At 59.2% G+C, this 57,671-nt stretch carries 50 protein-coding genes (2 of these 50 only partly in view); 15 read left to right on the top strand and 35 right to left on the bottom strand.

Annotation, left to right across the window (positions count from 1 at the left end; all coding sequences use genetic code 11):
• Positions 1–1,781, top strand: the final stretch of a protein-coding gene (locus KVG88_RS01605) for an RHS repeat-associated core domain-containing protein (protein ID WP_217870079.1). It extends 2,953 nt beyond the left edge of the window; only the last 1,781 of its 4,734 coding nucleotides appear in the window; its start codon lies off the left edge, out of view; its stop codon occupies positions 1,779–1,781.
• 127 nt (positions 1,782–1,908) lie between these two features.
• Here the strand turns inward: KVG88_RS01605 and KVG88_RS01610 are convergent, their stop codons facing one another.
• From KVG88_RS01610 to KVG88_RS01645, 8 genes are all read right to left on the bottom strand, one after another.
• On the bottom strand, positions 1,909–2,181 hold the full coding sequence (locus KVG88_RS01610) for a response regulator transcription factor (RefSeq protein ID WP_225933836.1): 273 nt from the start codon (positions 2,179–2,181) through the stop codon (positions 1,909–1,911).
• A 247-nt stretch (positions 2,182–2,428) separates the two neighbouring features.
• The gene (locus KVG88_RS01615) at positions 2,429–3,406 is read right to left on the bottom strand and encodes an NAD(P)-dependent oxidoreductase (RefSeq protein ID WP_217870081.1); all 978 of its coding nucleotides are present in this window, start codon (positions 3,404–3,406) and stop codon (positions 2,429–2,431) included.
• Between the two features lie 21 nt (positions 3,407–3,427).
• On the bottom strand, positions 3,428–4,720 hold the full coding sequence (locus KVG88_RS01620) for an MFS transporter (RefSeq protein WP_150702233.1): 1,293 nt from the start codon (positions 4,718–4,720) through the stop codon (positions 3,428–3,430).
• Positions 4,721–4,766: 46 nt separating this feature from the next.
• Positions 4,767–5,807: a sugar kinase gene (locus KVG88_RS01625; protein ID WP_217870082.1), complete on the bottom strand. Its 1,041-nt coding sequence runs from the start codon at positions 5,805–5,807 to the stop codon at positions 4,767–4,769.
• The gene (locus KVG88_RS01630) at positions 5,800–6,582 is read right to left on the bottom strand and encodes a sugar phosphate isomerase/epimerase family protein (RefSeq protein WP_217870083.1); all 783 of its coding nucleotides are present in this window, start codon (positions 6,580–6,582) and stop codon (positions 5,800–5,802) included. Before KVG88_RS01630 ends, KVG88_RS01625 begins: the two co-directional genes overlap by 8 nt.
• 169 nt (positions 6,583–6,751) lie before the next feature.
• Positions 6,752–7,777 carry a LacI family DNA-binding transcriptional regulator gene (locus KVG88_RS01635; protein WP_367616821.1) on the bottom strand — a complete coding sequence of 342 codons (1,026 nt, stop codon included), beginning with the start codon at positions 7,775–7,777 and terminating at the stop codon, positions 6,752–6,754.
• A gap of 132 nt (positions 7,778–7,909) precedes the next feature.
• Positions 7,910–8,518 carry a LysE family translocator gene (locus KVG88_RS01640; protein ID WP_217870084.1) on the bottom strand — a complete coding sequence of 203 codons (609 nt, stop codon included), beginning with the start codon at positions 8,516–8,518 and terminating at the stop codon, positions 7,910–7,912.
• Between the two features lie 37 nt (positions 8,519–8,555).
• Positions 8,556–9,410, bottom strand: coding sequence for an AraC family transcriptional regulator (locus tag KVG88_RS01645; protein ID WP_217870085.1), 855 nt, complete (start codon positions 9,408–9,410; stop codon positions 8,556–8,558).
• A 144-nt stretch (positions 9,411–9,554) separates the two neighbouring features.
• Here KVG88_RS01645 and KVG88_RS31250 point away from each other — a divergent pair, with 144 nt between their 5' ends.
• Positions 9,555–10,181: a fibronectin type III domain-containing protein gene (locus tag KVG88_RS31250; protein ID WP_367616822.1), complete on the top strand. Its 627-nt coding sequence runs from the start codon at positions 9,555–9,557 to the stop codon at positions 10,179–10,181.
• Positions 10,182–10,190: 9 nt separating this feature from the next.
• On the opposite strand, the gene KVG88_RS01650 is transcribed toward KVG88_RS31250, so the two are convergent.
• The 3 genes from KVG88_RS01650 to KVG88_RS01660 all read right to left on the bottom strand — a co-directional run bounded on the left by KVG88_RS01650 (position 10,191) and on the right by KVG88_RS01660 (position 15,284).
• A complete protein-coding gene (locus tag KVG88_RS01650) occupies positions 10,191–10,832 on the bottom strand; it encodes a DUF1345 domain-containing protein (protein WP_217870086.1) in 642 nt (213 codons plus the stop codon).
• A gap of 180 nt (positions 10,833–11,012) precedes the next feature.
• Complete coding sequence (locus KVG88_RS01655) at positions 11,013–14,111, bottom strand: multidrug efflux RND transporter permease subunit (RefSeq protein ID WP_217870087.1); 3,099 nt, start codon at positions 14,109–14,111, stop codon at positions 11,013–11,015.
• A 15-nt stretch (positions 14,112–14,126) separates the two neighbouring features.
• Positions 14,127–15,284, bottom strand: coding sequence for an efflux RND transporter periplasmic adaptor subunit (locus KVG88_RS01660; RefSeq protein ID WP_217870088.1), 1,158 nt, complete (start codon positions 15,282–15,284; stop codon positions 14,127–14,129).
• Between the two features lie 290 nt (positions 15,285–15,574).
• On the opposite strand from KVG88_RS01660, the gene KVG88_RS01665 reads away from it, so the two are divergent.
• Both KVG88_RS01665 and KVG88_RS01670 read left to right on the top strand, forming a co-directional pair.
• Positions 15,575–16,276 carry a response regulator gene (locus KVG88_RS01665; RefSeq protein ID WP_150702242.1) on the top strand — a complete coding sequence of 234 codons (702 nt, stop codon included), beginning with the start codon at positions 15,575–15,577 and terminating at the stop codon, positions 16,274–16,276.
• Positions 16,277–16,280: 4 nt separating this feature from the next.
• Positions 16,281–17,576 (top strand): ATP-binding protein, encoded by a 1,296-nt coding sequence (locus KVG88_RS01670; protein WP_217870089.1) that lies wholly within the window; start codon positions 16,281–16,283, stop codon positions 17,574–17,576.
• Between the two features lie 152 nt (positions 17,577–17,728).
• Here KVG88_RS01670 and KVG88_RS01675 read toward each other — a convergent pair whose 3' ends face one another.
• Genes KVG88_RS01675 through KVG88_RS01685 form a run of 3 tightly spaced genes read right to left on the bottom strand, consistent with a single transcriptional unit; the run spans position 17,729 to position 19,575 of the window.
• On the bottom strand, positions 17,729–18,490 hold the full coding sequence (locus tag KVG88_RS01675) for an anti-sigma factor family protein (protein ID WP_217870090.1): 762 nt from the start codon (positions 18,488–18,490) through the stop codon (positions 17,729–17,731).
• A complete protein-coding gene (locus KVG88_RS01680; RefSeq protein WP_191630578.1) occupies positions 18,487–18,987 on the bottom strand; it encodes a sigma-70 family RNA polymerase sigma factor in 501 nt (166 codons plus the stop codon). Before KVG88_RS01680 ends, KVG88_RS01675 begins: the two co-directional genes overlap by 4 nt.
• Before the next feature lie 54 nt (positions 18,988–19,041).
• Positions 19,042–19,575, bottom strand: coding sequence for a tetratricopeptide repeat protein (locus KVG88_RS01685; protein ID WP_217870091.1), 534 nt, complete (start codon positions 19,573–19,575; stop codon positions 19,042–19,044).
• Between the two features lie 294 nt (positions 19,576–19,869).
• Between KVG88_RS01685 and KVG88_RS01690 the strand changes: the two genes are divergently transcribed.
• Positions 19,870–20,682 (top strand): crotonase/enoyl-CoA hydratase family protein, encoded by an 813-nt coding sequence (locus tag KVG88_RS01690; RefSeq protein ID WP_217870092.1) that lies wholly within the window; start codon positions 19,870–19,872, stop codon positions 20,680–20,682.
• A gap of 7 nt (positions 20,683–20,689) precedes the next feature.
• A complete protein-coding gene (gene nudC / locus KVG88_RS01695; RefSeq protein ID WP_217870093.1) occupies positions 20,690–21,520 on the top strand; it encodes an NAD(+) diphosphatase in 831 nt (276 codons plus the stop codon).
• Here the strand turns inward: nudC and KVG88_RS01700 are convergent.
• The 3 genes from KVG88_RS01700 to KVG88_RS01710 form a co-directional block, all read right to left on the bottom strand.
• Positions 21,488–22,267 (bottom strand): TSUP family transporter, encoded by a 780-nt coding sequence (locus tag KVG88_RS01700; RefSeq protein WP_217870094.1) that lies wholly within the window; start codon positions 22,265–22,267, stop codon positions 21,488–21,490. The genes nudC and KVG88_RS01700 overlap by 33 nt on opposite strands.
• A gap of 183 nt (positions 22,268–22,450) precedes the next feature.
• Positions 22,451–22,927: a nuclear transport factor 2 family protein gene (locus KVG88_RS01705; protein ID WP_217870095.1), complete on the bottom strand. Its 477-nt coding sequence runs from the start codon at positions 22,925–22,927 to the stop codon at positions 22,451–22,453.
• 57 nt (positions 22,928–22,984) lie between these two features.
• Positions 22,985–23,548 (bottom strand): TetR/AcrR family transcriptional regulator, encoded by a 564-nt coding sequence (locus KVG88_RS01710; RefSeq protein WP_217870096.1) that lies wholly within the window; start codon positions 23,546–23,548, stop codon positions 22,985–22,987.
• A gap of 214 nt (positions 23,549–23,762) precedes the next feature.
• Between KVG88_RS01710 and pssA the strand changes: the two genes are divergently transcribed.
• Positions 23,763–25,106: a CDP-diacylglycerol--serine O-phosphatidyltransferase gene (gene pssA / locus KVG88_RS01715; protein WP_217870097.1), complete on the top strand. Its 1,344-nt coding sequence runs from the start codon at positions 23,763–23,765 to the stop codon at positions 25,104–25,106.
• A gap of 126 nt (positions 25,107–25,232) precedes the next feature.
• A complete protein-coding gene (locus KVG88_RS01720; RefSeq protein WP_217870098.1) occupies positions 25,233–28,934 on the top strand; it encodes a hypothetical protein in 3,702 nt (1,233 codons plus the stop codon).
• A gap of 107 nt (positions 28,935–29,041) precedes the next feature.
• Here the strand turns inward: KVG88_RS01720 and efeO (KVG88_RS01725) are convergent, their stop codons facing one another.
• The 4 genes from efeO (KVG88_RS01725) to efeU are packed head-to-tail and all read right to left on the bottom strand — an operon-like array spanning position 29,042 to position 33,256.
• Positions 29,042–29,866 carry an iron uptake system protein EfeO gene (efeO, locus tag KVG88_RS01725; protein ID WP_217870099.1) on the bottom strand — a complete coding sequence of 275 codons (825 nt, stop codon included), beginning with the start codon at positions 29,864–29,866 and terminating at the stop codon, positions 29,042–29,044.
• Positions 29,867–29,891: 25 nt separating this feature from the next.
• Entirely contained in the window at positions 29,892–31,190 is a 1,299-nt protein-coding gene (efeB, locus tag KVG88_RS01730; RefSeq protein WP_217870100.1) for an iron uptake transporter deferrochelatase/peroxidase subunit, read from the bottom strand.
• An 18-nt stretch (positions 31,191–31,208) separates the two neighbouring features.
• Positions 31,209–32,408: an iron uptake system protein EfeO gene (gene efeO, locus KVG88_RS01735; RefSeq protein ID WP_217870101.1), complete on the bottom strand. Its 1,200-nt coding sequence runs from the start codon at positions 32,406–32,408 to the stop codon at positions 31,209–31,211.
• Positions 32,409–32,416: 8 nt separating this feature from the next.
• Positions 32,417–33,256, bottom strand: coding sequence for an iron uptake transporter permease EfeU (gene efeU / locus KVG88_RS01740; protein ID WP_217870102.1), 840 nt, complete (start codon positions 33,254–33,256; stop codon positions 32,417–32,419).
• 238 nt (positions 33,257–33,494) lie between these two features.
• Between efeU and KVG88_RS01745 the strand changes: the two genes are divergently transcribed.
• From KVG88_RS01745 to KVG88_RS01770, 6 genes are all read left to right on the top strand, one after another.
• Entirely contained in the window at positions 33,495–34,511 is a 1,017-nt protein-coding gene (locus tag KVG88_RS01745) for an AraC family transcriptional regulator (RefSeq protein ID WP_217870854.1), read from the top strand.
• Between the two features lie 182 nt (positions 34,512–34,693).
• Positions 34,694–36,358, top strand: coding sequence for an AMP-binding protein (locus tag KVG88_RS01750; protein WP_150705300.1), 1,665 nt, complete (start codon positions 34,694–34,696; stop codon positions 36,356–36,358).
• A gap of 16 nt (positions 36,359–36,374) precedes the next feature.
• A complete protein-coding gene (locus KVG88_RS01755) occupies positions 36,375–37,136 on the top strand; it encodes an SDR family NAD(P)-dependent oxidoreductase (protein ID WP_217870103.1) in 762 nt (253 codons plus the stop codon).
• 12 nt (positions 37,137–37,148) lie between these two features.
• Complete coding sequence (locus tag KVG88_RS01760) at positions 37,149–38,342, top strand: acetyl-CoA C-acyltransferase (protein WP_217870104.1); 1,194 nt, start codon at positions 37,149–37,151, stop codon at positions 38,340–38,342.
• Between the two features lie 139 nt (positions 38,343–38,481).
• Positions 38,482–39,609 carry an acyl-CoA dehydrogenase gene (locus KVG88_RS01765; protein WP_217870105.1) on the top strand — a complete coding sequence of 376 codons (1,128 nt, stop codon included), beginning with the start codon at positions 38,482–38,484 and terminating at the stop codon, positions 39,607–39,609.
• Between the two features lie 16 nt (positions 39,610–39,625).
• The gene (locus KVG88_RS01770; RefSeq protein WP_150705304.1) at positions 39,626–40,399 is read left to right on the top strand and encodes an enoyl-CoA hydratase; all 774 of its coding nucleotides are present in this window, start codon (positions 39,626–39,628) and stop codon (positions 40,397–40,399) included.
• Between the two features lie 92 nt (positions 40,400–40,491).
• On the opposite strand, the gene KVG88_RS01775 is transcribed toward KVG88_RS01770, so the two are convergent.
• The 4 genes from KVG88_RS01775 to KVG88_RS01790 all read right to left on the bottom strand — a co-directional run bounded on the left by KVG88_RS01775 (position 40,492) and on the right by KVG88_RS01790 (position 45,790).
• Positions 40,492–41,643 (bottom strand): acyl-CoA dehydrogenase family protein, encoded by a 1,152-nt coding sequence (locus KVG88_RS01775; RefSeq protein ID WP_150705305.1) that lies wholly within the window; start codon positions 41,641–41,643, stop codon positions 40,492–40,494.
• 3 nt (positions 41,644–41,646) lie between these two features.
• Entirely contained in the window at positions 41,647–42,753 is a 1,107-nt protein-coding gene (locus KVG88_RS01780) for an enoyl-CoA hydratase/isomerase family protein (RefSeq protein ID WP_217870106.1), read from the bottom strand.
• A gap of 216 nt (positions 42,754–42,969) precedes the next feature.
• The gene (locus tag KVG88_RS01785; RefSeq protein WP_217870107.1) at positions 42,970–43,677 is read right to left on the bottom strand and encodes an HPP family protein; all 708 of its coding nucleotides are present in this window, start codon (positions 43,675–43,677) and stop codon (positions 42,970–42,972) included.
• Between the two features lie 733 nt (positions 43,678–44,410).
• Positions 44,411–45,790, bottom strand: coding sequence for a UDP-glucose dehydrogenase family protein (locus KVG88_RS01790; RefSeq protein WP_217870108.1), 1,380 nt, complete (start codon positions 45,788–45,790; stop codon positions 44,411–44,413).
• A 181-nt stretch (positions 45,791–45,971) separates the two neighbouring features.
• On the opposite strand from KVG88_RS01790, the gene KVG88_RS01795 reads away from it, so the two are divergent.
• Positions 45,972–46,910 (top strand): site-specific integrase, encoded by a 939-nt coding sequence (locus tag KVG88_RS01795; RefSeq protein ID WP_217870109.1) that lies wholly within the window; start codon positions 45,972–45,974, stop codon positions 46,908–46,910.
• A 125-nt stretch (positions 46,911–47,035) separates the two neighbouring features.
• On the opposite strand, the gene KVG88_RS01800 is transcribed toward KVG88_RS01795, so the two are convergent.
• The 10 genes from KVG88_RS01800 to KVG88_RS01845 form a co-directional block, all read right to left on the bottom strand.
• Positions 47,036–48,106 (bottom strand): ABC transporter ATP-binding protein, encoded by a 1,071-nt coding sequence (locus tag KVG88_RS01800; protein ID WP_217870110.1) that lies wholly within the window; start codon positions 48,104–48,106, stop codon positions 47,036–47,038.
• Positions 48,103–49,701: an ABC transporter permease gene (locus tag KVG88_RS01805; protein ID WP_217870111.1), complete on the bottom strand. Its 1,599-nt coding sequence runs from the start codon at positions 49,699–49,701 to the stop codon at positions 48,103–48,105. The genes KVG88_RS01800 and KVG88_RS01805 overlap by 4 nt, the downstream gene beginning before the upstream one ends.
• Positions 49,702–49,704: 3 nt before the next feature.
• Positions 49,705–50,718: an iron ABC transporter substrate-binding protein gene (locus KVG88_RS01810; RefSeq protein ID WP_217870112.1), complete on the bottom strand. Its 1,014-nt coding sequence runs from the start codon at positions 50,716–50,718 to the stop codon at positions 49,705–49,707.
• Positions 50,719–50,855: 137 nt separating this feature from the next.
• The gene (locus tag KVG88_RS01815) at positions 50,856–51,413 is read right to left on the bottom strand and encodes a PqiC family protein (protein WP_217870113.1); all 558 of its coding nucleotides are present in this window, start codon (positions 51,411–51,413) and stop codon (positions 50,856–50,858) included.
• 17 nt (positions 51,414–51,430) lie between these two features.
• The gene (locus KVG88_RS01820) at positions 51,431–53,107 is read right to left on the bottom strand and encodes a PqiB family protein (RefSeq protein ID WP_150700345.1); all 1,677 of its coding nucleotides are present in this window, start codon (positions 53,105–53,107) and stop codon (positions 51,431–51,433) included.
• Positions 53,088–53,744, bottom strand: a complete 657-nt coding sequence (locus tag KVG88_RS01825) for a paraquat-inducible protein A (RefSeq protein ID WP_150700346.1) — start codon at positions 53,742–53,744, stop codon at positions 53,088–53,090. Before KVG88_RS01825 ends, KVG88_RS01820 begins: the two co-directional genes overlap by 20 nt.
• Positions 53,741–54,337, bottom strand: a complete 597-nt coding sequence (locus KVG88_RS01830; protein WP_150700347.1) for a paraquat-inducible protein A — start codon at positions 54,335–54,337, stop codon at positions 53,741–53,743. Before KVG88_RS01830 ends, KVG88_RS01825 begins: the two co-directional genes overlap by 4 nt.
• Positions 54,338–54,549: 212 nt before the next feature.
• Positions 54,550–55,851, bottom strand: coding sequence for an NAD(P)/FAD-dependent oxidoreductase (locus KVG88_RS01835; RefSeq protein ID WP_217870114.1), 1,302 nt, complete (start codon positions 55,849–55,851; stop codon positions 54,550–54,552).
• Positions 55,848–56,936 (bottom strand): polyamine ABC transporter substrate-binding protein, encoded by a 1,089-nt coding sequence (locus KVG88_RS01840; protein ID WP_217870115.1) that lies wholly within the window; start codon positions 56,934–56,936, stop codon positions 55,848–55,850. The genes KVG88_RS01835 and KVG88_RS01840 overlap by 4 nt, the downstream gene beginning before the upstream one ends.
• Positions 56,937–57,116: 180 nt before the next feature.
• Positions 57,117–57,671 carry the 3' end of a glutamine synthetase family protein gene (locus KVG88_RS01845; protein WP_150700350.1) on the bottom strand. Its footprint extends 804 nt past the window's final position, so the window shows 555 of its 1,359 coding nt (coding positions 805–1,359); its start codon lies off the right edge, out of view; the stop codon is at positions 57,117–57,119.

The raw sequence follows: 57,671 nt of genomic DNA on the forward strand, positions 1-57,671 counted from the left end.
ATGTCGAGTACACCATGAGCTACAACTACAGCCGCCTCGGTCGCCTGCTGGGCTACACCGATGTGCTGCGTCAGCAACAGACATATCGATATGATACCAAGGGGCGGCTTGAGCAGACGCAATTGGGCACTACCGCATCTGTGTTTACTTACGATTCCCTGGGTCGTACGGCAAGCATTACCACCACTGACAGCGCTGGTGGGCAACGGGTTGGCATTACGCTGCAGTACGATGAGTTTGATCGGGAAACCCTGCGCAGATTCGATCTCAACGGGGTCATTCAGGAACTGACCCAGGCCTACAACGATGTCGATGGCCTCGTCCAGCGAACCCTTAGGGAATGCGTTGTCGAGACTTACGGCAATGACCAGCGAACCCTTAAGGAGGACGATGGTTTGCTTCGCGACGAGACTTACGGGTATGACCCGCGAGGCCGGCTGATCAGCTACAACTGTACGGGGCCCCAGTTGCCCGTTGACCCCTATAACAAAACCATCATCAGACAGACTTTTTCTTTCAGCGCACTGGACAACTTGCGCACTGTTATTACCACGTTTGAGGGTGGCAGCAACCGCGCGATTTATACCTACGACGCGGTTGATCCGACGCAACTGATCAAGGTAATCAACAACCATCCGGATTACCCAAGTGAAATCCTGCTGAAGTACAACAAGAACGGCCACCTGATCCTCGATGAAGCCAGTCGTACCCTCGACTACGATCCATTGGGCCGCTTGAGCAGAGTCAGTGGCCCATCGGGCGGCGCGCCCCGTAGCTACAGCTATACCCCGGTAGACACCCTGGCTGGTATGAACGAAGAGAGCGGCCAGGAGCAACGCTTCTATCAGGGCGATCAATTGGCCAACCAGATCAAGGGCGCCGACAGCAGCACGTTCATCCGCGGTGACGAGGTGGTGCTCGCAGAGCTCAAGGCCGGTGGCGACCCAAAGTCGTTGATGCTGGCCACTGATCATAAGAACAGTGTGTTCAGCGAGGTCGGCAAGACAGGGCGCAACGATGTTGCTTATTCGGCGTATGGACATCGTGCGCAGGACGCCTCGGTGAGTAGTTCGCTGGGGTATAACGGCGAGCGACGCGAAGAGCAGACCGGGTGGTATTTGTTGGGGAATGGGTATCGGGCGTTTAATCCGGTATTGATGCGGTTTAATAGTCCTGATAGTTGGAGTCCGTTTGGTGAGGGGGGGATGAATGGATATATGTATTGCGGTGGGGATTCAATCAACAATACAGACCCATCCGGGCATGCCTTTGGGGGGTCGTTATTTAATATATTCCGAGCTACCACGGAGTCTAGAGGTGCGTCACGTATTCCCGGGTTCTTAAAAAAAGGATCAGAAAAACCTAAGACGCTGCATGTAATTACTAACAAGAAATTAGACAGGTTGGACAAGGCTGTTGCTGTATATAAGGCTGATGCTAATGACGCAAAAACAAGAGCTGATCAACAATTTTCGGGCGGTAACTACAATAGTTATATAAATGATAAAAGTATTCCTTTGGTCGCAAAATATATAGATAAGAAAGCGAAGTACGAAGGTGCGGAAAGAGCGTATGAATATGCCGGGCGACACATTGGTAAAGCAGGTATTACTAGCGACAGTAAAAAAATAATAAAACAAAAGGCTCAAGAATATGACGCGCGGCTTGCCGAGATTGAAAAGGCAAGGCGAAAAGTCTGGCGTCGTGAAGCGGAGCGCCTTCATGTACAGAAAGTGCAATCGGAGGTTCGAGAAGGGAATAGAGACAGGTTTGAATATTAGGGAGGATCATTCGCGGCTAATCCTCAGTCTTATTTAATTCACCGTCATGGTCAGTATCCATTGTTGTCCATGACGGTTTTTTAGAGTACGTGGTTTTCCGGCATCCCAATCTCGTATTAACCTATTTTCAATGCATCTGAATCAACCCCAACTCCAAAGCCATCATCACTGCCGCCCACCTCGAACTGACCCCAAACTTGCGCCGGATATTGCTGAAGTGATAATTCACCCCGGCCTCGGTGCAATTGAAAATCCGGCTGATTTCCCATGAGGATTTACCTTTGGCACTCCATAACAGCGCTTCTTTCTCTCGGGTGGTCAGTGCAATTTGGAGTGGCTGTTGAGCAGAATCAGACTGGAGAGTGTGGGCTCGAGCGAGGATCGGGGTCTGGTGGTTCATGGCAGGCATTCCCATTTCAATCAATGAGGTGGGCGGCGGTTCCTTCCTGAGACGGCTTGGTTCCAGCGTCCAGCGTGAAGATTCAGCCCCGTTATAGCGTGGTTACCGCGCCATGAAACCTGTAAGAACTACCAGTTTTGCGTCCCCATTCGTCGTTTTTTTGCTTGGCTCATGCGACCTCCACAGAGATTACGTAACTGTGGGAGCTAGCCTGCTAGCGATGGCTGCCAGCAGGGCAACGACAGCCTCAAGCCTTCCACGCCCCGGCATTCACCAAATTCACCGGCCGCTCACCCGCCAGCGCCGCCAGCAGATTGTCCACCGCACATTTGGCCATGGCCTCCCGCGTTTCATGGGTCGCAGAGCCCATATGCGGTGTCGCCACCACGTTATTCAACTGCAATAACGGCGAATCAAGGTTCAACGGCTCGCGCTCGAACACATCCAACCCCGCCGCGCGAATCTGCCCCGTACGCAAGGCCTCGATCAACGCCGCTTCATCGACAACCTTGCCCCGCGAAATGTTGATGAAGATGCTTTCGGGCCGCATCAACGCAAATTCCGTGGCACCCATCAACCCTTCGGTTTCAGCGGTCAGCGGCAGCGTCAGGCAAATGAAATCGGCCTGCTGCAACAGTTCGGTCAGGCTGCGGTATTGCGCATTGAAACGCTGTTCCACCGCCGGTTTCGGCGAGTGGCTGTGATAGATCACAGGCATTCCAAAACCGAAGTGCCCGCGTTGGGCTAGCGCTTCGCCGATGCGGCCCATGCCGATGATGCCCAGGGTTTTTCCGTGCACATCGGTGCCGAAATGCGCAGGGCCGATGTTACGGGTCCACTTGCCTTCGCGAATCATGCTGGCCAGCTCCACCACACGCCGGGCCGTGGCCAGGATCAGAGCAAAACCAGTGTCTGCAGTGGTTTCGGTAAGCACGTCCGGCGTGTTGCTCAGCAAGATGCGCCGCTCGGTGAGGTAGTCGATGTCGTAGTTGTCGACGCCCACCGAGACGCTGGCGACGGCTTCGAGGTCGGGCGCCAGATCGAGCAGGTCAGCATCGAGTTTCAGGCTGGCGCCGAGCAGACCGTGGGCACGGGGCAGGGCGTCGCGCAGTTTGCCGAGGCCTTCGGCATCGAGGCTGTCGATCAACGTTACTTCGGTGTGTTCATGCAAGCGAGCCATGAGCAGCGGCGAGAGTTTCTTGTACAGGACGACCTGCTTTTTCATCGGTTTGATCTCAACTTCAATTCAGGAATGAGCCGTGAGGGGACGCGCTACCGTGGGCCGCTCCCGGTCGCTGGCGCCGGGTTTGAGGAACACCGTGAGCACCACTGAGAGCATCAACGCGCCACTCATCAACAAGTACGAGGCGCCCGGCGAGCCGGTGGAGCTGTTCAGGTAACCGACCAGGTAAGAGCCGCCGAACGAACCGAGCGCGCCCATGCTGTTGATCAGCGCCATGGCGCCACCCGCGACGTTGGCCGGGAGGATTTCCGGGATGATCGCGAAGAACGGTCCGTACGGCGCGTACATGCAGGCCCCGGCAATCACCAGCAGGGTGTAGGACCACCAGAAATGTTCGGCACCCAACGCGTAGGATCCGTAGAACGCAAACGAGGCGATGAGCAGCGGTGGCCAAACGAAGCGTTTGCGCTTTTGCAGCTTGTCCGAGCCCCAGGACACCAGCAGCATGCCGATCACCGCCGCCAGGTAAGGCAGCGCCGACAGCCAACCGGCCTCGACCATGTCCATTTGTGCACCGGCCTTGAGGATCGACGGCAGCCACAATACGAAGCCGTACACGCCGATGCTCCAGCAGAAAAACTGCATGGCCAGGATGATCACTTTTGGCGAGCGGAACGCTTCGGCGTAATTTTTTACCGCTTTGATGCCGACCTGTTCGGCGGCCAGGGCGCTTTCCAGGTCTTGCTTTTCCTGGTCGTTGAGCCATTTGGCCTGGGACGGACGATCATCGGCCAGACGCCACCAGATGAACGCCCAGAGCACCGCCGGCAAACCTTCGATGATGAACATCCAGCGCCAGCTGTAGTGCTGCACCAGATACCCCGAGACCACCGACATCCAGAGCATGGTCACCGGGTTGCCGAGGATCAGGAAGGTGTTGGCCCGCGAGCGTTCGGCACGGGTGAACCAGTGGCACAGGTAAATCAGCATCGCCGGCATCACCGCGGCTTCGACCACGCCGAGCATGAAGCGAATGACGATCAGCCAGTAAGCGTTGGAGACGATCCCGGTCAACGTCGCCAGACTGCCCCAGAGGATCAGGCTGACGAAGATCAGTTTCTTCACGCTGTTTTTCTGCGCGTAGATCGCCCCCGGCACCTGGAAGAAAAAGTAGCCGAGGAAGAACAGTGCACCGAGCATCGACGACAGGCCTGGTGTGATCATCAGGTCGGCGGCCATCCCGGAGGCCGCGGCGAAGCCGTAGTTGGCGCGGTCCAGATACGCCAGGCTGTATGTGATGAACACAATCGGCATGATGTACCACCAGCGGCGGGTGGCGAGCGTTGCGGTTTTCATGGGTGATGCTCCTGAGCTTGTTGTTTTTGTCGCAGCAGGTAACGGTTTAAATCTTCAGTGACTGTGCTGGCCCCATCGCGGGCAAGCCCGCTCCCACAGGTTTTGTGTTTAGACTCAATCTTGTGGGAGCGGGCTTGCCCGCGATGGCGGCCTCAAACTCAACGGACATTTCGGACCGGGTCGGCAATCCCTCCATGTCCCCGCGACTCTGCACCGCCCGGCTACCAATCCAGTTGGCCCGATGTACGGCATCGGCAAAGCTGTGGTTTTCCAAAAGGGCGCTGATCATCCCGACGGCGAAACCATCACCGGCTCCGACCGTATCGACCACCGTTGCAACCGGTACGCCAGCGACAAAACCGGCATCCAGGTGCGTGCGGTAATAGGCACCGTGCGGCCCCAGTTTGATCGCCACGGCTTCGGCACCCTGGTCGAGGTAGAACGCGGCAATATCGGCCGGGTCTTCAAAGCCGGTGAGCAAACGGCCTTCGCTCAGTCCCGGCAGCACCCAATGGGCGAGGGCGGCGAGGCCGTTGATTTCGCTGATCATCTGCCGTTCGCTGGCCCACAGGCTTGGGCGCAGATTGGGATCAAACGAAACGCTGCGCCCGGCCTCACGCATGCGCGTCATTAATTCGAACGACATCTGCCGCGCCGTTTCCGACAGCGCCGGTGGGATGCCAGTGGCGTGCAGGTGCCGCGCCTTGAGCAACTCGGGCACGATTGAATGCGGCGACAGATGGCTGGCCGCCGAGCCACGGCGGAAGTATTCGACCACGGGATCGCTGCCGTCATCGGTGCGCGACTTGAGTTGGAAACCGGTGGGATGCGCGGCGTCGATGTCGACATGGCGGCAATTCAGGCCTTCTTTTTCCAAGGTGTCGATCACGAAGCGGCCCAGTGAATCGGCACCGACCCGGCTCAACCACGCCACGTTGAAACCGAGTCGCGACAAGCCGATGGCGACGTTGCTGTCGGCGCCCGCGATACGCTTGTGAAAAGCGCCGACACTGGCCAGTTCCCCGGCCTGCTCGGCGACGAACATCGCCATGGTTTCGCCGAATGAAAGGATATCGATCTCAGACATGCTCGCGCTCCAGTTGCGATTGGCCCAAGTGGGCGAGGGCGGCGACGTGTTCGGTGGTTAGTTGCACCAGGTCTTCGCCTTGTAATGGATATTCCGCAGCCCGCATAACGCCTTGGGCCATGTGCCGCAGTAAGTGTTCCCACTGTTGCAGGTCGCTGGCGGCGGGCGGGATGGCGACCAGTTTGCCGTCGGCTCGGCGCTGTACCGCTTTGCAGTGCACATAGCCGACATGTCGCCCGAGCAACCGTGCGGCGCTGGCGGCGGATTGGTCTTGCCATTGCCAGTTGCCGATATCGAAGGTCATTTTGATCGGCAGATGGTGTTGCTCGACTTCAGCGAAGAAACGCTGGAACGGTTCGATGCGACCGCCGTGCAGGGTTTGGTCGTTCTCCACCAGCAATTGCACCGCGCTCTCGCCCAGCATTCGGGCGAGGCTTTGCAAGTCGCTGTTGTCAGTGAAATAGCCCAGCGACACTTTCAGCCATTTGGCGCCGAACATCTGCGCGCGTTGCAGCGCGGTGATCAGTTCAGGATTGGGTTTGGACTGACCGGCCAGCCACAACTCCATCGGTGAGGAGTAAACGCTCTCCAGCCCCTCGGCCTGAGTCGCGTCGGCCAGGTGCTCGGGATTCTCGAAGGTCAGCAGCTCTTCACGCCATTCGATGCGAGTCGCGCCGGCGGCAGCCAGTACCGCGATGAAACTGCCCTGGCCACGTTGGCGGACCAGATCGGCACCATAGCTGGAAAGGCTGATGGAAACGGCGGGTTTGTTCATTGTTTTTCTACCTCTGAAACCGGTTTCATTTTTGTTCAAAAAAAGTGGATGACCTTTAGGGCCTCATCGCTGGCAAGCCAGCTCCCACAGGTGAAGTGTGTTGAACATAAATTTGATCTCCACCCCAAACTCTGTGGGAGCGGGCTTGCCCGCGATGAGGCCAGAACATTCATCGGGAATTCCCAAGGGTCGACCCTCTAACCATCAACCGCGCCGAAAAATCCACGGTCCGCATCGGGCTGTCGTCCCCGCGCAACCGCTTGAGCAAACATTCAAACGCACTTGCGCCAATCTCGGCCGTCGGCTGGGCGAGGGCAGTAATGCCAGTGCCTACCAAGGGATACCAATCCAGATCATCGAGAGCGATCAATCCAACGTCTTCAAACAAGTTGCACTTGAGCTCACGCAACGCATGGGTGCTGGCCAGCGCCGCAATCCCGTTCGCGCAAAACAGTGCTTTTGGGCCTGGGCCGGATGTGTCGAGGAAGGATTTGAGGTGTGCGGTCAGTTCGCTGCCGGTTTCGATCAACGTGCCACGTAGCGCCGGACGCTGTTCGATGTGTGCCTTGAAACTGGCGACCCGCTCGATCCGCGAGCTGGTGCCGTCAAACGGTTCTGTGACCAACAGCACATCGCGGTAACCGCGCTCTTCGAGGTGGGCGAGCGCCATCTCGACGGCCGCCGGGTTGTCCAGCCCGACCATGTCACTTTCAAGGTGCTCGACTTTGCGGTCCACCAGCACCAGCGGCATCTCACGGTGCAGTTCATGCAGCTCGTCGCGATGGTGGCCGAGGGTGTTCACGATCAGGCCTTCGATGTTGTACGAGCGCAGCAGGGCCAGATGCTGGCGTTCCTGCTCGTCATCACGGTCGGTGTTGCACACCACCAGGCTGTAGCCGTGCTGACGGCAGGCGGTTTCCACCCCGTGCATCACGGCAATTGAATAAGGGTTGCGAATATCGGCGACCAGCATGCCGATCAGGCGGGTACGCCCGCGCTTCAGGCCACGGGCCATCTGGTTCGGGCGATAACCCAGCTCGGCAATCGACTGCTCGATGCGCTGGGCGATGGCGTCGGAGAGCAGGGCACGGTCTTCGCCGATGAACCGCGAAACGCTGGCCTTGGAGACTTTGGCGTGTTCGGCCACGTCGAGCATGGTCACGCGGCTGCGCTGGGCGGCGGAAAAATCGTTCACGGTCTGAAACCTTCTTATTGGATTTATACGGTTGCGCTAATGGCGCTGAAACCGGTTTCAGAAGACACCAGAAATCAATCGTCCGTCAAGTGTTCGATGAAGCAGAGCCCGACAAAAGCCGACAAGTGGAGATCAGACCAACACGCTCAACCACGCCGAGCCCAGCAATAAAAGGCCCATGCAGCGGTTGAAGCGTTGCATCGCGCGAGGTGAGCGCAGCCAACGGGCGGAACCGGCGCCAAGCAAGGCCCAGACCCCGAGACAAGGCAGCGAAATCAGGAAAAACGCCAAGGACAAATACACAACATGCGCCAAGCGGTTTTCACCAGCGCCGGCAAATACACTGACCACTGCCAGCGCCATCATCCAGGTTTTCGGGTTGATCCATTGCAAGCTCACTGCGCCCAGCAAACCGAGGCGTTTCTCGGTGCTTTCGGCGGCAATGGCCACAGCAGGCGCGCAGAAGATTTGCCAGGCCAGATACGTCAGCCACGCCACGCCTGCCCATTGCATGAGCGTTTGTAGCATGGGCCATTCGGACAGTGACGTTCCGGCACCGGTGCCCACCAGCAACACCAGGGTTGCGGCACTGGCGCAGGCGCCCACTATGATCGGCAGGGCGGCGAAAAAGCCGAACCGGGCGCTGTTGCTCAAAATCAGAATGTTGGTCGGGCCGGGGGTGATCGAGGCCACGAAGGCGAACAGCAAGAAGGGCAGTAATGTCGGGAAAGAGGACAGCATCGCAAGCAAACTCCGGTGAAGATCAGAAAGTCGATCTTCACAATCGCGGGGCTTGCCTGTCTGGAAGATTTGAGCAGCGTTTGCGATACAACGCCGGTGTCATGCCATAGGCACGTACAAACCAGCGGCCCAAGTGGCTCTGATCGGCGAAGCCCAGCGCCATCGCCACGGTCGCCGGTTGTTCGCCACGGGCCAGCAGCCGACGCGCCGTGGCCAGGCGCAATTGCACCAGATACGCATGCGGAGCCATGCCGTAAGCCGCTTTGAACGCGCGCGTCAAACGAAAGCGGTCGACACCGGTGGCCGCGGCCAGTTGATCGAGGCCAATGTCTTGGTGTGCATGGGCGTGCAGGTACTCCCGGGCCTTTTGCGCAACCAAGGGCAGTTTCGGGTCTTCGCCATAACGGGTGCGCCAGTGCAGGTGACTGGTCAGGCGTTCAAGCAGAACAGCGAGGGCGGTCTGGCGAATAATCTTCAGTTCGCCACCGTGCAAGGTTTCAAACGCAAGACTGGCGGCATGGGCCAGACGCGCATCGCTGGCCAAGGTGTTGGCGAAACTCAGTTCGCTGTTGTCCGGCGCGTTGTCGAACACCGCACCCAGTTCACGCTTTAACCACTGCGGGTCGAGGTACAGCATGCGATAGGTAAAACCGTCGGCCGTCGGCGCCTCGCCGTCGTGAATGTCGCCCGGTTCCAGCAAAAATACCTTGCCCGGCGTGCTCTGGTGTTTCGCTCTTCGGCAATTGAATTGCTGGACGCCTTGCTCGGTCACGCCCACCAAATAACTGTCATGCCAGTGTGGGTCGTAGGCATGACCCACGAAATGCGCGCGCAAGGTCTCGATGCCGGTGTCGGCGTCCTGGGCCAGATCGAGCCAGTTTTGAGAAGTCATGCGGCACCTGCGGGGGAAATACCGGGTCATTTAACGCTTGTAGCGGGGGCTATGACTAGAACGTTTGTGCACTTTTCATCTCGGCTTTTTCTGGAAGGTCTCTTGGCGGACGAGATCTTCAACTGTCACATTTGACAGGTGTTTATGCGAGTGAAAGGTAATACAAACGAGGACCCTGATGTGCGCGGAGCGACTGAGTTGTCGAACGATTCGAAGAAAGACGCAAAAGCCGTTTTCACGACGATTTGTAGCCCGGGTCACAAAAGAGTGACCCGAATCTCGCCGACAACGGCGACCCTCACTTGGGAAGAACCCTATGCTGAATGCGCGTTGTGTCCGAATGCAATTGCATATGAGGTAGCCGGTGACGGCATAGCCAGCGTTCGTGTGGTTCGTCCGCCGTGTACGATTACTGGGTTGCAGCCAGATAGCGAATACCTCTTGAGTATTTGGGCTATCGCCGCGAGCGGTACCCAATCCTTACCGAGCCCTGTTCGAATTCTTCGTTATCGCGGCGCCAGGAGTGCGCCTGAAAACCTGAGAGTTACGGCTAATTCAAACCATTACGTCTCTATCGCTTGGGACACTCCTGATCTCAGCAATCCAACAGGATACAGGGTGGCAGTGTTAGGAAACCTGAGGGATGTAGGTGAAACATTCTACGTGCTTCACAATTTGATGCCTGGCTTGCCACTACTGTTCGGTGTTCAAGCGAAGTATGCAGGAGGCGAAAATTCGGTTTGGGTGTGGATCACGGTTATCCCGTTATAGTCGTACAGATTATCCAAACAGCCCCGCTGCAATGTTGATCGAGAACCCGAGAATGGCGGTGTTGAACAGAAAACCGATCAACGACTGCGCCAATACGATCTTGCGCATGTCCCGCGTGGCCACGCCGACATCCGAGGTTTGCACCGCCACGCCGATGGTGAACGAGAAGTACAGGAAGTCCCAGTAGTTGGGGGTCGTCAGACCTTCGGCAAAACGCAGCGCCGGCTCCTTGCCGTCCCAGGTGTAATACAACCGGGCGTAGTGCAGGCTGAAAATCACCCCGATCAACAGCCACGAACCGATCACCGTCAGCGCGGTAAAGCCGTAATGCAGCAACTTGCGGGTGCTCTCCAGGTCTTTGCTGCCGGCCAACTCGAACGTGATGGTGGCCAGGCTGGCCAGCGCCGCAATGCACACCAGCAGCAAGACCAGGCCGGCGTTTTCGTCTTCGATCTCGGCGATGCGTTTCACGTCCGGCGCTTTGGAACGCACGGTGAGCCAGGTCATCATCAGCAGGTAAAGCCAGACCCCGGTGTTCCAGCCAATGAGGATTTTGCTGGCGACCGAATCGGCCGGCACCAGAAAACCTGCCGCGATACCCAGCAAGATGGCAGCGGACAGGCGAGGGTGGGTGCGCGGGAGGAAGTACATGAAGGCTCGATGGGTGGGGGCTTTGCAGACACATTAGCTCAGGTGCCTGCAATCTTGAAATCACCGAGATCCCCTTGTGGGAGTGAGCCTGCTCGCGATGGCGGTGTATCAGTCGACATCCTTGTTGAATGTCAGCCCGTCATCGCTAGCAGGCTAGCTCCCACAGAGCTATGTGTTGGGTCAGTTTTTTTTGTGGCGTTTGTTGACCAGTTTCATCACCACGACAAAAAACACCGGCACAAACACCACCGCCAACGTCGCCGTGATCATCCCGCCGATCACCCCGGTACCAATGGCTTGTTGACTTGCCGAACTGGCCCCGGTGGCAATCGCCAGCGGCACCACGCCGAGGATGAACGCCAGTGAGGTCATGACAATCGGCCGCAACCGCAGGCGCGCGGCTTGCAGGGTGGCGTCGAGCAGGTCGTGGCCTTCGTCGTACAGGCTCTTGGCGAACTCGATGATCAGGATGGCGTTTTTCGCCGACAAGCCGATGATGGTGATCAGCCCGACTTTGAAGAACACGTCATTCGGCATCCCGCGCAAGGTCACCGCCAGCACCGCGCCGAGCACGCCCAGCGGCACCACCAGCAACACCGAGGTCGGGATCGACCAGCTCTCGTACAACGCCGCCAGGCACAGAAAGACGATCAGCAACGACAACCCGAGCAGGATCGGCGCCTGACTGCCGGACAAGCGTTCCTGCAACGACAGCCCGGTCCATTCCTGGCCCAATCCGGCCGGCCCCAACGACACCAGCCGCTCGATCTCCGCCATGGCTTCACCGGTGCTGTGACCGGGTGTCGGTTCACCGGAAATGGCGATGGCCGGGTAACCGTTGTAGCGCGTGAGTTGCGCCGGGCCTTGAATCCATTTGGCCTGGACGAACGCTGACAGCGGCACCATTTTTCCGTTGTTGTTGCGCACGTTGATTTTCAGCAGGTCGTCAACCTGGCTGCGTTGATCACCTTCAGCCTGCACCACAACGCGTTGCATCCGCCCCTGATTGGGGAAGTCGTTGATGTACGCCGAACCGACGGCGGTAGACAGCACGCCGCCGATGTCGGCAAAGGACACCCCCAAGGCATTGGCCTGTTTGCGGTCGACGATCAACTGCACTTGCGGCGCTTCGGCCAGGGCGCTTTCACGCACGTTCATCAGGATCGGGCTTTTCTCGGCCGCTGCCAGCAATTCGGTGCGGGCCTGCATCAACGTCGCATGGCCCAGGCCGCCACGGTCTTGCAGGCGGAACTCGAAACCGCTGGACGTGCCGAGGCCATCCACCGGTGGCGGCAGCACGGCGAAGGCCATGGCGTCTTTGATCTGACTCAGGGCGATGTTGGCGCGATCGGCAATCGAGCTCGCCGAATCGTCGCTGCCACGTTGCGACCAGTCCGTGAGCGTGCTGAACGCCAGCGCTGCGTTCTGCCCGCTACCGGAAAAGCTGAAGCCGAGAATCACCACGCTGTCACCGACCCCCGGTTCGCCGGCGTTGTGCGCTTCAATCAGCTCGGCCACCTGCACCGTACGGTTCTTGGTCGCGCCCGGTGGCAACTGAATGTCGGTGATGGTGTAGCCCTGATCCTCCACCGGCAAAAACGACGAGGGCAAGCGCGCAAAGCACAACCCCAGACCAATCAGCAGCACGCCGTAGATCAGCAGGTAGCGGCCGGTGCGCTTGAGTGCGTAGGCAACCCAGCCCTGGTAGCGCTCGGTCAGTTGCTCGAAGCGACGGTTGAACCAGCCAAAGAATCCGGTTTTTTCGTGATGCTCACCCTTGGCAATCGGCTTGAGCAGGGTCGCGCACAGCGCCGGGGTCAAGGTCAGGGCGAGGAAGGCCGAGAACAGGATCGACGTGGCCATCGACAGCGAGAACTGCCGGTAAATCACCCCCACCGAACCCTGCATGAACGCCATCGGAATGAACACCGCCACCAGCACCAGGGTGATGCCGATGATCGCTCCGGTAATCTGTTTCATGGCTTTGCGGGTCGCTTCTTTGGGCGACAGGCCTTCGGTGGCCATGATCCGTTCGACGTTCTCCACCACCACAATCGCGTCGTCCACCAGGATGCCGATGGCCAGCACCATGCCGAACATGGTCAGCACGTTGATCGAGAAACCCAGGGCCAGCATGGTCGCGAACGTGCCCATCAGTGCCACCGGCACCACGAGCGTAGGGATCAGCGTGTAGCGGATGTTCTGCAAGAACAGGAACATCACCGCAAACACCAACACCATGGCCTCACCCAATGTGACGAGCACTTTGGTGATCGAGACTTTGACGAAGGGCGAGGTGTCGTACGGGATCTTGTATTCGACGTTGGCCGGGAAGTAGCGCGACAGCTCGTCCATCTTCGCCCGCACCAGCGTGGCGGTGTTGAGGGCGTTGGCGCCCGGCGACAGTTGCACGCCGACGGCTGTGGAAGGCTTGCCGTTGAGGCGCGTGGAAAACTGGTAATCCTGACTGCCGATTTCGACCCGCGCCACATCGCCGATGCGCACGGTGGAGCCGTCGGAATTGGCCTTGAGCACGATGTCGGCGAATTCTTCCGGCGTCGACAATTGGCCCTTGACCAGAATGGTCGCGGTGATTTCCTGAGTGGTGCGGCTCGGCAAATCACCGATGCTGCCGGCTGAAACCTGAGCGTTCTGCGCGACGATGGCGGCGTTGACGTCGGCGGGCGTTAGGTTGAAGCCGATCAGCTTCTGCGGGTCGATCCAGATGCGCATCGCCCGCTCGGCCCCGTACAGCTGCGCCTTGCCGACACCGTCCAGACGCTTGATCTCGTTCATCACGTTGCGCGCCAGATAGTCGCTGAGTGCCACGTCGTCGAGCTTGCCGTCGCTGGAGGTGAGGGTGATCAGCAGCAGGAAACCGGCGGAGACTTTCTCCACCTGCAAACCTTGCTGGTTGACTGCTTGCGGCAGGCGCGACTCGACGACTTTCAGGCGGTTCTGTACATCAACCTGGGCCATTTCCGGGTCGGTCCCGGGCTGGAACGTCGCTTTGATCGTGGCGCTGCCGAGGCTGCTTTGCGATTCGAAATACAGCAGGTGATCAGCGCCGTTGAGTTCTTCCTCGATCAGGCTGACCACGCTTTCGTCGACGGTCTGCGCCGATGCGCCGGGGTACACGGCATAGATTTCGATCTGCGGCGGTGCAACGTCGGGGTACTGCGCCACCGGCAACTGCGGAATGGCCAGGGCGCCGGCCAGCAGGATGAACAGGGCGACCACCCAGGCGAATACCGGGCGGTCGATAAAGAACTGCGGCATAAACAAGCGTCCTGCTTACTGGCCAGAAACCTGGGCAAGTGGAAGAGGGGAGTCGTCGATCTGCACTTTTTCGCCGGGGCGGGCGTGTTGCAGGCCTTCGGTGACGATGCGGTCGCCGGGTTTGAGGCCGCTGGTGACGACCCAACGGTCGTTCTGCACCGGGCCGAGTTCGACCGGTTGCTGGCTGATACGCTGCTCGGCATCCAACAGCAGCACCTGCGCGATGCCGGCGCTGTCGCGCTGAATCGCCCGCTGCGGCACGCTGATGCCTTGCTGATTCACCGCTTGCTCCAGCCGTACCCGCACGAAACTGCCGGGCAGCAGGTCAAGGTTGGGGTTGGGGAATTCGCTGCGCAGAATGATTTGGCCGGTGCCCGGATCGACCGTGATGTCGCTGAACAACAGTTTGCCGGGCAGCGGGTAAAGGCTGCCATCGTCCTGAATCAACGTGGCTTTAGCCTGCCCCTGGCCGACCTCTTTCAACTGACCGGAACGGAACGCCCGGCGCAGGTCGTTCAGTTCACGTGTCGATTGGGTGAGGTCGGCGTGGATCGGGTTCAGTTGCTGAATCAGCGCCAGTGGTGTGGTTTCGTTCTGCCCGACCAATGCGCCTTCGGTGACCAGCGCGCGGCCGACGCGCCCGGAAATCGGTGCGGTGACGGTGGCATAGCCGAGGTTGAGTTTCGCTCGCTCTACAGCGGCTTTGTTGGCGGCGACATCGGCGATCGTGTGCCGAACGGCGACCCGGGCGTTATCGTAGTCCTGGGCGCTGATGGCATTGCCTTCGATCAGTTGGGCGTATCGCTGTTCGAGCAGCTTTGCCTGAAACGCATTGGCCTCGGACTTGCGCAGCGCGGCTTCGGCGCTGTCCAGGTCAGCCTTGAACGGTGCCGGGTCGATGCGGAACAGCACATCGCCTTTTTTCACATCGGTGCCTTCGTGGAAGGTGCGTTGCAGGACGACGCCCGCCACCCGGGCGCGCACTTCAGCGATGCGCGGCGCGGCAATACGTCCGCTCAGTTCGCTGCTGATCGACAGCGGCCGGGCTTCGATGGTTTCGACGCGAACACTGGCCAGTGGCGGCTGTTCTTCGGCGGTCGGAGCCTTGTCGCACGCGCTCAGCGCCAATGCCAGTGCGATCAGGCTGAGCCTGGCTAACAGATTCTTTGACATGAATGACCCCAATAATGACCCCCAGCATCCTACTGGGCGTCGGCGAGGGTAGCGGTGAAGCTTTGTAGGCGCTGTGTGAAATTGTGTAAGGGTTTTGCTCAGGTGTGTGTCAGGGCGTATATCCTTCAGGCCTTGAATCTTTTTGCGCCTGTCAGGGCCTCATCGCTGGCAGGCCAGCTCCCACAGTGGTTGAGGCTGCACACACATTTTGTGTTCACATCAAACCCTGTGGGAGTTGGCTTGCCAGCGACGAAGCCCTGACTGGCCACTGCACCTTCTGGAAACACCCCATGCCCAACATCCTCCTGGTCGAAGACGACACCGCCCTCGCCGAACTGATTGCCAGCTACCTGGAACGCAATGGCTACTCCGTCAGCGTTATCGGTCGTGGCGATCATGTGCGCGAGCGGGCGCGGCTCAATCCACCAGACCTGGTGATCCTCGACCTGATGCTGCCGGGCCTCGACGGCTTGCAGGTCTGCCGTTTGTTGCGCGCCGATTCGGCGTCCTTGCCGATCCTGATGCTCACCGCCCGCGACGACAGCCACGATCAGGTGCTGGGCCTGGAAATGGGTGCCGACGACTACGTCACCAAACCCTGCGAGCCGCGCGTCCTGCTGGCGCGGGTACGCACCTTGTTGCGGCGCAGCAGCCTCAGCGAGCCGCAAACCGCCAACGACCGGATCCTGATGGGCAACCTCTGTATCGATCTGTCCGAGCGCACCGTGACCTGGCGCGAGCAGTTGGTGGAACTGTCCAGCGGCGAGTACAACCTGCTCGTTGTGCTGGCCCGACATGCCGGCGAAGTGCTGAGCCGTGACCAGATCCTGCAACGCCTGCGCGGTATCGAGTTCAACGGCACCGACCGCTCGGTGGACGTGGCCATCTCCAAGCTGCGGCGCAAGTTCGACGACCATGCCGGCGAGGCGCGCAAGATCAAGACGGTGTGGGGCAAGGGCTATCTGTTCAGCCGTTCCGAGTGGGAATGCTGAGCTGATGTTCAGAATCCTCTTTCGCCTCTATCTGGTGACCATTGTCTCGTTCAGCGCGGCGATCTATCTGGTGCCGGATCTGGTGATCAAGGTCTTCCACGAACGCTTTGTCACTTACAACCTGGATTATTCCCGCGGGCTGCAAACCCTCATCGTCAAACAGTTCAAAGCGGTGCCGACCGAGCAATGGCCGGCACTGGCAGCGGAAATGGACAAGGAGTTTCACCCGCTGCACATCGTGCTCAGCGGCAACGACGATCCCGCTCTCTCTGCCGTCGAGCAGCAGAAATTGCAGCGCGGCGAGAACGTGGTGCGTGTGGGTGACTGGGGCTGGCGCACCTTGGCGGTGGCGCCGCTGAACGAGCACACCGTGGTGCAAATGGTGGTGCCGCCGGATCCGATGGACGTCAGCCTGTTGTACTGGAGCATCAACGTGTTGATCGGCGCGACCATGCTCGCGTGCCTATTGCTGTGGTTGCGCCCGCACTGGCGCGACCTGGAGCGCCTGAAAAGCGCGGCGGAACGCTTCGGCAAGGGCCACTTGAGCGAACGCACGCAGATCGCGGCCAGTTCCAACATCGGCAGCCTGGCCAATGTCTTCGACACCATGGCCGGCGACATCGAGAACCTGCTCAACCAACAGCGGGATTTGCTCAACGCCGTTTCCCATGAACTGCGCACACCGCTGACCCGTCTGGATTTTGGCTTGGCGCTGGCGCTGTCCGACGACTTGCCCGTCACCAGTCGCGAGCGCCTGCAAGGGCTGGTCGATCACATTCGTGAACTCGATGAGCTGGTGCTGGAACTGCTGTCTTACAGCCGCCTGCAAAACCCGGCGCGGGTGCCGGAGCAGGTTGAAGTGGCGCTGGATGAATTCATCGACAGCATTCTGGGCAGCGTCGATGACGAGCAATCGCCGGACATCGTCATCGACGTGTTGCTTCATGGCCAGCTCGAACGCTTCACCCTTGACCCGAGGCTGACCGCCCGCGCCCTGCAAAACCTGCTGCGCAACGCCATGCGTTACTGCGAAAAGCGCATTCAGATCGGTGTGCAGGTGTGCCCTAAGGGCTGTGAGATCTGGGTGGATGACGACGGGATTGGCATTCCGGACGACGAGCGCGAACGGATTTTCGAACCGTTCTACCGCCTCGACCGCAGCCGCGACCGTGCCACCGGCGGCTTTGGCCTGGGGCTGGCGATCAGTCGACGGGCGCTGGAGGCGCAGGGCGGTACGCTGACGGTGCAGGCATCGCCGTTGGGTGGGGCGCGGTTTCGGCTGTGGCTTCCTACACCTTAAAAACACCCGTAGCAGCTGCCGAGCCTGCGAGGCTGCGTTCGGCTGCGCAGCAGTCGCTAACCGAGTACGCAGGGTTTGCGAGGACTGCGTCCTCGAACGCAGCCTCGCGGGCTCGGCAGCTGCTACAGAACGTAGCCGGCTGCTACAGGTGGTTAAGTGTTCAGGCGGCTGCGCAGGGATTTGGCCATGACTTCCAGGTCGGGCATCGCATTGCGGCCGATCAGCATCCACGCGTGATGCATGTCGGCCCAATAGACGATGTTCATGCCATGTCGACGTTCCCGGGCGAAATGCCGGCTGCCGCTGTCTGAGCGGGTGATGCACAGCGCCAGCGGGCCGTGGACCGGGTCGAGGTAGGTGATCTGGGCGATGGGTATGCCGTCGTACTCGAGGATTTGCGCGCGCTTGAGTTCGGCGCGGGGCAAGGCCAGTTGCGCGGGAGCAAGGCTCAGGTCCAGGCTGGTCTCGATCGTACGCAGTTGCGTGCGTTGGGCGGCTACGTCGTTGGGCAAGTGGTCGAGGGTCTGCGGAATGTACAGCACCATGTAATCGGCCACCAACTGACGCCAGTTATCCTCTTCCTGACTGGCCTGCCAACCGAGGAACAACCGATCGGCCAGTACGCCACTCACCACCAGGCCCGCTGCCGCCGCGAGGAACCAGCGCCGATTGAGGGCCGGGCGGGTTGCCGGGGGCAGGGTGTCGAGCATGGCTTGCAGGCGATCCACCGGGGCCTGTCGCCCCAACTCGTCGTAGGCGGTCTTGAAGGGCAGGCTGCTGCGATTGAGCCATTGCAGACGCAGGCCGATCATCGGGTCCTCGGCAACTGCCGCGTCGATGCGCTCACGCTGTTCGGTGTCGAGTTGGTTGTCGAGGTACGCCACCAGTTGCTCGTCCGTGGGGTTCACGTTCATCGACGTTCTCCGGTCGTGGAGGGGTTCGGTACAGCTTGCAATGGCGGGTACTCGGCCAGTTTGGCCCGGGCGGTGGCCAGGCGACTCATCACGGTGCCGATGGGCACTTGCAGCACTTCGGCGACTTCGCGGTAGGACAAACCTTCGACATAGGCCAGAAACACCGTTTCGCGTTGGGTTTCCGGCAACGCATCGACGCGACGGATGACTTGCGCCGCCATCACGTGGGTTTGCGCTGCGTACTCACCGTCGAACGACAACACCTGTTCACCCTCTATCGTGCCCTGTCCGGAACGCACCCGACGCGCTCGTATTTCATTGAGCCAGATCGAATGCAGGATGCTCATCAGCCAATGGTCCATGCGCGTACCCGACTCAAACTGCGCGGCTCGTTCCAGTGCCCGCACACAAGTCGCTTGCACGAGATCTTCGGCGACATGCTTTTGTCGGGACAACAGCAACCCGTAACGCCACAAGCGCGCCAGATGTTGGCCCAGTTCTGCCCGTATTGCCTGATCGCTGGCGATAGCGACCTCCGCGTGTTCGATAAGTCAGGTTTTCGATGAGCCGTTGATGGCCTCTGCCAGGTCCTGGTACTCCTCACAGGTGGTGTTGCCACAGATCGATTTGATCTGCTGCAACTGCTCCTGTGCAAGGGCCAGATGCCCTTTGATCACGTAGGCTTCACCCAGGTATTCGCGTACTTGCGCATAGTGAGGGTCGAGTTTGACCGATTGCAGATAAAAACCGATGCCTTCGTCGGTGCGACCCAGTTTACGCGTGGCGTAGCCGCGATAGTTCAACGCCTTGGCGGTATTGGGCTGCGTGAGCGTATCAAGCAGCGCCAGGGCTTCTTCATAGCGTCCGTGCTTGGCCAACTGATAGGCGTAATCGGTGCGATCGGCGTCCGAGACGTGCTTGCTGGTTTGCTTGACGCATTTTTGCGCCTTGGTATCGAACACCTGATCCCTGGGGCACTGCGGCTTGGCGGGTGTGTCTTCCTCGCCATTGGCCCACGCCTGTGAACCAGACAGCACGACAACGAGCATCAACGGTGCCGTAAGAATCGAGAAGCGGCTATTCATCGGTAAAGCTCCACGGGTGTCAGGGTTGAGGCAACGAACAGACCGAAAGAGTTGAGTGCGGGTGATTGTCAAAACGAGAACACCCCAGCGTGAACAATTATTCATTCTAGCGCCCACAGCGTTTTGTATGCGCCGCAAGTCCAATGTGGGAGCTTGCCTGCAAGCGATGAGGCCCATCCACCCAGCAACCATCCCAAAGCAGTCCCGCATTTGGCCGAACCGCTGCCTTACTGCCCGCCACCCTGCCTTGTTATAGTTCGGGCCTCTCTTTTTGCCCGGTAAAGGATCACTAGCATGTCTCAATACACTGCGTTCACCGTCGAACTGGTCGATAAAATTGCACATGTGCAGATCAATCGCCCGGAAAAGATCAACTCGATGAACGCCGCGTTCTGGAGCGAGATCGTCGAGATTTTCCAGTGGATCGATGACACCGACGAAGTGCGCGTAGTGGTCCTCAGCGGTGCCGGCAAGCATTTCTCTTCGGGCATCGACCTGATGATGCTGGCCGGTGTGGCCAATGAAATGGGCAAGGACGTTGGCCGCAATGCGCGCTTGCTGCGACGCAAGATCCTCACTCTGCAAGCCTCATTTAATGCCGTCGATAATTGCCGTAAACCGGTGCTTGCAGCCATTCATGGCTATTGCCTGGGTGGCGCCATCGACCTGATCGCCGCGTGCGACATGCGTTACGCCGCTGAAGACGCGCAATTCTCGATCAAGGAAATCGACATCGGCATGGCCGCTGACGTCGGTACACTGCAACGCTTGCCGCGCATCATTGGTGACGGCATGCTGCGTGAACTGGCTTACACTGGTCGCACCTTTGGCGCCGATGAAGCGCGCGGTATGGGCCTGGTCAATCGCGTCTACAGCGACACCGCCAGCCTGCTTGACGGCGTCATGGGCATTGCCCGCGACATCGCGAGCAAGTCGCCGATTGCCGTCACCGGCACCAAGGAGATGATCAGCTACATGCGTGATCACCGCATTGATGACGGCCTCGAATACGTCGCCACCTGGAACGCCGCCATGTTGCAATCCACTGACTTGCGCGTGGCCATGGCCGCCCATATGAGCAAACAGAAACCCGAATTTCTGGATTGATTGAAAAATGACTTCACGCTGGACCACTGCAGTACTGGACACTGAACAACCCGGCGGCTGGGCCGTGGCACGCAGCCCCGAAGGCTTCCTGTTCGATGACAATGGCGCGCTGTTCCCGCGTGAATGGCTCAAGCGCCAGGACCTGTCGATTCTGGCCGAACATGGCATCGGCCACCTTGATGGCGAGCCGGTTTACCTGCTGGAGCTGCGCAGTTGCGCAGAAGTGCCGGGCTGCAACTGGAAAGGCTTGCGGGCGTTCATGCTCGAAGGCGATCACACGCTGTACAAGGTGCTCGGTTACGCCGCACAAATCGGCACCTGGGCCCGTGAACACCGTTTTTGCGGTAACTGCGGTCAGGCGATGACCCAAGTGCCGCGTGAGCGGGCGATGTACTGTCAGCCGTGCGATATGCGCAGTTACCCAAGGATCTCGCCGAGCATGATCGTGTTGGTGACCCGCGGTGATGAAGTGCTGTTGGCACGTTCGCCAAGATTCGTCACCGGGGTCTACAGCACATTGGCGGGGTTCGCCGAACCGGGCGAATCGGCCGAGGACTGCCTGATTCGCGAGGTGCGTGAAGAAGTGCGGATCGAGGTCAAGAATATCCAGTACCTGGGCAGCCAGTGCTGGCCGTTCCCGCACTCGATGATGCTTGGTTTCCACGCCGAGTACGCCGGTGGCGAGATCATCTGCCAGGAAGACGAAATCGAAGACGCCCAGTGGTTCAACGTATACGAGCTGCCGCCGTTGCCGGCGTCACGCTCGATTGCCCGTTACCTGATCGACGTCTACGTGGCCCGACGTTTAGGCCACGCTGAACCAGTGTTGCCAGGCTAGCCGCACGGTCAGCCCCAGCACCACGGTGATGAACACGGGGCGAATGAACTTCGCGCCGCCGCTGATGGCGGTGCGAGCGCCGAAGAAGGCGCCGACCATCAACGACGAGCCCATGCTCAGGCCGATGATCCAGTCCACCTGACCGGAAAAAATGAAGATCGACAGCGCCGCTGCGTTGCTGACGAAGTTCATGCTGCGCGCCACGCCGCTGGCTTTCACCAGGTCGATGGGGTAGAGCAACAGACTGCTGACGGTCCAGAACGCCCCGGTGCCGGGACCCGCCACGCCATCGTAGAAACCGAGGCTGAAGCCTTGGGTCGATTGCCACTTTTTCTTGATCGGTGCATTGCTGTCCAGCGGCGCTTTCGGCGTGCCGCCAAACAACAGATACACGCCACAGGCGAAGACGATCACCGGCAGCATCTTGTTCAGCCATTCCGCCGGCAGGTAGTGCGCGACCACGGCACCGGTCAGTGCGCCGACCAACGTCCCGACAATCGCGTGAGTCCACTGCGCCGGGTGGAACAGCTTGCGTCGGTAAAAGGTAAAACTGGCAATGGCCGAGCCGAAGGTCGAGCTGAGTTTGTTGGTGCCCAATACCAGGTGCGGCGGCAGGCCGGCGGTGAGCAGGGCCGGTGTCGTCAACAGGCCACCGCCGCCGGCAATGGCGTCGATAAAACCAGCAACGAAAGCGACCGCAGCCAGAATGGCCAGGGTGGTGAGGTCAACACTGAGTTCGAAAGGCATGTAATCGGCTTAATCGGCAGGTGCAGCAAAGGGCTGCGGGAAGGGCCGATATCTTACCTTCAACTGACCTGGCAGGCGACCGCGTGCTTTTGTAGGAGCTGCCGCAGGCTGCGATCTTTTGACGTTGCTTTTTAAAAGATCGCAGCCTGCGGCAGCTCCTACATATGCAGGATACGGCGCTGTTTACAGGCCCAGATCCGACAAGCCTGGATGATCATCAGGACGACGGCCCAGCGGCCAGTGGAACTTGCGCTCGCTTTCCTTGATCGGCATGTCGTTGATGCAGGCAAAACGATGGGCCATCAGGCCGTCCTCGTTGAATTCCCAGTTTTCGTTGCCGTAGGAGCGGAACCAGTTGCCCGAATCGTCGTGCCACTCATAGGCGTAACGCACGGCGATGCGATTGTCGGTGAACGCCCAGAGTTCCTTGATCAGCCGATAGTCCAGCTCCTTGGCCCATTTGCGCGTCAGAAAACCCTTGGCTTCTTCGCGGTTGTGGGCGAACTCGGCGCGGTTACGCCACTGGGTGTCCAGGGTGTAGGCCAGCGACACACGCTCCGGATCGCGGGAGTTCCAGCCGTCTTCGGCCAGGCGGATTTTTTCGATGGCCGATTCACGGGTGAACGGCGGCAATGGCGGGCGAACTTCGGCATTAGACATTTTACGGTCTCCGTATCCATTCAATAGGCAAGCAAGTTGTCGGGCTTGATTAAGTTGTTACAGGTCCAATAACTTTCGCGCCATGCATTGCGCATTATCGGCAGCACTGTGATCACCCATGACAAGCGCCACGGTAATGGCACCATCGATCAGGATCAGCAGCTGTTTGGCCAGCCTCTGCGGATCCTCGGCACCATGTTCGGTACACAGCTCGCACACATAGTCGAGCAGCTTCTGTTTGTGGTCCTTGGCGACCAGGCGAACCGGGTCTTGCGGGTCGCCGGTTTCACCGCTGGTGTTGATGAACGCGCAGCCCCGAAAGCCTTCGGACTCAAACCAGGACTTGAGCACGGTAAACAGGTTGAGCAGGCGGTCGGCCGTGGTTGTGGCGCGACCGACTTCCGTTCTGTACCAGTGCATCCAGCGTTGGTCACGGCGTTGCAGGGCGGCGACGGTCAGCGCCTCCTTGTTGGCGAAATAACGGTAGATGCTTTTTCTGGAGACGCCGGCGGTTTTCACCAGAAGATCCATGCCAGTGGCGGCGATGCCACTTTTGTAGATCAGCTTTTCGGTGACATCCAGAATGATGTCGCGTGTGTCGTTGCGAGTGATTTCGTTCATGAGGCTAACAGTAGAACGATCGTTCTTCTTGGTCAAATATTTTCTGTGGTGTCAGATGAATTACTATCGTGAGCAAGCTTGCTCCCACAGAGAGTGCGTTCCAAATGTGGGGGCCAGCCTGCTGGCGATGGGGCCATTACCGACAGTAACAAGACCCGAACCGAGCGATGGTGTAAGCTCTCAAACTCTCTGGATTCGACCCATTGCGAGCCCTATGCCGTCGCTTTTCAAACGCTCCCTGCTGCCAAAACTGCGCAGTTTTCCGCTGACCGCCGATGCCGTCACCTTCCTCTCCGGCGCCGCCGAGTTCCGTCGTTGCCTGTTGGAAAAAATCGCCAGCGCCACCCAGCGCATCTACATTGTCGCGCTGTACCTGCAACAGGATGAGGCCGGCCAGGAAATTCTCGATGCCTTGCATGCTGCCAAACTGGCGCGGCCGCAGCTGGACGTGGTGGTGGTCGTTGACTGGCTGCGCGCCCAGCGCGGCTTGATCGGTGCCGGCAAGCAACCGGGCAACTCGGCCTGGTACCAGGAAATGACCCGCACCCACGCCAGTGAAGTGCCGGTGTATGGCGTCCCGGTGCAAACCCGCGAGCTGTTCGGCGTGTTGCATTTGAAAGGCTTCATCATCGATGACTGCGTGATCTACAGCGGTGCGAGCCTGAACAACGTCTATTTGCACAAGTTCGACAAATACCGTTATGACCGTTATCACCTGCTGAACAACCCTGCATTGGCCGATTCCATGCAGCATCTGGTTCAACACGGTCTGGTGGCCTCCAAGGCGGTGCATCGCCTCGACTTGCCGAACCTGCCGACCACTCGCAGCCTGCGCAACGACATCGGCGATTTGCGCAGCCGCCTCAAGCACGCCGCGTACGACACCACCCAGGGCTCTACGGACAAGAGCGGTCTGTCGGTCAGTCCGTTGCTGGGTGTGGGCAAGAACAACCCGTTGAGCCGGGTGATTGGCGAGCTGATCGGTAGCGCCCAGCATCAACTGACCATCTGCACGCCGTACTTCAACTTGCCGTTGGCCGTAACCCGGGAAATCAACCGGGCGCTGGCGCGGGGCGTGAAGATCGACATCGTGGTCGGTGACAAGACCGCCAACGATTTCTATATCCCGCCGAGCGAGCCGTTCAAGGTAATCTCGGCGCTGCCATACCTTTACGAAATCAGCCTGCGCCGGTTCGCCAAGCGCCATCAGCGCAACATCGACAGCGGCCAGTTGAACCTGCATTTGTGGAAGGACGGCGACAACACCTACCACCTCAAAGGCATGTGGATCGATCAGCGCTACACCTTGTTGACCGGCAACAACCTCAACCCGCGCGCATTTCGCCTCGACCTGGAAAACGCTTTGCTGATCGATGACCCCAAAGGCGAACTGGCGCAACCGCGTCGCACTGAACTGGCGGAGATTTTCCAGCACGCCCGGCGCATCGAGCGTTATCAGGACCTGCAAACCTTGCCGGATTACCCGGCGGGGGTGGCCAAGTTCCTCAAACGTGTGAGCCGTGTGCGTGTTGAACGGTTGCTCTATCGCATTCTGTAATAATTGTTGAAACAGCGCCCCGTAAGGGTCGTGGAATAAATGTTTTGAGGCAGAGCGCTTTTTTATAGTTCCTTTTGGGCGGGCCACTTAGGTTGAAGTGGTACGTCAAAATAATAAGGAACTAAATTGCCTATACCTTCCACCTCCAGCGCCACAAGCTCCCGTGCTTTTGCTGCTTCAACTCCCACGCGCCCATCTGTAAACAAGGTGGGCGAGAGTGTCGTGGTAAGTCAAAATCGCTCACATGACCTCATCCTTAATGGTGGTCATGGCTCTACTTCAACGCCTGTAAATAGCAATGTTGTGCAGTTACAGGTCAACGGTGAACGGACCAACGAAGTCGTTAAGCGTATAAAACGAGAAGCCGGGGAGCAGAGTGCGGCGCTGATAGCGGCCTCGGGTGAAGATCCCGTTCTGCAAGCTGATCTCGACTTGCAAGCCGCAGTCAACATACAGCTGATGTTCGATCCAAAACTTTCAGTCCCTGTACCCCCAGTCACTTCAATGCATGTGCCCATAGAACTTTACAAGAGCGCCTTGCAGGCCCCCGACGTCGTGGCGTGGTTCGAATCAAAAGGCCTCGATCTGAACACCGTGCGTATTGGCAAGGAATCAGTGACTGGCAATGTCACCTTCAACGGTGTGAGCAGTAGCCAGGAATTTGGCTTATGGGACGAGTCGGGGTGGTGGCAGGTCTCTGCTCAGGTGCGAGCTGTCGCGCAGGCACTTGATCCTGCGGAACTAGGTTTACCCTACATGAGTGATGAACTTGACACTCTACCCTGTGACGTCATTCTCCATTTTTACGACCTGACGCCCCCTGGTTCATCCGAAGAAGGGAGTGCACTTGGTAACAAGTTGCAACGTGACGGCTGGCCTGCATTTAATCCCACGCGGCGAGACGACGCACTGGATAGGGCGCAGCAACTGATCAATAGCGAGAAATCGCGCGCTCAACTGATCAGTGAGCTGGAAAAAAGTGTAGAGAACTTGACTGACGACACACCTCTTTCCTTCTCAGGAAAATTCAAAGAGGAGGCCATCCTTTCTCCATTGGAGGATAAATGCCTGAATACCGTTCAGCATCTGTGGGATTTTCTTAACTTACCGGAAATGGTAGTAATTTTAGAGTCTTACGGACTGGACCTTGAAACCGTCCCGTTCAGGATAAGCGAAGGAAAATTTGAAATTTTTTGGCGCTCGACCGTTTGGGATGACTTCACTGAAAATGTCATGGAAGAAAGTAATTTAATTCAACCCTTCAACGATCTTCTTGAACGCGTCAAAGACACGGGTAATGCTCTTTACTCGGATGGGGCCATAGACCTGCACCAGATACTCAATTTCAGTGAAATGGGTTCATTCAAAACGGTCGGTGAGGTGCGCAATATTATTCGATGGCTGAAAACGTCTTTACCGCCGACCATGCCGCTGGGGGATTGCGGCAGTAAATTATTGGAAGCGTCCTTGTCGCCGGGTGTATTTACTCCGCAAGATAGAACTAACGTAAAGGAACTATCCAGGACTCTTCTCAAAGGTGCCGGTTCGATTATTGATGCATTGGGCGGTGACTTGCTCCTCAATAAATCTGTCGAGTACCGGCGTAACAACGCAGAGAAACTGCTGCAACAGATGCTGAAAACCGAGCGAGCGGCCGAGTGGTCGCAGGAAATACTGAAGAAACTCGAATGGTACGGTGCGACTGATGGGCAAACCGTTTCTCAAGACCTCCGCAATCAACTGTTATTGGCTGCCATAAAACTGGAGGTTCATTTGGAGACTTCAGGTAAGCCGGGGAGCATTGCCGGTTACAACGTCTATCAGCAGAAAAACCTGGGACGTGATCTGAAGGATGTGCGCGAGGATATGGAACAGTACTTGGTCAAGAGGATGTCAGTGAGCCCAGAAGTGGCGCCTCTGATCGCGCACCTGTTTCTCATCGACGCCGCTCCAGAGTTTCTAACCCTGAACATTAATGAATCAATTCAACTCGGCTCAACGCAATGGATGGTTTTGCGCTTGGGGGCGGGGATTGCCGAACTCACTGAACCCGGTCGTTCACGTGCAATGACCATGGAGCAATTAATGGCGCTTGCATTGCTAACGCCAACTTCAGATGCACAACAACAATTATTCCAGACTATTTCACTCGATATTATTCTGGCGTGGGGTGTAATGAGCGGTGCGGTTGTTGGAGGTTATGAGTTCGGGCATTCATCCGATGACTATTTTACAGCCAACGCCAAATTTGCAACGCAAAGAGCTGATCTTGCGCGGGCTATTGACAGTTTTAGGCATGAACCGCCGACACGAAAGGATTTGGCGGTAAAGGAGCTTGCTAAATTTTTACCAGAGTTCACCGAGGCAGAGATCGAAGAATTGATGATTCAGGAGCGAGGCGATTTTGAACACAATATTAGTTATGACGCTTCCAGGACAAATTTCGTTGAAGCCTACATGGATAGGAGGCTTTTCGCTATGAGATGGGAATTGTGCGATGATGATGGTACCGTGGATCATCAACGTTTTGATGCGCTCAGTAACGGCCTGCCGAATCTGGAAAGCGCTTATCCTGATTCTGTAGATAAATTTTTGAATGCCCGTAAGGATGCCTATTTAACTTCATTAAAGTATCTGATATCGAAATTGCCTCTAGAGGATCGCCAGCAACTTGAGCATGGTGAAATTAAATTCTTTACTCTGCGTGAGGAGTCAAATAAGCCAAAAGCGGAAGAGACAACTGAAGACCGCGCAGCGCTGCGAGGAAGGCAAGGAACATTGTTACGCAGTGAATTTCAACAAAAAATTGTCTATTTCGAAGTGTTTCCCGGATTGATGAAAATTGTCAAGCGTATGGATTTGGAGAAGGAATTACCGCTTGATGGAGAAATGCAGCGCATGACTACAAGGGTGGGAAGAGGTACCGTAAACGACCCCACACAGCGCGGGACCGAATTGCCGTTTGATTTCTCTGCCTATTCAACGGGTTCAGAACCGATAGTTGGCGCAAAATCAAAAAAAATCATTATCGAAAATTTAGGTCGCAGTCTGCCTGGCAGTGGTTTTCACAGAGATGAACGCTTGGAAGTGAGCCTCGATAGTTATTCCTCGAACAGGATAGCCAACATTGTCGACAGAGTTGTCAATGGCAATCTTTTACAAGGCGAGCGGGAATTCTTGTTCAAAAAGGGCATGGGGGAAACTACGGAAGAAGCAAATCAAGCCTATTGGAACAATGTCCAGACGTTTTTAGTTAATTTAATTCCCTTCGTTGGCTGTGTAGAGGATTTACGTTCGGGTGATCGAATCCGCATTATCAACGGTGGGTTCGGGTGCGCTCTGGACCTGTTGGGAGGCCTGAGCGGTTTGGCGGGTGGGGTGAGCAAAATTACGCGAGTAATCAGAACCTTCGCTCCCCTTCGGGTGAAGGCATTCCAGGTCATTAAAATCGGTGCAAGTACACTTGTCGCGGCTGTCAACCCACTGGATGGCGTTCTTGATTTGGCCGTCGGCGGAGCAAGAGGGATTGGGGCTTTAAACAAGATGTTCAGGAGTGGTGCGTTCGGCATCGCTACAGCCGGGATCGAGCGTATGCGCACATGTCTGGAAAAGCTCAGGTGCTTTTTTGGAGGAGTTGTCGGCGAGGCGGCAGGTGCCAAGTTACCCCAGCGCGTGGGTAATGCTGTTGAGCGGGTTGAAGGAACGCTAAACGGTGAAACTACTATAGCCGTGCAAGCAAACGGCAAATGGTACTCGATCAATGATGAGGGCAATCCGTTTGGACGCGCGCTGGTTGGCTTCCTTGCGACGCCAGTTGCAAACGCTTAACCAGTGCAATGAGTGAAGCGGTGGAGCTGCGGCGAATATTGAATTGCACCGCAGTCCCATAGGCGCTTGAGACGGTGTTTACAGCGCCGTCTCAAGCGCCATAAAACTCAGTTTAAGCCGAGCTTGCCCCGCAACGTCGACAAATCCTCCGCCAGTGTATTCACCGGCCCGACCAGCGCCTTGCGGTCGTTTTCCTTCACTTTGTCGTAGGTCTCGAAACCGCCGTCTTTGGTCTTGTACTTGGCCAGAATGGTGTTGACCGTGGTGAAGTTCTTGTCGACTTTGGAGACGAAGGCCGCGTCCTGCTTCTCGATCTGCGGACGGAACAGGTCGACGATTTTCTTCGCGCCGTCGATGTTGCCCTGGAAGTCGTACAGGTCGGTGTGGCTGTAGCGATCTTCTTCACCGGAAATCTTGGTCGCCGCGACTTCTTCGAGCAGTGCCGCAGCGCCGCCGACGACTTTCTCTGGCGGAAAGGTCAGGCCAGCCACGCGGGTTTGCAGGTCTTTGACGTCTTTGTTCAAGCCGTCGGCCAGTTCGCCCAGGCCTTGGGTGCTGTTTTGCGAAAACAACGAGTACTCAATGCGGTGGAAACCGGTGAAGTCTTCGGACTTCACGCCTTTTTCGTGGTCGTCGACCCGGGAGTCGATGGAGGCATCGAGGTCGCTGAACAGCTCGGCAATCGGTTCGATTGATTCGTAGTAAACGCGGGTCGGTGCGTAGAGTTTTTTCGCGGTGGCCAAGTCACCTTTTTTCACTGCGTCGGTGAACTGCTGGGTGTGGCTGGCCAGTTCATCGAGTTGCTCGGTGACGTAAATCTTGTAGTCGGAAATCGGCTGCACCAACTCCAGCGGCGCCGTGGCCGCGAAAGCCGACAACGGGGTGTTGAGCAAACCTAGGGTCAGCATTAGCGCCAATGGCGACTTTTTCATGGGACGGCTCCGTGTTGTGGGTGTTTTATGTGGTTTTTGTAGGTTGTGTGGCAGCCAGCAGCGAACGACCGATGAAATCCTGATCGCCCGTCACGCCGGGCAGGGTGAAGAAGTAACCACCGCCGACCGGCTTGAGGTATTCCTCCAGCGGCTCGCCATTGAGGCGGGTTTGCACGGTGATGAAGCCTTTCTCCAGGTCCGCCTGGTAACAGATGAACAGCAGGCCCATGTCGAGTTGGCCGTTCTTGTTGACGCCGTTGGAATAGTTGAACGGCCGGCGCAGGATCAGGTTGGCCTGGGTCGCGGCGGTGCGCGGGTTGGCCAGGCGGATGTGTGCGTCGAGCTTGGTCAGTTTGCCCTCGGGGTCCTTGGCGTAATCGGGCACTTCGGTTTCGTGCGCACCACCCATGGGGGCGCCGCTGCTTTTGATTCGGCCGAGGATGCTTTCCTGTTCCTGCAACGGCGTGCGGTCCCAGCGCTCGACGAAGTTGCGGATGATCCGCACGGCTTGATAGCTGCCGTTGACGGCCCAAGCCGGTTCGTCACTGTTGGGCTGGACCCAGACAATGCTGTCCATCGCCTTGGCGTCGTTGGAGTCGGGGTTGGCCGAACCGTCGCGAAAACCCAGGAAATTGCGGGCGCTCTGCGCCGGTACGCCCGGTTTCGCCGGAGCCTGGGGCGGCACGCTGCCTTCCTGTTTCCAGCGCACCAGCAACAGGTCCGGCAGGTTTTTCACGATGTCGCGCAGCGCGTGGATGTTGGTGTCGGTGGTGTTCGAGCAGAACTGCAGGCTCAGGTCGCCGTGGCAGCAATCGGCTTCGAGCGCATCGTTGGGGAAACCGACCATGCGGATCAGGCGCTTGGGCTTGGCGTCGGCCAGTCCGAAGCGCTCGTCGAACAGCGACTCGCCGACCGACACGGTGATGGTCAGGTTATCCGGGGTGACGACGGGGCCGAGAATCCCCGAATCCACCGGTGGCAATTTCGGGTCGATCTGAGTGACCGGGCCACCCTTCATCAGGAAGGCGATGCGCTCGTTGAGGGTGCGGAACAGGCGCTCCAGGTCTTCGCGGTTGCTGGCCAGTACATCGAACGACACCAACATGCCGGACGCCGGGCGCGGGGTGACGATGCCGCTCTGGTGTTTGCCGTGATAGTCGTGGCGGTCCTGGGTTTTGTCGCTACGTGGCGCTTCGGTGACCTGTGCAGGGCTGGCGGCCATGGCGGGGCAGCTCAGTGCCGTACCGGCCAGGGCGACACCGGCGGCGCCCATGCCCATCAGTACCCGGCGACGTTGAAGGTTGAATGGCTCTGAATCGTTCATCGGAAAAAGGTCTTCTGCTTACAGGCCGGAGAGGCCAAGGGCGGGATCAATGCCATCGAGCGCGTCGGCGAGGGCCTTGGCTTTGTCGGCGATCTGTTTGCGCTGTTCGGCGCTGACGCTGTCGTAGCTGGCGTAACCGTCGTTGACCTTGAAGCCATTGAGCTCGGTATCGAATGCATTGAGCGCCGTGTCGATGGTCGGCAGCAGTTCGGCGGCGGATTTGGTCAACAACGGGCGCAACAGTTCGACGACTTTGCGTGCGGCGTCGAGGTTGCCGGCAAAACCGTTCAGGTCGATGTGGCTGTAGCGTTCCTCTTCACCGCTGGCGGCACGGACGTCACCGAGGGTGTTGAGGTTGCGCACGACGATGCTCACCAGTTGTTCCGGTGGCAGCGTTAGGGCCAACAGCTGTTGCTTGAGTGTGGTGACATCGGCGAGCAGGCGCTGGGCGACCGGCGCCAATCCCTCCAGGTTGCGTTGCTGGAACAGCGCAAATTCGAGGCGATGGAAACCGCTGAAGTCCGCATCCTGTTCGCGTTTCTCGAAGTAATCGGCGCGGGCGTTGATGGCGTTGTCCAGTTCGGCCAGGCGCTGGGCCGCGGGCGCCAGTCGTTGATAGGCCGTGCGGGCCGGCAGGTACAAGGCTTGTGCCTGGCTCAAGTCGCCGGCTTCGATGGCTTGATCAAGGGCGGTGACGGCTTTGATCAACGCCGTGCCCTGGCTGCTCAGGTACACGCGAAACTCCGACAATGGCCCGACAAACGCGACCATCGACGGCCGGGCTTTTGCCGCGGCATCGGAAGCCGCTGTCGGCGTGACGTGCAGCGTACCGTGCGGATTACTCAACAGGCCGCAAGTGATGGTGTAGTCGCCGGGCAGCAGGTTGGCGTTGATTACCTGACTGAGCCCGGGCGCGATGTTCTCGCGCTCTTCGATCACCAGAACGCCGTCGAGGATTTCCCATTCAACGGCCCGGTCCGAGCGGTTGACGATGCGGAAACTGGCGCGACCGGCCGGCACCGTCAGGGCATTCGGTTCGCAGCTGTGCGGGTGAATTGTCACCAATACTTCGTCGTGATTGGCCTGACGCTTGGCCGCTGCCATTTTCGAGGCGTAGTAGAACAGGCCACCGGCGGCGATCATCACGATCACCGAACCGGCCACCGCCCAGCGTAGGGCGCGGGGAGGGGAAGCCTGGGAAGTAGGTTGATTTGCCATGGGTGCCCTTACTGGCTGGAAACGGAAGAAGACTGTTTGGACGGGGCAGGGGCCGGAAGGAAAAACATCACCAGCGCGACCGCCAGGTACATCAGATAAGCGCCTAGGGTGCTGACGGTTGGCGCGTCCTGGTAACCGAACATGCCGGCCAGCACCGAGCCCAGCGGGCCGTCCATCGGCAGCGTCGCGCTGATGTCGAAGAGCACGGTTTGCAGGTGATTCCACACGCCGGCCTCATGCAGCGCCTGCACGGAGTTGGCGAGGATTCCGGCGGCCACCACGAGGATGAACAGGCCGGTCCAGCGAAAAAACGCGCCGAGGTTCAGGCGCATGCTGCCGGTGTAGATCAGGAAGCCAACGATGATTGCCAGGATCAGGCCGAGCAGGGCGCCGATAGGCGCGGCCGGGCCTTCGCTTTGTTGGAACACGGCGAGCAGGAAGAACACCGTTTCCAGGCTTTCCCGCGCCACGGCGAAAAACACCATGGCGATCAGTGCGGTCACCTGGTGTCTGGAGCCGGTCAGTGCTTGATCAAGGGATTCATGCAGCGAATGCTTGATTGAACGCGCCACTTTGCGCATCCAGAACACCATGGAACTCAAGATGCCCACGGCCACCAGGCCGACCACGCCTTCAAACAGTTCCTGTTGTTTTTGCGGGAATTCGGCGCTGACCAACTCCAGACCGCCGCCCACCAGCAAGGCCAGCGCGGCGGCGAGAAATACGCCGATCCACACCGCCGGCATCCACTGGCCGCGGCCGGTCTGTTTGAGATAGCTGGCGATGATGCCAACGATCAACGCGGCCTCGATACCTTCGCGCAGCATGATCAGGAAAGGAACCAGCATTCAGCACCGTCTCGGAGTTAGATAGGGTGCTAAGTTGTAACATAATGACACTCATTCCCATATGGGAGTGATTGACAATTACCTGAACGTAAGCTGAACAAATCAAAAGATCGCAGCCTTCGGCAGCTCTTACAGGGAATCGCATTGCAATGTAGGAGCTGCCGAAGGCTGCGATCTTTTGATCTTGGCTGCGCTAATATGCCCACCACTCAAACAAGAACAGGGCTTGCCGCGCTCAATGTCGGAAAAAGACACGATCTCCATTCAACTGGTGCGTGAAGCGCTGTTGCAAAGTTGCGCCCCGGGCGCGGTCACCGATGAGGTGTTGCACAAAGTCGGCATTGATCCTTCGCTGTTGAACAGCAGTGACGCGCGCGTTCCGGCCACGGCCTACGCGCGACTCTGGCGCCTGCTGGCCCGGCGTGGCGACGATGAATTTTTCGGCATGGACCCGCGCAAGCTCAAGGTCGGCAGCTTCGAGTTTCTGTGCCGTTGTGCCATGACCCAGCCGAGCGTGGCAGCAGGCTTGACCAGCGGCCTGGGCTTTCTGTCATTGATGCTCGAACGCATGCCCGCCGAACTGGTTCGACAACAAAGCCTGGCGGAAATCGTGTTGCAGGAGGACGACAACGACCCGCGTCGCGCCTTCACCTATTTCACCTACTGGATGATCGTGCACGGCGTGGCCTGCTGGCTGGCGGGGCGACGCATTCCCATTCTGGCCATCGAACTGCGCTGCCCGCCGCCAGATTTTTGCGACGATTATCAGGTGATGTTTTCCGAAAACCTGCGCTTCGACCGGCCACGCACGCGGATGATTTTCTCCGCCGATTGCCTGGACTTACCGATCAAGCGTACCGCGGAAGAACTCAAGCGCTTCCTGGCCCATGCGCCGGCGAACATTCTGGTGAAATATCGCGATCCCCAAAGCCTGGCCAACCGCATCAAGCACGACCTGCGGCAACTGCCCGCCGAACAGTGGCCAGAAACCGAAGCCCTGGCGCAACGCCTGTGCATGTCGGCTTCGACCCTGCGTCGACGCCTGTCCGAGGAAGGCCAGACGTATCAAGGGCTCAAGGACAGCGTGCGCAAGGAACTGGCGATTGTCTGGCTGGCCGAACCGAGCATCAGCTTCGCCGACATCGCCACACGGTTGGGGTTTGCCGATGCGAGTTCGTTCTACAAGGCGTTTCGCAAGTGGTCGGGGTCGAATCCGGGGCATTACCGGAGTTTGATTCTTAACGAGGCTGACTGATCCGGATTTTATATTGATTGCTCGCGAAAGCGTCCATTCAGGCGCCACACCTCTCAAATCTTGGCCAAACCAGTCAGACAACTTGATAACTTTGACCATTGCCCGACGCCCCGCGCGGAGCGAGTATTTCCCTGTTGTTTACGGTTCCCCCAACCAATAAAAAACATAGAGGGATTCTGGCAATGCGCGATTACTTGTCTGCCGTTTCACAGTTCAATTATCAGCACACCGTCGACGCCGCGCTCGCGGGTGATCTGACGGCCCTCAACGCCTGCGTCGAGTGTTGCGACCGGCATGCGTTGCCCGGCCGGATCGCACTGTTCTGGGAAGGACGCGACGGCGCCAGCGCCACGTACACCTTCACCGACCTGCAAGACAAAGCCGCGCGCTTTGCCAATTTCCTGTTGGCCCAGGGCGTGAAAAAAGGCGACAAAGTTGCCGGCCTGTTGCCTCGTAACATCGAATTGCTCATCACCGTGTTCGCCACCTGGCGCATCGGCGCGGTCTATCAACCGTTGTTCACGGCCTTCGGCCCCAAAGCCATCGAGCATCGCCTTGGCTGCTCCGGCGCCAAAGTCGTGGTGACCGATGCAGGCAACCGCTCGAAACTCGCCGAAGTCGCCGATTGCCCGACCATCGTCACCGTCGGTGGCCCAAAAGGCCAAGGCATCGTTCAGGGTGATTTCAGTTTTTGGGCCGAACTGGCCAACTATTCCAACCACTGCGAACCGGTGATGCTGACCGGTGAAGACCCGTTCCTGTTGATGTTCACCTCGGGCACTACCGGCCCGTCGAAAGCTCTGTCTGTGCCGCTCAAGGCCATCGTCGCCTTCCAGAGCTACACCCGCGATGCCGTGGATCTGCGACCGGAAGACGCGTTCTGGAACGTGGCCGATCCGGGTTGGGCCTACGGCATCTATTTCGGTGTGACCGGGCCGATGTCGATGGGGCACCCGATCACGTTCTACGATGGCCCGTTCACCCTCGAAAGCACCTGCCGGGTGATCAACAAATACGGGATCACCAATCTGACCGGCTCGCCAACGGCTTATCGCCTGTTGATTGCCGGTGGTGACGAGTTCGCCAAATCGATCAAGGGCAAGCTGCGCATCGTCAGCAGTGCCGGTGAGCCGCTGAACCCGGAAGTCATCCGCTGGTTCGCCGATAACCTCGACGTGGTCATTCATGACCATTACGGCCAGACCGAACTGGGCATGGTGCTGTGCAACCATCACGGCCTTGAACACCCGATCCATATGGGCGCCGCCGGTTTTACCTCGCCGGGCCATCGCATCGTGGTGCTCGACGACGAATACAAGGAGTTGGGCGTTGGCCAACCGGGCATTCTGGCCATCGACCGTACCCAGTCGCCGATGTGCTGGTTCGCCGGTTACGAAGGCGTACCGACCAAAGCTTTTGTCGGCGACTATTACCTGAGTGGCGACACCGTCGAGTGGAACCCGGACGGCAGCATCAGCTTCGTCGGCCGCAGTGACGATGTGATCACCACTTCCGGCTACCGCGTCGGCCCGTTCGATGTGGAAAGTGCGCTGATCGAGCACCCGGCGGTGGTTGAAGCCGCCGTCGTCGGCAAACCTGATCCGGAGCGTACGGAACTGGTCAAAGCCTTTGTGGTGCTCAGCGCGCAATACCGCGCATCGCCCGAGTTGGCCGAAGAGTTGCGTCAACACGTGCGCAAGCGTCTGGCGGCGCACTCGTACCCGCGTGAAATTGAATTTGTCAGCGAGCTGCCGAAAACCCCAAGCGGCAAATTGCAGCGCTTTATCTTGCGCAACCAGGAAATCGCCAAGGCTCAAGAGGCCGCGGTGAAGAACGTTTCAGCTTGAATCGAAGGACACACTGATGCAGATCGAAAACAAGGTTTTTCTCGTTACCGGTGGCGCTTCCGGCCTCGGTGCGGCCACCGCTGAAATGCTGGTTGCGGCTGGCGCCAAAGTGATGCTGGTGGACATGAACGCCGAAGCCGTTGCCGCCCAGGCCGAGCGCCTGGGCGCGCAAAGCGTGGTGGCGGACATCAGCAACGAAGCGGCGGCAGAAGCAGCGGTGCAGGCGACGGTCAAGGCATTTGGCGGCCTCAACGGGTTGGTCAACTGCGCCGGGATCGTGCGCGGCGAGAAGATCCTCGGCAAGAACGGTCCGCATGCGCTGTCCAGCTTCAGTCAGGTGATCAACGTCAACCTGATCGGCAGCTTCAACATGCTGCGCCTGGCCTCGGCAGCGATTGCCGAGACAGAAGCGGACGCTGATGGCGAACGTGGGGTGATCATCAACACCGCGTCCGCTGCGGCCTACGACGGCCAGATCGGTCAAGCGGCGTACGCGGCATCCAAAGGCGCCATCGTCAGCCTGACCTTGCCGGCCGCCCGTGAACTGGCGCGCTTCGGCATCCGCGTGATGACCATCGCCCCGGGCATTTTCGAAACGCCGATGATGGCCGGCATGACCCAGGAAGTGCGTGATTCCCTGGCGGCTGGCGTACCGTTCCCACCGCGTCTGGGCAAACCTGCCGAGTACGCGTCGCTGGTGCGGCATATCATTGAAAACAGCATGCTCAATGGCGAGGTGATCCGTCTCGACGGTGCCTTGCGCATGGCCGCGAAATAAGGAGGAATTGTCATGAACCTTTCCAACGATCCGATTGTTATTGTCAGCGCCGTCCGCACCCCGATGGGTGGTTTTCAGGGCGAACTGAAAAGCCTGACTGCACCGCAACTCGGTGCTGCTGCGATTAAAGCCGCAGTGGAACGTGCCGGTGTTGCCAGCGATGCCGTCGATGAAGTGCTGTTCGGTTGTGTACTGCCAGCGGGCCTCGGCCAGGCCCCGGCGCGCCAGGCGGCGCTGGGCGCCGGGCTGGATAAATCGACCCGCTGCACCACCCTCAACAAAATGTGCGGTTCGGGCATGGAAGCAGCCATTCTGGCCCACGACATGCTGGTCGCCGGTAGTGCCGAAGTGGTCATCGCCGGGGGCATGGAGAGCATGTCCAACGCGCCGTACCTGCTGGACCGCGCCCGCAGCGGCTACCGCATGGGTCACGGCAAGATTCAGGATTCGATGTTCCTCGACGGCTTGGAAGACGCCTACGACAAAGGCCGCCTGATGGGCACTTTTGCCGAGGATTGCGCCGAAACCAACGGTTTCAGCCGCGAAGCTCAGGACGCCTTTGCCATCGCCTCGACCACCCGTGCGCAACAGGCGATCAAGGACGGCAGCTTCAAGGACGAGATCGTGCCGCTGACCGTGACCGTCGGCAAAGAACAGGTGACGATCAGCAATGACGAGCAGCCGCCAAAAGCCAAACTGGACAAGATCGCCTCGCTGAAACCGGCTTTCCGTGACGGCGGTACCGTGACGGCGGCGAACTCCAGTTCGATCTCCGACGGCGCGGCGGCTTTGGTGTTGATGCGCCGCTCTGAAGCTGAAAAGCGTGGTTTGAAACCACTGGCCGTGATCCATGGCCACGCGGCATTTGCCGATACGCCAGGCCTGTTTCCGGTGGCACCGATTGGCGCCATCAAAAAATTGATGAAGAAAACCGGCTGGTCGCTCAATGAAGTGGACCTGGTGGAAGTCAACGAAGCCTTCGCCGTGGTCGGCATGGCCGCGATGACCCATCTGGAAATCCCCCACGAGAAACTCAACGTACACGGCGGCGCTTGCGCCCTGGGCCACCCGATTGGTGCGTCCGGCGCGCGGATCCTCGTGACCTTGCTCTCGGCCCTGCGCCAGAAAGGCTTGAAGCGTGGCGTTGCGGCGATCTGCATCGGTGGCGGTGAAGCGACGGCCATGGCCGTGGAATGCCTGTACTAAGCCAACCCCACCCCCTGTGGGAGCCAGCCTGCTGGCGATGACGGTGTGTCATAAAAGTGGATCTTGACTGACACGACGCCATCGCCAGCAGGCTGGCTCCCACATTGTTCCATGTCGTACCCGATTTTAAGGATTCACCATGATCCCCAATGACGACCAACAACAAATTCGCGACATGGCCCGGCAGTTTGCCGAGGAACGGTTGAAACCGTTCGCCGCCGAGTGGGACCGTGAGCATCGCTTTCCCAAGGAAGCCATCGGCGAAATGGCCGAGCTGGGCTTTTTCGGCATGCTGGTGCCGGAGCAGTGGGGCGGTTGCGACACCGGTTACCTGGCCTATGCCATGGCCCTGGAGGAAATCGCCGCCGGTGACGGTGCTTGCTCGACGATCATGAGCGTGCACAACTCGGTAGGTTGCGTGCCGATCCTGCATTACGGCAATGATGAGCAGAAGGAACGCTTCCTCAAGCCATTGGCCAGCGGCGCGATGCTCGGTGCGTTCGCGCTGACCGAGCCGCAAGCCGGCTCCGACGCCAGCGGTTTGAAAACCCGGGCAAAGCTGAACGGCGACCACTACGTGCTCAACGGCTGTAAACAGTTCATTACGTCCGGCCAGAACGCCGGCGTTGTGATTGTGTTTGCAGTGACCGACCCGAATGCCGGCAAGCGTGGCATAAGCGCCTTCATCGTGCCCACCGATTCGCCGGGCTACAAAGTCGCCCGGGTCGAGGACAAGCTCGGCCAACACGCCTCGGACACCTGCCAGATTCTCTTCGAGGACGTCAAAGTTCCGGTGGCCAACCGCTTGGGCGAAGAGGGCGAGGGCTACCGCATCGCCTTGGCGAACCTTGAAGGCGGACGCGTCGGCATCGCTTCGCAATCGGTGGGCATGGCGCGCGCCGCGTTTGAAGCGGCGCGCGATTACGCCCGTGAACGCGAGAGTTTCGGCAAGCCGATCATCGAGCATCAGGCCGTGGCGTTCCGCCTGGCGGACATGGCGACCCAGATCGCCGTGGCCCGGCAAATGGTGCATTACGCCGCCGCCCTGCGTGACAGCGGCAAGCCAGCGCTGGTCGAAGCGTCGATGGCCAAGCTATTCGCCTCGGAAATGGCCGAAAAGGTCTGTTCCTCGGCCTTGCAAACCCTCGGCGGTTACGGTTACTTGAACGACTTCCCGCTGGAGCGCATCTACCGCGACGTGCGGGTCTGCCAGATCTACGAAGGCACCAGCGATATTCAGCGCATGGTCATTTCGCGCAATCTTTGAAAGAAGGAACCACTCCGTGAACTACGAAACGATTCTGCTGGAAACCCACGGCCGCGTTGGCCTGATCACCCTCAATCGCCCGCAAGCGCTGAACGCCTTGAATGCGCAGATCGTCAGCGAACTGAACCACGCCCTCGATGGCCTGGAAGCCGATTCGAACATCGGCTGCATCGTGCTGACCGGCTCGAAAAAGGCTTTTGCCGCCGGCGCCGACATCAAGGAAATGGCCGAGCTGACCTATCCGCAGATCTACATCGATGACCTGTTCAGCGACAGTGATCGCGTGGCCAACCGCCGTAAGCCGATCATTGCGGCGGTCAATGGTTTCGCCCTGGGCGGTGGCTGTGAACTGGCGTTGATGTGCGACTTCATTTTGGCTGGCGATAACGCCAAATTCGGCCAGCCGGAAATCAACCTCGGCGTGCTGCCGGGCATGGGCGGCACCCAGCGACTGACCCGCGCCGTGGGCAAAGCCAAGGCTATGGAAATGTGCCTGAGCGGGCGTTTGATCGATGCGGTGGAAGCGGAACGTTGCGGGATCGTGGCGCGGATCGTGCCGAGCGATGAGCTGTTGGACGAGGCGCTGAAAGTTGCTGCGTTGATCGCCAAGAAGTCCTTGCCGATTGCGATGATGGTCAAGGAAAGCGTCAACCGGGCCTTTGAGGTGAGCCTGTCTGAAGGCGTGCGCTTCGAGCGTCGGGTGTTCCATGCGGCGTTTGCGACGCAGGATCAGAAGGAAGGGATGGCGGCGTTTATTGCCAAGCGTGAGGCTGAGTTCAAAGGCAAGTAATTCGGTTAGATCAAAAGATCGCAGCCTTCGGCAGCTCCTACAGGGGTATGTGTGTACCTGTAGGAGCTGCCGAAGGCTGCGATCTTTTGCTTTTACACCAGGTAGTTCTTCAGTTCGCGGGCAATCACCATCCGCTGAATCTCGCTCGACCCTTCATAGATCTGGGTAATCCGCGCATCCCGGTAATATTTCTCCACCGGGTAATCTTCCAGATACCCATACCCGCCATGAATCTGAATCGCTGACGAGCAGACCTTTTCAGCCATTTCCGAGGCAAACAGCTTGGCTTGCGAAGCCTCCGACAGACACGGTTTACCCGCTGTACGCAGGCGCGCCGCATGCAGGATCATCAGCCGTGCGGCGTTCAATTGCATGTGCATGTCCGCCAGCAGGTTGGCGATGCTCTGGTGCTCGATGATCGGTTTGTCGAACTGCACGCGATCACGGGAGTAAGCCAACGCCGCTTCAAACGCGGCGCGGGCAATGCCCAATGCTTGCGCAGCGATGCCGATGCGACCGCCTTCGAGGTTGGACAGGGCAATGGCCAGGCCTTTGCCGCGTTCACCCAGCAGATTGGCCTCGGGAATAGTGCAGTTGTTCAGGGTGACGGCGCAGGTATCAGACGCGCGAATGCCCATCTTGTGTTCAGTGCGATCGACGATGAACCCGGCGGTGTCGGTCGGCACCAGGAACGCAGAGATACCGCGCTTGCCCAAGTCGGGATCGGTCACGGCAAACACGATTGCCAGTTTCGCCCGCTTGCCATTGCTGACGAACTGCTTGGCGCCATTGATCACCCACTGGCCGTCGCGCAGCTCGGCGCGGGTGCGCAGGTTGTGCGCTTCGGAACCAGCCTGGGGTTCGGTCAGGCAGAAGCAGCCGATGGTCTTGCCGCTGGCCAGATCCGCCAGCCAGGTTTGTTTCTGTTCTTCGCTGCCGTAGTTCATCACCGGCCCGCAGCCCACCGAGTTGTGGATGCTCATGAATGCGCCGGTAGCGCCATCGCCAGCGGAGATTTCTTCTACCGCCAACGCATAGGCCACGTAGTCGACATAAGTGCCGCCCCATTCTTCGGGGACTACCATGCCCAGCAGGCCTAGTTCACCCATCTTCGCCACCAGCGCGTCGTCGATCCAGCCAGCCTTTTCCCAGGCCTGGGCGTGAGGCGCAATTTCGCCACGGGCAAAGTCCCGGGCCATGTCGCGGATCATGACTTGTTCTTCGGTCAATTCGAGATCATGCATGGCTCAGCTCCCGCTCTCATCGAAACCGTTGAAGAAACTCGCGACGTGTTCGGCGTCCAGCGCCTGCAGGGTCGGCGGGTTCCAGCGCGGGTTCTTGTCTTTGTCGATCAGCAAGGCGCGTACGCCTTCGATCAGGTCGCCGCGCTCGAACCACTGGCGGTCCAGGTGCAGTTCAAGGGCGAAACATTGTTCAAGGCTCAGGTGCCGTCCGCGACGGAGCATTTCCAGGGTCACGCCCATGGCCAGCGGTGAGCGGGTCTCTAACAGGTCGGCGGTGGTGGTCGCCCATTCGTGGCTGTCGGCGACCGTTACTTCGCGCATTTGCTCAACCATACTCGGCACGTCAGGCAAGGCGAAGAAGTGGTCGATGGCCGGGCGCAATGCAGCCAGTGGCGCGTCGGGCAATTGCTGCACGGCGAGTTTCGCCAGAAGGCTTTGCAGGTCTTTGAGCGGTGTATCGCGCCATTCGAGCTGATCGAGTTTTTCGTCCAGCGTGGCCATTTTGCTGCTGTCCAGGTACCAGTCAGCCAAGCCGCAATACAGCGCATCGGCGGCGCGGATCTGCACGCCGCTGACGCCCAGATAAATCCCCAATTCACCGGGAATGCGCGGCAGGAAGTAGCTGCCACCGACGTCAGGGAAATAACCAATGCCGACTTCCGGCATCGCCAGACGGCTTTTTTCGGTGACCACGCGCAAGTCGGCGCCTTGCACCAACCCCATGCCGCCGCCCAGGACAAAACCGTCCATCAGGGCCAGCACCGGTTTGCGGTAATGGTGGATCGCGAGATCGAGGGCGTATTCCTCAACGAAGAAATCTTCGTGCAGGGTGTCGCCGCTTTTGAAGCTGTCGTGCAGTGAGCGAATGTCACCACCGGCACAGAAGGCTTTTTCGCCGGCACCGCGCAGAACCACCGCGTGCACTTGCGAATCCTGTGCCCAGGCATCGAGCTGGCGGTGCAGGTTGCGCACCATGTCCAGCGTCAGGGCGTTGAGGCCGGCGGGGCGGTTGAGGGTCAGATGCCCGATGTGGTTGCGAACCTCGGCCAGCACTTCATTTTGCATGGCATCCATGGACCGAATCCCTTTCGATGAAACCTGAGCAGTCATCACTAACTCCCTGCTTTTATTGTTCTTTATTAGAGTAGCTCGCGCGCGAGCGATGCAGGATCGTAACAGTGCAAATTTGTGATGTACAACCGGGATATGTGCAGGCGCTGTCTGCGTTTATACCTTATGGCAAAGAAAAAGATCGCAGCCTTCGGCAGCTCCTACAGGAGGTTGCATTGCAATGTGGGGGCTGCCGAAGGCCGTGATCTTTGATCCTTAATGCGTACGCGACAACACTTCCCCAATGCTGCGCCGCTTGGCATGCAGTTCACTGGCGTGGACCAGTTGTTCAAGGTCTTCAGGGGTAATGTCGAAGAACGCTTCCATCTCGGCCAAAGCCAGTTTCAGGTCTTGCGCGGTGATCGCCTGGGATTCCACGGGAGGGTGATCGGCAGGGACCACGGCCACCGGTTCACTGGCGCGCTTGGGGTAGCGGATGCGCGTGAGGTTGTTGTAGGCCAGGGCGCTGAGCAACATGATCGAAGCGCCGAGCATCACGGGTCCAAGGGCTTTCCAGTCCATGGCGATGGTTGCCGGGTCGGCCAGCACTAAAGTGAGCGCCAAGGCGCCGGCCGGTGGATGCAGGCAACGCAGCCAGCACATCAGCAACAACGCCATGCCCGCCGCCAGACAGGCACTGCCCAGCGTACGTCCCAAAACATGGGCCACCAGCAGCGAGACCACACCCGCGCTCAAGTAGCCGCCGATAATCGACCACGGCTGGGCGAGTGCGCCGGAAGACACGGCAAACAGCAGCACCGCCGAAGCGCCCAGCGGCCCGATCAGGTGTTGCGCCACTTCGATGCCGAACACCTGGCCACACAGCCAGACACTGAGCAGGGTGCCCAGGGCCATGCCGATGGCAGCACGGCTCCATTCAGTGGGGCGGGTGTTGATGGCGGCGGGCAACCAGCGAGCAAGCATGATGTTGAATTTTCCAATGAAAAATTTGAGGAAAAAAAAAGGCTTATCTGGGATATCCAGAAAGCCCTTGAAGTTGTTCCAACTATTGGGGGAGGAACGAGCACAGTGTGCCGATGATTTCTGATGCTGACAAATTCATATTAATGAAGCTTCAGTTCATTAATTCTGAGGTAAAGCCACGCGCCGACCGCTCATGAAACACAGGAACCCGCCCATCGCGGTGAGCGCGCTCAAGGCATAAAACATCGTGGGCGCCGGGGGCCGTTCAAGTCAGCCGCCGATCCAGTGTACGCACCGAATCCATTTCTTCAATTCGATCCCGGCAGAGCCCGGTACGGGCCGTCGAGGTTGAAGGCCAGGGCCAGGCAGGCCTTGTGCTGGTCGGGCCAGGAGGAGGACGTCGGTAGTGCTCCAGATATCGGCATGTCTGTGTAGCAGCTGCCGAGCTTGCGAGGCTGCGTTCGGCTGCGAAGCAGTCGTCAAGTCAGGCGAGGACTTCGTCCTCGAACGCAACCTCGCAGGCTCGGCAGCTGCTACAGGGCACCGTGTTATTTCCCGGCGTTAACCGTCACGGTCTTGATCGCGCATCCTGCGAGCAATTAACAGAACACCTCTATTTCTGTAGGAGCTGCCGAAGGCTGCGATCTTTTGATCTTGTTCTTTACCAGACATAAGGTTGCCAAAGATCAAATGATCGCAGCCTGCGGCAGCTCCTACAGGGTGTGGGTAGTTGTTAAGCCACCACCTGAGCAGCAGGCCATTGCTGATGAGGAATCGGCAACTTGCGCGACTCGCCACGGCCCATCGGGAAGTACGTGAAACCATTGCGGGCCAGACGTTCGGCGTCATACAGATTGCGCCCGTCAAAGATCACCGGGGCTTTGAGGCGTTGGCGAATCAGATCGAAGTCCGGTGCCTTGAACTGTTGCCATTCGGTGCAGATGATCAGGGCGTCAGCGCTGTTGAGTACTGATTCCGGCGTGCCCATGAGCATCAGTTTCGATTCGTCGGGATACAACTGCTGGGTCTCCTGCATGGCTTCCGGGTCGAACGCTCGCACGTTGGCACCCGCTGCCCACAGCGCTTCGAGCAGGACGCGGCTCGGCGCATCGCGCATGTCGTCGGTGTTCGGCTTGAACGCCAAACCCCACACGGCAAAAGTCTTGCCACGCAAATCGCCTTTGTAAAACGCCTTGATCCGCTCGAACAGCTTGTGTTTCTGCCGTTGGTTAATGGCTTCGACCGCTTGCAGCAAATCGCTGGAGCAGTGCGCCTCTTCAGCGCTGTGGATCAGCGCACGCATGTCCTTGGGGAAGCACGAGCCGCCGTAACCGCAACCGGGGTAGATAAAGTGGTAGCCGATGCGCGAGTCGGCGCCGATGCCCAGCCGCACTGATTCGATGTCCGCACCCAAGTGTTCGGCGAGTTCGGCAATCTGGTTGATGAAGCTGATCTTGGTCGCCAGCATGCAGTTAGCCGCGTACTTGGTCAGCTCGGCGCTGCGCAGGTCCATGAACATGACGCGGTCATGGTTGCGGTTGAACGGCGCGTACAGGTCGCGCATTACGTCACGCACCTCATCACGTTCGCAACCAATGATGATGCGGTCCGGGCGCCGGCAATCCGCCACGGCGGAGCCTTCCTTGAGAAACTCGGGGTTGGAGACGATATCGAACTGCAGCAAGCGCCCGACCTTGATCAGGCATTTGTCGATGTGCGCGCGCAGGCTATCGCCGGTGCCCACCGGTACCGTGGATTTTTCTACCAAAATCACCGGTTGCTCACGATGGCGCGCCACGGCTTCACCCACCGACAGCACGTACTGCAAATCCGCCGAGCCATCCTCCCGGGACGGCGTGCCCACGGCGATGAACAATACCTGGCCGTGTTGCACGGCGAATTTTTCATCGGTGGTGAACTGCAACCGCTTGGCGTCCAGGCTCTCGCGCACCAGGCTGGCCAGCCCGGGCTCGAAAATACTCACGTGGCCCTGTTGCAGTAACTCGACTTTTTTCTGGTCAATGTCCATGCACACGACGTCATGCCCGACTTCAGCCAGCACGGCTGCTTGTACCAGGCCGACGTAACCGCTACCAAATACACTGATTTTCATGGCTTGCTCCTGCCGCGATCGACTGCGTTCGAGGATTGCATCACCATGTTTCAGTTCATCTATCGCCAGGGCGGTGGCCCTTGTCGGCGACATTTGACTTTGTCGGCCATGACCGGCAGCGTAACGACCCTCTTTGTCTGCACACCGTTTGTAGCGACTTCTTTTTTCAAGGCCGTTTCGTTTGACTGACTTACCTGTTGCTGATCCAAGTTCGCCCAAGACCAACCCGCTGACCCTCTATCTGGCGCGTTTGGCGCCCTCCAGCCAACTGACCATGCGCTATGTGTTGCAGGACGCTGCCGATCGCCTGGGCTTCGACGAAGTCAACATCGAAGAGATTCCCTGGCACAACCTGCAACCTGAAGACGTCATTGCCCTGGTCGCCACGTTGCGCACCGATGGGTACGCGCCGAACACGTCTTCGTTGTACGTCAACGCGGTGCGCGGCGTGATGAATGAAGCATGGCGCATGAGCCTGATCAGTCAGGAACACTTGCTGAAAATGCGTTCGGTCAAGGGGATTGCCGGCACGCGCCTGTCCCAGGGCCGCAATCTGCGGCGCACGCTGATTCAGGAACTGATGGAAGTTTGCGCCGCCGATCCACGGCCACAGGGCTTGCGGGACGCAGCGATCATCGGGATTTTGTACGGTTCGGGCATGCGCAAGTCGGAATCGGTCAACCTGGACCTGAATCAGGTCGACTTCGCCGAGCGCAGCCTGCGGGTGACTGGCAAGGGCAACAAGCAGTTGATCAAGTACGCCCCGGCCTGGGCCTTCGCCAAACTCGATGCCTGGTTGGAGCTACGGCGCTCGATGCTCAAGGACGGCGAAGAGGATGACCCGTTCCTGTTCAATCGGATCCGCCGCGGCAGCCACATCACCCGCGAGCGCATCACCAAACATGCGATTTACTACATTGCCCGGCAACGCGGAACGCAGGTCGGGGTGAAAATCATGCCCCATGATTTCCGTCGTTCGTTCATTACCCGTGTGATTGAAGAGCATGATTTGTCGATTGCGCAGAAGCTTGCCCATCACAGCAACATCCAGACCACTGCCAATTACGACGTGCGAGACGACAACGAGCGGCGCCGGGCGGTTGACCGGTTTGATCTGTGATAAATCGTAAATGACGACTGCTGCGCAGCCGAACGCAGCCTTCGCCAGTTGCTACAGAGCTTGCACACGGGTTTTTTTGTAGCCGCTGACGAAGGCTGCGTTCGGCCGCGCAACGGACGTTCGGTTCAAGGCTCGCTGAGTACGTGAGCATGGCCAATGGTCGACACATGAACCGCGCTGCCGGCCGGTGGCGCGTACATGCCCGAACTGCGTACCAGCAATGAACGACCGCGCTGATCGCCGTTGACCAACGGCTGCAATTCAACCGTCAGCGTGCAGGTGTTGCCGCTGAAATCGCGCTCGGTGACCACCGCTCGGCAGCCGGACATCTCGGCATCACTGGGCAGCAGGCTGACCAGTTGCAATTGCTCGGGCCGCAGCATGATCTGCGCCGTGCTGTTGTTGCGGTGGTTGTTGACCGGTATTCGGCCCAGATCGCAATGCGCCCAACCGGCTTCGATTCGCGCCGGCATGACCACCGCATCGCCGAGAAACAGGGCGGTTTGCTCGTCTTCCGGATAGCGGTAAAGATCCAGTGGATGGCCCGACTGCACCAGGCGACCCTGGCGCATCACCGCCAGTTGGTCGGCAAAGGACAGGGCTTCGCTTTGGTCATGGGTGACCAGAATCGTAGTCACGCCGGCATCGGCCAGCAACTTTGCGACCATCTTGCGCATGGCCGCACGCAGGCCGGTATCGAGCGCCGAAAACGGCTCATCCAGCAACATCAAACGCGGCTGCTGCGCCAGTGCCCGCGCCAGGGCCACGCGTTGTTGCTGGCCGCCGGACAGTTCGTGGGGCCAGCGCTCGGCCATGTTTGAATCCAGGGCCACGCTGTCCATCAATTCCGCTACGCGCTGCTGCTTTTCATTGCCCTTGGTCGCCAAGCCAAAGCCGATATTGGCAGCCACGGTCATGTGCGGGAACAACGCGCCATCCTGAGGGACATAACCAATCAGGCGTTGATGCGCCGGCACTTCATGGGTGCTGTCGACCAGGGTCTGACCGTTGAGCGACAAGCGACCGGTGTCTGGAAATTCGAAGCCGGCAATCATGCGCAGCAACGTGGTTTTGCCTGAACCCGAAGGCCCGACAATCACCGTGCGGCTGCCGCTGGGGACGGACAGGCTGACGTTGTCCAAAGCGCGGTGGGTGCCGTAGGTTTTGTTCAGTGCGTGCAATTCGAGTGTGTTCATCGGCCAGCCGTTTTTTTCGATTGGTGATAAAGAAGTCCGGTCAACGGTAGCGACAGCACAATCATCAGCAACGCGTAAGGCGCCGCGGCGGCGTAGTCGATTTCGCTGGTCATGGCCCAGAACCCGGTGGCCAATGTGCGCGTGCCGTTGGGCGCGAGCAGCAGGGTAGCGGTCAATTCGTTGGTGATCGCCAGAAACACCAGCGCGGCTCCGGCGGCGGCGCCCGGTGCGGCCAGCCGCAGGGTGATCAGCCACAACGCGCGGGCAGGGGAGCGACCGAGGCTGCGGGCGATGTTTTCCAGCTCGACCGGGGCCTGGGCGATACCGGCGCGCAGGCTCACCAAAGCGCGGGGCAGGAACATCAACAAATACGCCAGCAGCACGGTGATGGTGGTCTGATAGATCGGCCGGGCGAAATGGATGGTGACGGTCACCAGTGCCAGCGCCACGACAATGCCCGGCAACGAGCTGGTGATGTAGTTACAACTTTCGAGGGCGCGTTGCATGCGGCCGGGATAGCGGATCGACAGCCAGGCAATGGGGATCGCTGCGCACGTGGTCAGCGCGGCGCCGGCAACGCCGAACAACAGGGTTTGCTCCAGTGCCGGTAGCAGCTCGGCCATGTCCCAGACCGGCAAGCCTCCGGCAATCAGCCAATTGCCCAAAGTCAGCAACGGCACGCCCAGCGCTAATGCGCAGGTCATCAGCTGCAACGCCAATGCAAGTGCGGTTGCCGGGGCGCGAAGGCAGACGATCCGCTGCTCACGCGCGCTTCCCGAACCGACGCGGGCATAACGAGCGTTGCCTCGGGCGGCCGATTCGACGGTGAGCATTGCCAGGCAACACAGGGCAAGCACGCTGGCGAGCATGTGCGCGGCAGGCCCGTTGAAGGTGGATTTGAACTGATCGAAGATCGCGGTGGTGAAGGTATCGAAGCGGATCATCGCGTACAGCCCATACTCGGCCAGCAGGTGCAGGCCGACCAGCAATGCGCCGCCGCAAATGGCCAGGCGCAACTGCGGCAGCACCACGCGGAAAAACACCGCCCAGGGTTTGAGCCCCAAGGATTCGGCAACGTCTTCGATGGCCGGGTCGAGCCGACGCAGGGTCGCGGCCACCGGCAGGTAGAGGAACGGGAAGTAGGCGATGACCGAGACCAGCACCCCGGCAAACAATCCGTGAATCGGTGGCACCAGGCTGACCCACGCATAACTGTGCACGAAGGCCGGTACCGCCAGCGGCGCCGTCGCCAGCAACGACCACCAGCGCCGGCCCGGCAGATTGGTGCGCTCTGTCAGCCAGGCGAGGGTGACCCCGAGTGCGATGCACAGCGGCACGGTGATGACCACCAGCAATACGGTGTTGACCAGTAATTCACCCACCCGTGGCCGGAACACCAGCGTCACGACCGTGGCCCAGCCAGTCTGCAAAGACACGCCGATGACATAGGCAATCGGCAGCAGCGCCAACAACGACACCAGCACCGACAAACCGACCACCCACGCACCGCCACGGCTCGCGAACGTGCCGCGAGAGCGTCGGCGCAGGTTGGCGGGTACAGCGTCAGTCACACCCGCCGGCAGGGTTTCAGGCATCAATTAAAGCAGTCCGGCCTGAGTCATCAGCTCCACGGCTTTTTTACTGTCGAGTTTCGAAGCGTCGACAGTTGGCGCATCGAGCTGCTGCAAAGGCGTCAATGCAGGATTGGATTGAGCGTTCTTGCCCACGGCGTATTCAAACGATTTGCCGTCCTTGAGGATGGCCTGGCCGTCCTTGCCGGTGATCCATTTCAGGAACGCCTGGGCTTGTTCCTTGTGCTTGCTGGACGCCAGGACACCGCCACCGGAAATGCTGACAAACGCGCCAGGATCCTTGTGCTTGAAGTAGTACAGGCGAGTGTTCTTGCTGTTTTCGCCGGTCTTGGCCTGATCGACGAAGCTGTAATAGTGATAGATCACGCCGCTGTCGATCTGCCCGGCGTTGACCGCTTTGAGCACCGAGCTGTTGCCCCGGTACGCGGTGAAGTTGGTTTTCATCGCCTTGAGCCACTCCAGGGTCGCGGCTTCACCTTTTTGCTCCAGCATCGCGGCGACAATCGCCTGGAAGTCGGCACCGCCCGGCGAGGCGCCCCAGCGACCTTTCCAGCTCGGGGCGGCCAGGTCCATGATCGATTTCGGCAGCTCGGCTTCTGGCAGTTTGCTCGGGTTATAGACAAACACCGTCGAACGCGCGGCGATACCCAGCCATTTTCCGTGGGCCGGGCGGTAAGCATTGTCGACTTGCTCCAGCGTGGCCTTGTCGATCGGCGCGAACAAACCGGCGTTATCGACCAGCACCATGGCCGGCGAGTTTTCGGTCAGAAACACATCGGCGGGTGAGCTGGCGCCTTCCTGCACGATCTGGTTGCCCATCTCGGTGTCGTCGCCGTTGCGCAAGGTGACCGGAATCCCGGTTTCCTGAGTGAAACCTTCAACCCAGGCCTTGGTCAGGCTCTCGTGCTGCGCGTTGTACACCACAAGGCCGACGTCATCGGCTGCGCACACGTGGCCGGCACTGACAAGCGCGGTGGCCAGCAAGGCTGTTTTCAGGAAAGGCGGGATGCGGGAAATCATGCTGTGGCAGCTCCTGTTTTTAGTATCGAGCAAGCAGATTCGACGAAGGCAACGTCGATTATTGTAGATCAATAGGAATCATTTGCATGTTTGCTGCGCGGCAAATGTAAAGCCTGAAATAAGAAAAATTCGTCAATTCATGGGGCCGCAGGACACCCTTTTTGCGAGCTGCTGGCTGCCTGGCTGATCACCGCGGCCAGGCGCTTGACGTTGTTTTGCTGCGCGGCCACCAATTCATCGATGGATGGCCCTGAAGGGGTCTGCAACGTACTGCGGCAGGACAGCAGTGCATTTTCATCGCCGCTGGCGCCCCGCAGGCGCCATTTCACATCGATCAGCCCGTACTGGCCCGGGATCGAGTCGAAGCGCTGCACCTCAAGGCGCACCGAGACTCTGCGTTGCGGATTGCTGTTGACCATCTGGTCGGTCAGGGCGCTGCGTAGCTCATCCACGAGACTGGCGCCCCACCATTGGGTTTCGAGAATCGCCATGCCGGTGTTGCCTTCACGCACCACGATCTGCGGTCGGTCGACCTGCGGCGGGACGGTGAGGCCTTCGATCTGGATATCCGTCGCGGCCCTGGAATTGCCGGGCATCTGCGCCGGGGTCAGGGTGTGAAACTGAATCGGATCGCTGCGGCACGCGGCGAGCAGAGACAACGCGGCGACCAGAGTCAACTTCAATGGAAAAGCCATGGGTGTTACTCCTGTAGTCATTTGCTCGGTGGCCCTTGCAGATCCATGGGGGCGGCATTGTCGGGACGGCCGCGTATCAGCGATTCCGGATGACGGCCCAGGTAATCCGCGAGATCACGCAGGGACCGCGACGTGCGCCCGAGTTCGTCCAGGGTTTGCCCCAGTTGCTCGCGTTGCGGCGAATCTTCGGCCAGGGTCGAGTTCGCCGATTTCAGCGTGGTGTCGGCCGACTCCAGGGTCTTGCTGACGTTCGACAAGGTACTTTGCACCCCTGGCAAGGTCTTGCTGTTGAATTGGCTCAGGGTTTTGCGCATCTCTACGAGGTTGCCGTCAAGATTGCCGGCAATACGCTCCACCGGCAGTTTGTTGATCTTGTCGACCATGGCTTCGAGTTTTTCCTGCAACTGCTCGAGGCTACCCGGCACAGTCGGAATCATGACCGGGCGAGCCGTGGCATCGAAGGCGACTTTCTCGGCCTTGGGGTAGAAATCCAGGGCGATGTAGAGCTGGCCGGTCAACAGGTTGCCGGTGCGGGCCTGGGCACGCAGGCCGTTTTCGATGAAGGTGCCGATCACGCGCACGCCCCCAGCCTCATCATTGGGGTCATGATTGAGTGCGGCGAGCATTTTCAGGTGTGCCTGCCCCAGACGCTGCGGGTAGATCACGATGCCGACGTTGAGCGGAAAGCTGCGCTTTTTCGCATCGAAATCCAGGTTGATCGACACCACTCTGCCGATTTCCACGCCGAGGAATTCCACCGGGGCATCGACCTTGAGCCCGCGCAGCGCCTGATCGAAGCGCAACGCCAGGTATTGCGGCTTGCCGTTGGGCGGGGCAAGGGCGGTTTGCTGGTCGTCGAACAGTTCGTAGGCGTATTCCTCGGGCGCCGGCTTGTCGTTAGGGCTGTATTCCGGGGCGCGGAAGGCAATGCCGCCGACAAGAATCGAGGACAGGGATTCGGTCTTGACCGCAAACCCATTGGCGCCGACGTTCACGTCAATCCCGCTGGCATTCCAGAACCGGGTGTTTTCGGTGACGTACTGATCGTTGGGCGAGTGGATGAACAGTTCGATGTTCACGCCTTTACCGTCCGGGTCCAGTGCGTAGGCCACCACCTGGCCGACCGGAATCTTGCGGTAGTACACCGGCGAGCCGATATCCAGCGACCCCAGGTCCTGGGTGTGCAGGGTGAAGCGCTTGCCCGGCTCGCCGTAAGTGATTGGTGGCGGGTTTTCCAGGCCTTTGAAGTTTTTCGCGCGGCCGTTGGCCTGGCCGATATCGGCACCGATGTAGTCCCCGGACAGCAAGGTATCGATCCCCGACACGCCGCCAGCGCCGATACGAGGCCTTACCACCCAGTATTGCGAGTCCTCGCGAGTAAAGGATTCGGCCTGTTTCGCCAATTTGATGGTGGCATTGACGCTTTTCTGGTCGTTGCTCAGCTCGACGTCGGTGACGTGGCCGATCACCACGTTGCGGTATTTGACCTCGGTCTTGTTGGCCGTCAGGCCGTCGCCGGTCTTGAAGTTGACGACGATGGTCGGCCCTTCCTGCAGGATGCTGTGCACCACCAGCGAAATACCCACCAGCACCGCGACGATGGGCACGATCCAGACCAGCGATATGCTGAAACGCCGGGTCTTGATGGGCGCCTGCCCTGGGGCACGTGGTTCGTTAGTGGTTTGCGACTGCATCCGTGACCTCCTGATTTTGCGGAACTTCCCGTTCGTTATCCCAAATCAACCGCGGGTCGAAACTCATCGCCGACAGCATGGTAAACACCACCACCAGCCCGAAAAAAAGTATGCCCGGGCGTGGTTCGATGTCGGCCAGGGCTTGAAACTTCACCAGCGAGGCCACCAAGGCGACGACGATCACATCGAGCATCGACCAGTAACCAATCACCTCGACGAAGCGGTATAGCTTCGAACGCTCTTTGCGCGCCCAGTCGCTGTCACGTTGCACGGTGACTAGCAGCAAGGTAATCGCCACGAACTTGATGCCCGGCACCGCGATACTGGCGATGAAAATGATCAGCGCGATGTCCCAGGCGCCAGCCTCCCAGAACTCCAGCACGCCGCTCATGATCGTGCTGTCGGCGCCGTTGCCGACCATCTTGGTGTTCATCACCGGCAACAGATTGGCCGGGATATAAAACACCAGGGCCGCAATCATGAAGGCCCAGGTTCGAGTCAACGAGTTGGTTTTGCGGCGATGCAGCGGCGCACCGCAGCGTTCGCATTCGTGCGCTTGATGGGTCACGTCGCATGCCAGGCCACAGGTGTGGCACAAGCACAGATTGAGTTCGTCGGCGAGCGGGGGCGTTGTCATTGGATATCCCATAGTTCGCGGATATCGCGGCCGGCAATGCGGATCATCATTAGGCTGAGGACAGCCAGGGCGAACAGGCCGATGCCGGGCAGTACGTCCAGCAACCCGGCGAGCTTGATCACCGCCACCATCGCTCCGAGCAGACACACTTCAAGCATGCTCCAGGGCCTGAGCGTTTCGAGCCAGCGCATGCAGAATTTGAACCCGGGCGAGCGTGTGTTGGAGAGTGCAAAACTCAAGACCCAGATCAGCAATAACAGCTGGATGATGGGGGCGATGATCATGGCAATAGCCGCCACCATGGCGATGAACGTGATGGGGCCAAGACTGAGGGCCAGCACCGAATCCCAGAGCGTCGCGCTGTTTTTCAGGCCTTTGAGGCTGATGCTCATGACCGGATAGAAGTTGGCAAAGATCCACAGCATCAACGCGGTGAAGGTCAACGCCAGGCGTTGCTCTACCGTGAGGCCGTTATAGCGCTGAAGCACGCCGCCGCAGCGGGTACACAGGGTTTTCTGATGTTTGGCGAGCGTCACTTTTTCGTACACGCAGTCACAGTGCTCGCAAATGATCAGTTGATCAGTAGTTGCCATGGGTCAGGCTCGACAGGAGGCAGGAAAGTGATGAGCACCCCCTCAATATAGAAGCGACTCGCAATTGAGCAAATCGAAAGGCCGAACGATTTAGACAAGCCCGCGGATGTACGCGGTCAAAGTAGCAGCGGCCGCAGGCCGCGAACTTTTGATCTGAAAAGATCAGGATCAAGAGATCGCAACCTGCGGCAGCTCCTACGGGGAGGGGTGTTTTAAGCGAGGATTTCGCGCATGCGATACCAGAGCATGCCGAGGGCCAGCAGCGGCGAGCGCAGCGCGCGGCCGCCGGGGAAGGTCATGTGCGGCACGGCGCTGAACACGTCGAAACCTTTGCTGTGGCCGGCATGGATCGCCTCGCCCAGCAGTTTGGCGCACCAGTGGGTCACGTTGAGGCCATGACCGGAATAGCCCTGGGCGTAGAACACGTTAGGGTGCTGGCTCAAGCGACCTACCTGCGGGAAACGGTTGGCCGTGATGCCGATTTTGCCGCCCCATTGATAGTCGATGCGCACGTTCGCCAGTTGCGGGAAGACCTTGAGCATCTGTGGGCGCATGTACGCCGCGATGTCTTGGGGATCACGCCCGGAATAATGGCAGGCACCGCCGAACAGCAGGCGACGGTCCGCCGAGAGCCGGTAGTAATCCAGGCCGACTTTCTGGTCGCACAGCGCCAGGTTGTGCGGGATCAGCTGCGCGGCCAGTTCCGCCGACAACGGTTCGGTCGCAATGATGTAGCTACCGGCCGGCAGCACTTTGCCGCTGAGTTTCGGCTCAATCTCTTCCAGATGCGCATTACAGGCGAGTACCAACGTGGCGGCGCGAACGGTGCCTCCGGCGCAACGCACCTTCACGGTACTGCCGTGGGTCAACTCCAGCACTTCGCTTTGCTCGAAAATCTGGACCCCAAGCGATTGCGCGAGCTTTGCTTCGCCCAACACCAGATTCAGCGGGTGCAAGTGGCCCGAACCCATGTCCACCAGACCGCCGGCATACACGCCTGAATTCACCACCTGCTGACGAATCTGCTCAGGCTCGACCAGGCGGGTTTCGAAGTCGTAACCCGATTCCTTGAGTTCAGCGTGTTCGGCCTTTAATCCGGCGAACTGCGCCGGGGTGTTGGCCAGCTCACAGAAGCCCCAGCGCAGGTCGCAGTCGATACCATGTTCACGGATGCGATTGCCCACCACCTGCACCGATTCCGTACCGGCGTGCTCCAGATAACGCACGCCTTCGGCGCCGATGTGTTTGGCAAAACCGCTGACGTCATGACCGATGCCGCGGATCAATTGTCCGCCGTTGCGGCCGCTGGCGCCCCAGCCAATCCGCCGGGCCTCCAGCACAATCACCGAGAGCCCGCGCTGGGCCAGTTCGATCGCGGTGTTGATCCCGGTGAAACCACCGCCAATCACACACACGTCGACCAGAAAGTCAGAGTTCAGCTCAGGAAAGTCCGCCATGGCGTGGGCCGAGGCGGCGTAATACGAGCGAGTATGTTCCTGGGTGTACTGGTTCATTTGTTGGACTTCACTTTGCTCCAGGAGCGCGTCATCAGACGCATGATCGACTGGGGCGGGGTGGTGGAGATGTAGAGCTTGTCGAGGACTTCCTGAGGCGGGTAAACCTCAGGATTGTTGACCAGTTCCGGGTCCATGTACTGCTTGGCGGCCGGGTTCGGGTTGGCGTAGCCGACCGAGGCGCTGACCTTGGCGATCACTTGCGGGTCGAGCAGGTAGTTGATGAAGGCGTGGGCTTCTTTCGGGTTGCTGGCATCGGCGGGAATCGCCAGCAGGTCGAACCACAGGTTGGCGCCTTCCTTGGGAATGGCATAGGCGATGTTCACGCCGTTCTTCGCTTCCTTGGCACGGTTGGCGGCCTGGAACACATCACCCGAGTAACCGAAGGCTACGCAGATGTCGCCGTTGGCCAGGTCGGACACGTACTTGGACGAGTGGAAATAGGTGATGTACGGACGGATGCTCAGCAGCTTGGCTTCGGCTTTCTTGAAGTCTTCAGGGTTTTCGCTGCGCGGGTCCATGCCCATGTAATTGAGCACGGCGGGGAACACTTCATCGGCCGAATCCATCATCGACACTCCGCAGGCGCTCAGTTTCTTGATGTTTTCCGGTTCGAACAGCACCGCCCAAGAATCGATCTTGTCGATGCCCAGCACCGCCTTGACCTTGTCGACGTTGTAACCGATGCCATTGGTGCCCCACAGGTACGGTACCGAATGCTCGTTACCCGGATCGTTCTTCTCTAGCAGGGCCAGCAGTTTCGGATCGAGGTTCTTGTAGTTCGGCAGTTGTTCTCGGTCCAGTTTCAGGAACGCGCCAGCCTTCACCTGACGGGCGAGAAAGTGGTTGGACGGCACGACCACGTCGTAGCCGGTACGGCCGGCGAGCAGTTTGCCTTCCAGGGTTTCGTTGGAATCGAATACGTCATAGATCACCTTGATCCCGGTTTTGGCCTGGAAGTCGGCGAGGGTGGTTTCGCCGATGTAGTCGGTCCAGTTGTAGACGCTGACCTGTGGCTGAGCCTGGGCAACGGCGCTGAACAGGACCGCCAGTACGGCCGGGACCATGGATTTCAAAAGACGCATTCGACACCTCTTCGAGTTATTGGATTTTTCAGGTGATTCTTTGGTGTTCGCTAACCCTGTGGGAGCGGGCTTGCCCGCGATGGCGGCCTATCAGTCAAAGAGGGTGTTTGAATGTACCGGCCTCATCGCGGGCAAGCCCGCTCCCACAGGGAATGTGTGATCCCTTGGGGAGCGAGTTTTTTAGACGCTGAGCATCAAAAACTCGCGTTCCCACGAACTGATCACGCGCTTGAAGTTTTCGTGCTCGGCGCGTTTGACCGCAACGTAGCCGCGCACGAATTTGTCGCCCAGGTAACGGCCAATGGTTTCGCACTCTTCCATTTGGGTCAGGGCGTCTTCGATGGTGATCGGCAGGCGCAGGTTGCGGCGTTCATAGGCGCGGCCCTGGACCGCAGCACTCGGTTCGATGCGCTCGACCATGCCCAGATAACCGCACAAAAGGCTGGCGGCGATGGCCAGGTACGGGTTGGCGTCGGCGCCCGGCAAGCGGTTTTCCACGCGCATGGCATCCGGGCTGGACGTTGGGACGCGTAGGCCGACGGTGCGGTTTTCTTCGCCCCATTCGACGTTGACCGGTGCCGAGGTGTCCGGCAGGAAGCGGCGGAACGAGTTCACGTTCGGCGCGAACATCGGCAGCACTTTCGGGATGTACTTCTGCAAGCCACCGATGTGGTGCAGGAACAGTTCGCTCATGTTGCCATCGGCATCGGCGAAGATCGGCTGGCCAGTGGCAAT

The organism is Pseudomonas azerbaijanoccidentalis, assembly GCF_019145495.1.
Taxonomy (GTDB): Bacteria; Pseudomonadota; Gammaproteobacteria; order Pseudomonadales; family Pseudomonadaceae; genus Aquipseudomonas; species Aquipseudomonas azerbaijanoccidentalis.

Excerpts from the sequence above, each read along its gene's own strand:
- KVG88_RS01610 (WP_225933836.1), bottom strand. The coding sequence starts at position 2,181 with ATGAACCACCAGACCCCGATCCTCGCTCGAGCCCACACTCTCCAGTCT.
- KVG88_RS01615 (WP_217870081.1), bottom strand. The coding sequence starts at position 3,406 with ATGAAAAAGCAGGTCGTCCTGTACAAGAAACTCTCGCCGCTGCTCATG.
- KVG88_RS01620 (WP_150702233.1), bottom strand. The coding sequence starts at position 4,720 with ATGAAAACCGCAACGCTCGCCACCCGCCGCTGGTGGTACATCATGCCG.
- KVG88_RS01625 (WP_217870082.1), bottom strand. The coding sequence starts at position 5,807 with ATGTCTGAGATCGATATCCTTTCATTCGGCGAAACCATGGCGATGTTC.
- KVG88_RS01630 (WP_217870083.1), bottom strand. The coding sequence starts at position 6,582 with ATGAACAAACCCGCCGTTTCCATCAGCCTTTCCAGCTATGGTGCCGAT.
- KVG88_RS01640 (WP_217870084.1), bottom strand. The coding sequence starts at position 8,518 with ATGCTGTCCTCTTTCCCGACATTACTGCCCTTCTTGCTGTTCGCCTTC.
- KVG88_RS01645 (WP_217870085.1), bottom strand. The coding sequence starts at position 9,410 with ATGACTTCTCAAAACTGGCTCGATCTGGCCCAGGACGCCGACACCGGC.
- KVG88_RS31250 (WP_367616822.1), top strand. The coding sequence starts at position 9,555 with ATGCGAGTGAAAGGTAATACAAACGAGGACCCTGATGTGCGCGGAGCG.
- KVG88_RS01650 (WP_217870086.1), bottom strand. The coding sequence starts at position 10,832 with ATGTACTTCCTCCCGCGCACCCACCCTCGCCTGTCCGCTGCCATCTTG.
- KVG88_RS01655 (WP_217870087.1), bottom strand. The coding sequence starts at position 14,111 with ATGCCGCAGTTCTTTATCGACCGCCCGGTATTCGCCTGGGTGGTCGCC.
- KVG88_RS01660 (WP_217870088.1), bottom strand. The coding sequence starts at position 15,284 with ATGTCAAAGAATCTGTTAGCCAGGCTCAGCCTGATCGCACTGGCATTG.
- KVG88_RS01665 (WP_150702242.1), top strand. The coding sequence starts at position 15,575 with ATGCCCAACATCCTCCTGGTCGAAGACGACACCGCCCTCGCCGAACTG.
- KVG88_RS01670 (WP_217870089.1), top strand. The coding sequence starts at position 16,281 with ATGTTCAGAATCCTCTTTCGCCTCTATCTGGTGACCATTGTCTCGTTC.
- KVG88_RS01675 (WP_217870090.1), bottom strand. The coding sequence starts at position 18,490 with ATGAACGTGAACCCCACGGACGAGCAACTGGTGGCGTACCTCGACAAC.
- KVG88_RS01685 (WP_217870091.1), bottom strand. The coding sequence starts at position 19,575 with ATGAATAGCCGCTTCTCGATTCTTACGGCACCGTTGATGCTCGTTGTC.
- KVG88_RS01690 (WP_217870092.1), top strand. The coding sequence starts at position 19,870 with ATGTCTCAATACACTGCGTTCACCGTCGAACTGGTCGATAAAATTGCA.
- nudC (WP_217870093.1), top strand. The coding sequence starts at position 20,690 with ATGACTTCACGCTGGACCACTGCAGTACTGGACACTGAACAACCCGGC.
- KVG88_RS01700 (WP_217870094.1), bottom strand. The coding sequence starts at position 22,267 with ATGCCTTTCGAACTCAGTGTTGACCTCACCACCCTGGCCATTCTGGCT.
- KVG88_RS01705 (WP_217870095.1), bottom strand. The coding sequence starts at position 22,927 with ATGTCTAATGCCGAAGTTCGCCCGCCATTGCCGCCGTTCACCCGTGAA.
- KVG88_RS01710 (WP_217870096.1), bottom strand. The coding sequence starts at position 23,548 with ATGAACGAAATCACTCGCAACGACACACGCGACATCATTCTGGATGTC.
- pssA (WP_217870097.1), top strand. The coding sequence starts at position 23,763 with ATGCCGTCGCTTTTCAAACGCTCCCTGCTGCCAAAACTGCGCAGTTTT.
- efeO (WP_217870099.1), bottom strand. The coding sequence starts at position 29,866 with ATGAAAAAGTCGCCATTGGCGCTAATGCTGACCCTAGGTTTGCTCAAC.
- efeB (WP_217870100.1), bottom strand. The coding sequence starts at position 31,190 with ATGAACGATTCAGAGCCATTCAACCTTCAACGTCGCCGGGTACTGATG.
- efeO (WP_217870101.1), bottom strand. The coding sequence starts at position 32,408 with ATGGCAAATCAACCTACTTCCCAGGCTTCCCCTCCCCGCGCCCTACGC.
- efeU (WP_217870102.1), bottom strand. The coding sequence starts at position 33,256 with ATGCTGGTTCCTTTCCTGATCATGCTGCGCGAAGGTATCGAGGCCGCG.
- KVG88_RS01745 (WP_217870854.1), top strand. The coding sequence starts at position 33,495 with ATGTCGGAAAAAGACACGATCTCCATTCAACTGGTGCGTGAAGCGCTG.
- KVG88_RS01750 (WP_150705300.1), top strand. The coding sequence starts at position 34,694 with ATGCGCGATTACTTGTCTGCCGTTTCACAGTTCAATTATCAGCACACC.
- KVG88_RS01755 (WP_217870103.1), top strand. The coding sequence starts at position 36,375 with ATGCAGATCGAAAACAAGGTTTTTCTCGTTACCGGTGGCGCTTCCGGC.
- KVG88_RS01760 (WP_217870104.1), top strand. The coding sequence starts at position 37,149 with ATGAACCTTTCCAACGATCCGATTGTTATTGTCAGCGCCGTCCGCACC.
- KVG88_RS01765 (WP_217870105.1), top strand. The coding sequence starts at position 38,482 with ATGATCCCCAATGACGACCAACAACAAATTCGCGACATGGCCCGGCAG.
- KVG88_RS01775 (WP_150705305.1), bottom strand. The coding sequence starts at position 41,643 with ATGCATGATCTCGAATTGACCGAAGAACAAGTCATGATCCGCGACATG.
- KVG88_RS01780 (WP_217870106.1), bottom strand. The coding sequence starts at position 42,753 with ATGACTGCTCAGGTTTCATCGAAAGGGATTCGGTCCATGGATGCCATG.
- KVG88_RS01785 (WP_217870107.1), bottom strand. The coding sequence starts at position 43,677 with ATGCTTGCTCGCTGGTTGCCCGCCGCCATCAACACCCGCCCCACTGAA.
- KVG88_RS01790 (WP_217870108.1), bottom strand. The coding sequence starts at position 45,790 with ATGAAAATCAGTGTATTTGGTAGCGGTTACGTCGGCCTGGTACAAGCA.
- KVG88_RS01800 (WP_217870110.1), bottom strand. The coding sequence starts at position 48,106 with ATGAACACACTCGAATTGCACGCACTGAACAAAACCTACGGCACCCAC.
- KVG88_RS01805 (WP_217870111.1), bottom strand. The coding sequence starts at position 49,701 with ATGCCTGAAACCCTGCCGGCGGGTGTGACTGACGCTGTACCCGCCAAC.
- KVG88_RS01810 (WP_217870112.1), bottom strand. The coding sequence starts at position 50,718 with ATGATTTCCCGCATCCCGCCTTTCCTGAAAACAGCCTTGCTGGCCACC.
- KVG88_RS01815 (WP_217870113.1), bottom strand. The coding sequence starts at position 51,413 with ATGGCTTTTCCATTGAAGTTGACTCTGGTCGCCGCGTTGTCTCTGCTC.
- KVG88_RS01820 (WP_150700345.1), bottom strand. The coding sequence starts at position 53,107 with ATGCAGTCGCAAACCACTAACGAACCACGTGCCCCAGGGCAGGCGCCC.
- KVG88_RS01825 (WP_150700346.1), bottom strand. The coding sequence starts at position 53,744 with ATGACAACGCCCCCGCTCGCCGACGAACTCAATCTGTGCTTGTGCCAC.
- KVG88_RS01830 (WP_150700347.1), bottom strand. The coding sequence starts at position 54,337 with ATGGCAACTACTGATCAACTGATCATTTGCGAGCACTGTGACTGCGTG.
- KVG88_RS01835 (WP_217870114.1), bottom strand. The coding sequence starts at position 55,851 with ATGAACCAGTACACCCAGGAACATACTCGCTCGTATTACGCCGCCTCG.
- KVG88_RS01840 (WP_217870115.1), bottom strand. The coding sequence starts at position 56,936 with ATGCGTCTTTTGAAATCCATGGTCCCGGCCGTACTGGCGGTCCTGTTC.